Genomic DNA, 55,787 nt, shown 5'->3' with positions numbered 1-55,787 from the left:
GTTGGGGAGATAGGAGGTATAGAGAATCTGCTCATCCTCCCGCATGAGCACGGCCTTGACGGTGGTGGAACCGGCGTCCACGCCCAGATAGGTTTTTCCGCTGTAGCCGGGGTCCTCGACGGTTTCCACCCGGTCGGCGTCGTGGCGGGTTTTGAACTCCTGATACTCCTCCTCGTTGGCAAAGAGGGGCTTGCAGGACTTGTAATCGTTGCCGGCCACTGCCGCGTCCAGCGTGGCGGCCAGCTCCTCCAGGTTCACCCGGGAGTCGGCCAGCTCCGCCGCGCCCCGGGCCACGAAGTACAGGGAGTGATCGGGGCAGATGCCCTTCAGGCCCAGAATCCGGTCGAAGCTGTTGCGCAGTTCCGGCAGGAACGTCAGGGGGCCGCCCAGGTAGACCACCCGCCCGGCGATCTGACGGCCCTGGGCCAGACCGGCAATGGTCTGGTTGACCACGGCGGCCAGGATACTGGCGGCCACGTCCTCCTTCTTTGCGCCCTGGTTCAGCAGAGGCTGAATGTCGGACTTGGCGAAGACGCCGCAGCGGGACGCCACGGAATAGAGCTTTTCATAGTGGGCGGCCAGATCGTTGAGTTGGTCCGGCGTCACGTTCAGCAGCGTGGCCATCTGGTCGATGAATGCGCCGGTGCCGCCGGCGCAGCTGCCGTTCATGCGCACTTCCAAATCCTTGCGGCCGTTGTTGGTCAGGAACAGGATTTTGGCGTCCTCGCCGCCCAGCTCAATGACCGTGTCCACGTCGCCCAAGACGCTTTCCACCGCCTGGCGGGTGGCGTAGACCTCCTGCTGGAAGGCCAGTCCCAGCCGTTCGGCCAGCCCCATACCGGCGGAGCCGGAAATGGCAAAGCGCACGTCACCGGTACCGATGGTGTTTGCGATGTCCCGGAGCATGGCGGCGGCCTTCTCCGTAATCATGGAATAGTGTCGTTCGTACTTTTCATACAGGAGCGCGCCGGTGTCGTCCAGGGCCACTGCCTTGAGGGTGGTGGAGCCGATATCCAGACCGACGCGAATTTCTTTATTCAATCTAAATCACCTCATAAAACTGCAAAAAGGCAGTACAAACTAAGAATAACCCCCTATTTTTGCAATGTCAAGGAATTTTCTTTCCGCCATTGAGAATTGCACAAAAACCCCTGTTTCCAGCCCGGTCTTTTTGGCGTTAATGTCTTTACACCGTCGCCCGCATTATTTTCCTACTGCTTTTCTAGGTCATACCCCTTGACAACCGGCCGGTGCCGTTGTATAATGCGGCCATAAACACTACACCCCAGAGGGGTGTTACTCCAGGAGGTAGTTCCCATGATGGCAGACCCCAAGCAGGTCCTGCGGCTGTTGAAGACGGCCCGGGGCCAGATTGACGGCATCATCAGAATGGTGGAAGAGGACCGGTACTGTATGGATATTTCCCAGCAGTTGATGGCCACCACGGCCCTTTTGACCACCGTCAACCGGCAGGTGCTGACGGCCCATTTAAAGCACTGTGTCAGCGCCGCCGAAACCCAGGAGCAGCGAGACGAGAAAATCGACGAGCTGGTGGCCATGCTCCAGAAAATCCTCAAGTGAGGTGAGACCATGCAGAAAGAAAAATTTACCGTCACCGGCATGACCTGCGCCGCCTGTTCGGCCCACGTGGAAAAGGCCGTCAAACAGGTGCCCGGCGTCTGCTCGGTCAACGTCAATCTCCTGGGCGGGTCCATGGTGGTGGAACACGACGGCGACAGCCAACCCATCATTGATGCCGTGGTCAAAGCCGGATACGGCGCTTCCCTGCCCCAGACCAACGCCGCCGCCCCCATGGCCCCCGCCCAGCCCAACAACGAAGCGGAATTAAAGTCCATGAAACAACGCCTGATCTGGTCGGTTGTCTTTATGGTACCGCTGTTCTATCTGTCCATGGGTCACATGATGGGCTGGCCCCTGCCCCATATCTTCCACGGGACAGAAAACGCGTTGATCTTCGCCCTGACAGCCTTTTTGCTGACGCTGCCGCCGCTGATTATCAATCAAAAATACTTCCGGGTGGGCTTCAAGGCCCTGTGGAACCGTTCGCCCAACATGGATTCTCTGATTGCCGTGGGCGCGTCGGCGGCGGTGGTTTACGGTATCGCCGCCCTGTACGCCATCGGCTACGGACTGGGCCACGACCGTATGGACCTGGTGGAAAAGTACACCATGGAGCTGTACTTTGAATCGGCGGCCATGATCGTCACCCTCATCACCGTGGGCAAATTCCTGGAGACCCGCTCCAAGGGCCGCACGGGCCAGGCCATTGCCCGACTGCTGGATTTGTCCCCCAAGACGGCCACGGTCCTGCGGGACGGCGGCGAGGTGGAGATTCCCGTGGAGCAGGTGCAGCTGGGCGATTTGCTGCTGGTGCGGCCAGGCAAGGCCATGCCCGTGGACGGCGTGGTGGTGGAGGGCCAGTCGGCGGTCGATCAGTCGGCCCTCACCGGCGAATCCATCCCGGTTGACAAAGGCCCCGGCGACACGGTGATCTCCGCGTCGGTCAACGGCTCCGGCGTTCTGACGGTCCGGGCCACCCGGGTGGGCCAGGACACCACCCTTTCCCAGATGGTCCGGCTGGTGGAGGACGCCGCCGGGTCCAAGGCCCCCATTGCCCGGCTGGCCGACAAGGTTTCCGGTATCTTTGTACCGGTGGTCATGTCCATTTCCCTTTTGACGGCCATTGTCTGGCTGGTCACCGGCCACAGCATCGGGCAGGCCCTGACCTCCGCCGTGGCGGTACTGGTCATCTCCTGCCCCTGCGCCCTGGGTCTTGCCACCCCCGTCGCCATTATGGTCGGCACCGGCAAGGGCGCGGAGCACGGCATCCTCATCAAATCCGCCGAAGCGCTGGAAACGCTGCGGGACGTGGATACCATCGTCCTCGACAAGACCGGCACCGTCACCGAGGGCAAACCCAAGGTCACCGATGTGCTTCCCCTGTCTGATCTCAGCGAGACGGCTCTGTTACAGGCTGCCGCCAGCGTGGAATATCCGTCGGAGCACCCCTTGGGCGCGGCCATTGTGGCCGAAGCGGAACGCCGGGGCCTGTCCCGCTCCCCTGTGGCGGACTTTGCCGCCGTCCATGGCAAGGGCGTCCGGGCCACCCTGGACGGAACCCCCTGGGCCGCCGGCAACCGGGCCTTTCTCAAAGAGCTGTCCCTGGATGATTCCGCCGTGGCCGCCCAATCCGACGCCCTGGCCGAAGCGGGCAAAACGCCCCTGTACTTCGTCCGGAATGGGGAATTGGTGGGCATGATCGCCGTGGCCGACACGGTGAAGGACACCAGCGCCGCCGCCATCGAGGGATTCTCCAAGCTGGGCCTTTCGGTGGTGCTGCTGACCGGCGACAACGAGCGGACCGCCAAGGCCATCGGCCGCCAGCTGGGTCTCGACAATGTCATTGCCGAGGTCCTGCCCACGGACAAGGAGCGCCATGTGGCCCGGCTCCAGCAGGAGGGCCATAAGGTAGCCATGGTGGGCGACGGCATCAATGACGCCCCGGCCCTGGCTCGTGCCGACGTGGGTTTAGCCATCGGCGCGGGTGCGGACATCGCCATGGAGTCCGCCGACATCGTCTTGATGAAGAGCAGTCTCACCGACGCGGTGACGGCCGTGGAATTGTCCCGTGCCACCATCCGCAACATCAAGGAAAATCTGTTCTGGGCGTTCTTTTATAATGTCATCTGCATTCCGGTGGCGGCGGGCGCGCTGTATCCGCTGTTCCATTTGCAGCTGTCCCCCATGTTTGCCGCCGCGGCCATGAGCCTCAGCTCGGTCTGCGTCGTCACCAATGCCCTGCGGCTGCGGTCCTTCCGGCCCAGCCTGCGGACTATTCCACAACCCATCCCACAAGAATCTGTCAGGAGGAACGAAACCATGCAAGAACTGACCATCACTGTCAACGGTATGATGTGCGGACACTGTGCCGCCCGGGTGGAAAAGGCCGCCACCGATGCCGGCGCTTCCGCCGCCAAGGTGGACCTGGAGGCCAAAACCGTCACCTGCACCGTCTCCGATGCCGCCCTGGAGGGCGCCATCCGGGCCGCCATCACCGAGGCCGGTTACGAAGTGGCGTGACCGCCCCGCCAAACACGCCGAAGGGACACCGTATGGCACGGTGTCCCTTTTTTTGTAATGCCCCTTGACTGTACAGTTACTGTATGGTTTATACTGTAGCTGTCGGATAGAAGGAGGTTTTATCATGACGACGAACGCACGCCGCAACGCATTGCGCCACTACGGGACGCTGCTGCTGGGCGTAGCCATTCTGGCCTTTGGCCTGTACAACGTCCACAGCCGGACCGCCATCACCGAGGGCGGCGTCCTGGGTATGACGCTGCTGATTCAGCACTGGTTCCACATCACACCGGGTATTTCCGGCCTGATTCTGGATATCACCTGCTACATTTTCGGCTTCCGGCTCCTGGGCAAAGCCTTTCTGAAAAACGCCCTGGTAGCCAGTGTGGGATTTTCGGCCTGTTACAACATCTATGAATGGTTTGGCTATGTGCTGCCGGACCTGTCCCCCTATCCCCTGGCGGCCTGTCTGCTGGGCGGGCTCTTCGTGGGCGTGGGCGTGGGGCTGGTGGTCCGGGAGGGCGGCGCTTCCGGCGGCGATGACGCCCTGGCCCTGATCATTGCCAAGGTCAGCGGCTGCCGCATTGCCATTGCCTATCTGGCTACGGACCTGACGGTGCTGCTGCTGTCCCTCAGCTATATCCCCTGGCAGCGCATCGCCTATTCTCTCATCACCGTGACCCTGTCCTCGTTTTTAATCGACAAAATCCAGACGTTCCGCGTCTCCCGCCGGGAAACCGCATAAACCGTTATGCGCTTTCCGCACACCTCGAAACTGGGCAAACTGGAAGGCGCATTCCTGATTTTTTGCACAACAAAAAACAGGCCCCGGAGGGCCTGTTCAGGAATACGCTGAATGGATTGTTGCGAGCCGGTACCGCATATTGTTTTTTGTCAGTTTCTCTGGAACTTTGCAGCCCAGTTTTTCTCAACGCCGATGTAGCAAAGTCCCTGCAGTGCGGGGAGCGCCGCCAGATAGGCAATGCCTCTGCGGCTGGTGTAATTACTATACTCTCCGCTGCTGTTAGCGATCAACAGCATTGCATTGGCAAAGAATGCGATGCACACCAAAAAGGCCAGGATGCTCCAAGGAATGAGTCCCTTATCCTTTTTTCTCAGGCAGATTCCCACAATACCGGAAACGACTGCACCCACACTGGTCAGCGCGTCGCACAGCAGCAGCAGGACCAGCGTCCCTGTAGGAAGCACGCCGCTTTGGAACATCTGCGGCCATGTGCTGAGCCCCTGGAAAAAGAAAACCGAGCGGCCCAGTCCCAGCAGCAAAACAACACTAAAAATCACTAAATTCCGGCGGTAATTATACATGGATTACACTCCCTTTTCCTGTATGCGGCAATACGGAACTCTGTATATCGACCGATTGAACGTAGTATTTAAGGGTTCTCTCGAAAAAAGCAGTCACTTCTTTGGGCGCTGCCTGAATCGGTATCCCAAAATCGTATATCGAAGCGATTGGGAACGTTTTCAGTACCCGGTATCACTATACCGCACAACGGGTGCAACGTTTGATGGCCTTCATTCCCTCTCTCCGTTACGCTCTGCCCTGCTGCCGGAGGAAGTGCTCCGTCTGGGCCAGCTGCTCCGGAGTGTTGACACCGATGATCTGCTCATTGAGCACGGCCTTGCAGACCTTGACCTTGCCGCCGGCGGCCTGAATCAGCGCCGGAGCGTCGGTGAGATAATATTCCTTCTGGGCGTTGTTGTTCTGGAGCTTGTCCAGCGCTTCCAGCAGCGCCTTGCAGTCAAACGCGTAGATGCCCACGTTCAGATCGCGGATTTTCTTCTGCTCCTCAGTGCAGTCCCGGTCCTCTACCACGCCGATGAAATTGTTGTCCCCATCCATGAGCACGCGGCCATAGGGCAGATAGTCCTCACAGGTGCCCGACAGCAGGGTACACTGTGCGCCGGAGGCGGCGTGCTCCCGCAGCAGGGATTCATAGACCTCCTTGCGCACCAGGGGCATGTCGCCATAGCACACCAGCACCGTGCCGTCAAAGTCTTTCAGGTGCTCTTTGGCGCACTGGACGGCGTGGCCGGTGCCCATCTGCGGCTCCTGCAGCGCCGTGGGATAGCCGGGGAACGCCTGCTCCACCAGCTCATGGAGATATCCCACCACCAGCACCGTGTTCTCCGGGGCGATAAAGTCCAGCTGGGTCAGGACATGGTACAGCAGCGGCTTGCCGCAGGCCTCCCGCAGCACCTTGGGCATATGGCAGGATTCGGACTGCATCCGGGTACCCTTGCCGGCGGCCAGAACCACCGCTTTGATTTCAGACATGGTTGATCCTTCCTTTCTCATACTATGGTACCGCTTCCCAGTACCAGCTCTCCATCATAAAACACCGCCGCCTGACCCGGCGTCACGGCCCGCTGGGGCTCGTCGAACACCAGCTGCGCGCCGCTGTCCGTCACCGTGACGGTGCAGGCTGCCGGTTTGGCCGTATAGCGCAGCTTGACCGACGCACGGAACTGCTCCGGCGGCTGCTCCCAGGGAATCCAGTTGGTCCCCGTCACCGTCACATCGGTGGTGAACAGGGCGTCGCTGTCTCCCACCACCACATCGGGCCGCGGCTTGGACAGGACATACACACGCCGCCCGGCGGCAATCTCCAATCCCCGCCGCTGGCCGATGGTATAGCCCTCATAGCCCCGGTGGGGTCCCAGCACCGTGCCGTCGGGGTCGATAAAATTGCCCGGCTGGGGCTCCAGGCCCCACCGGCACAGAAAGCCCATATAGTCCCCGTCGGGGACAAAACAGATGTCCTGGGAGTCCTTTTTCACCTGCTGCTCCAGCAGGCCCATGGCTTCGGCCTGCTGCCGGACTTCCGCCTTGGTATAGCTGCCCAGAGGCAGGACCGTATGGCCCAACTGGTACTGGCTCAAACCCGCCAGCATATACGTCTGGTCCTTGGCATTGTCCCTGGCCGTTTTCAGCAGATAGCGGCCCGTCTCCGGGTCCTGCTCGATGCGGGCATAGTGGCCCGTTGCCATGCCGTCATAGCCCAGTTCCAGCGCCGCATCGAGAAATTTTCCGAATTTCAGCGCCTTGTTGCAGAAAATGCAGGGGTTGGGCGTGCCGCCCTGCTGATAGACCTGCGCAAAGGGCGCAATGACCATCCGTTCAAACTCCGGCTGCCACTGAAAACAGTGAAATTCCAGGTTCAGCCGCCGGGCGGCGGCTGCGGCGTCGGCGGCCTCGCTCTCTCCGCCGGGGCGCAGGAGCATGGTGGCCCCGCCGGGCTCGTATCCCATCTGCCGGAGCAGGCCCGCCGTCACGGCGCTGTCCACGCCGCCGGACATGGCTGTTAAAATCTTTCGCATTGGTTGTTCCTTTCCCTTGGGTTTCTCCCAACAGCATATCCAATTATACAATAAAATGCAACCCCCTTGACTTTTTTTGTTCCATCTATATAATCTAATTGACATATCAATTATTGACGTATCAAAGAAGGAGGAACCCATGGAACGGTCCTTTCACATGCTGTTATACCGGGCCTTTCACGCCCAGCGCAGCTATCTGGGGCGGCACCTGGCCGAAATCGGCCTGGGAGCCGGACAGCCCAAACTGCTGACGTATCTGGTCCGCAACGGCCCCTGTACCCAGAAAACCCTGGCAGAGTATTTTGAAATCGACCCCTCGGCCGTGTGCCGGATGCTGGACGCTTTGGAGCGCAACGGGCTGATCGTCCGCAGCGCCGCCAAGCACGACCGCCGCTCAGGGCTGATCGAGCTGACCGACGCCGGACGGGCGGCCCAGAGCGCCTGGGAGGTCCGCTGCCAGGAGCTGGAAGCCCAGATGCTCCGGGGCTTCACCGAAGCGGAACAGGAGCAGTTCAGCCGGTTTCTGAACCGCGCCTACCGGAATCTCCGGGGCGCTGAGGGAGAGGAGGAGACGCCTTGAAGGACCTGCGCCGCCTAGCCCACTATTTCCGTCCCCAGAGACGGTATCTGATTCTGGCCGCTCTGCTGGTGCTGGTGGAGACAGCCTTTGAACTGTTTATCCCCGTGCTGATGGCCACGCTCATCGACGAGGGCGTAGCCAATGAGGACATTCCCCTGATGCTTCACCAGGGCGTGCTCATGGGTCTTTTCGCCCTGATCTCCCTGGTCACCGGCTTTTTGCAGGCCCGGTACGCGGCCCGGGCCTCCTACGGCTTCGGCGCCGACCTGCGCCGGGCCCAGTATGAGGCGGTCCAGAAGCTGGCCTTTTCCAATCTGGACCACTTTGAGACATCGTCTCTCGTCACCCGCATGACCACCGACGTGACGGTGCTGCAAAACGCCTTTAATACGGGCTTTCGCGCCGTGTTCCGCAGCCCCGTCATGCTGCTGATGGGCCTGGCCCTGTCCTTTTACATGAGCCCGCCCCTGGCGGTGATCTTCTTCCTGTGCGTGCCGGTGCTGGCCGTCATCCTCTGGGCCATCGTCCGGAAGGTGGCCCCCTCCTACCGGGTGCTGCAAAAGGCCGTGGACCGGATGAACAACGTGGTCCAGGAGCATTTGACGGCCATGCGGGCCATCAAGGCCTTTGTCCGGGAGGACTACGCCAAGGACCGCTTTGAGACGGTCAACAGCGGGCTGATGGAAGCCAGCCGCTACACCTTCAAAACCGCTGTCCTCAACACACCGGCCTTTCAGCTGACCATGTACGGGGCCACGGTGCTGCTGCTGTGGTTCGGCGGCCGAATGATTCTTGCCGGTACCCTGGAAGTGGGCCAGCTGACGGGCTTTCTCAGCTACGTCATGCAGGTGATGAACTCCCTGATGCTGGTGTCCAACGTCTTTTTGCTGCTGACCCGGTCCCTGGCCAGCTGCCACCGGATTCTGGAGGTTTTGGACGAGGTCCCGGCCATCGACAATCCCGCCAACGCCGTCACCGAGGTGGCCGACGGCTCCATCGACTTTGACGACGTCTCCTTCCGCTACTCTGCCGACGCCAAGACCGACGCCCTGAGCCATGTGGACCTCCACATCCGTTCAGGCCAGACCGTGGGCATTCTGGGCGGCACCGGCTCGGCCAAGACGACGCTGGTGCAGCTGATTCCCCGGCTCTACGACGTCACCGGCGGCACGCTGCGGGTAGGCGGCCGGGACGTGCGGGACTACGATCTCCACGCCCTGCGGGAGGCCGTGGGTATCGTATTGCAGAAAAACGTTCTGTTTTCCGGCACCGTCCGGGAAAATCTCCAGTGGGGCAATGCCGATGCCACCGACGAGGAATTGTGGGACGCCTGTCGCACGGCCTGTGCCGATGAATTTCTAAAGCGGATGCCCAAGGGGCTGGACAGCGATTTGGGCCAGGGCGGTGTCAACGTGTCCGGCGGCCAGAAACAGCGGCTGTGCATCGCCCGCGCCTTGCTGAAATCGCCGAAAATCCTGATTTTTGACGATTCCACCTCCGCCGTGGACATGGCTACCGAGGCCAAAATCCGCACGGCCCTGGCCCAGCGCCGGGATGTGACGAAGCTCATCATTGCCCAGCGCATCACGTCGGTGCAGAACGCCGACGTCATTGTGATTCTGGACGACGGCAAGGTTCACGCCGTCGGCAACCACGACACCCTCCTGGCCACGGACCCCATCTACCAGGAGATCTACCATTCCCAGGTGAAAGGAGGCGACGGCCATGGCCAGACCCACCAATAAGCGGCCGGAAAACCTGGGCCGTACCGTCCGTTCCCTGGCCCGCTACATGGGCCGCCATACGGTCCTCATGGTCATTGTGGGCGTCCTGGCCGCCGTCAGCGCCCTGGCCAATCTGCTGGGTACCTATATGATCCGGCCCATCGTCAACAGTCTGGCCGGCGGCGACGGCGGGGCGCTGGTCCGGGGCGTCCTTATCGCCGCCGCCATCTACGGCGCCGGTGTTCTGGCGGCATTGGGCTACACCCAGACCATGGTTCGGGCCGCCCAGAAAATCCTCTATGACATCCGCCGGGACCTGTTTTCCCATTTGCAGACGCTGCCCCTGTCCTTCTTCGACAGCCGCCGCCACGGCGACACCATGAGCTATTTCACCAACGATGTGGACACGGTTTCCGACGCGCTGAACAACAGCTTCGCCATGGTCATCCAGACCTTTATCCAGGTGGTGGGCCTGCTGGTGCTGCTGTATATTCTCAACTGGCGTCTTTCCCTGATCGTCACCGTCAGCTACGGCGCCATGTTCGCCTATATCCAGTATTCCAGCCGTCGCAGCCGCCGGTACTTTGCCCGGCAGCAGGAACACCTGGGCCGTCTGGACGGATACATTGAGGAGATGGTCAGCGGCCAGAAGGTGGTCAAGGTCTTTAACCACGAAGCCGCAAACCTGCGGGACTTCAGCGAATACAACGAAGCCCTTCGCCAGGCCGGTACCGGCGCCCAGAGTTACGCAGGCACGCAGGTTCCGGCGGTGGTCAGCATCTCCTATATCAACTACGCCATTGTGGCGGTGCTGGGCGGACTGATGGCCCTGTGGGGCATGACCGACGTGGGCAGTCTGGCCACCTATCTGGTCTTCGTCCGACAGGCGGCGCTGCCCATCAACCAGCTGACCCAGCAGAGCGGCATGGTGCTGTCGGCCCTGGCTGGCGCGGAGCGGATTTTCACCGTCTTGCAGGAACAGCCGGAGGTGGACGAGGGCAACATTCACCTGACCTGTGTCCGGGAGACGCCGGAGGGCCTGACGGCCTGCACGGAAAAGACGGGCCGATGGGCCTGGCAGAAGCCCGACGGCTCTCTGGTACCCCTGCGGGGCGACGTGCGTTTTGACCATGTGGACTTCGGGTATACGCCGGACCGGCTGATTCTCCAGGGCGTCAGTCTCTACGCCAAGCCGGGCCAGAAAATCGCCTTTGTCGGCTCCACCGGCGCGGGCAAGACCACCATCACCAACCTCATCAACCGATTCTACGACGTCAACGGCGGCGTCATCACCTATGACGGTCTGGACGTGCGGGACATTGCCAAAGCGGACCTGCGCCGCAGTCTCGGCATCGTCCTCCAGGACACCCACCTGTTTTCCGGCACCATTGCCGACAACATCCGGTTCGGCAAGCTGGACGCCACCGAGGAAGAGGTCATCGAAGCCGCCAAAATCGCCAACGCCCACTCCTTTATCACCCGTCTGCCCCAGGGCTATGATACGGTCATCACCGGCGATGGAGCCAATCTGAGCCAGGGCCAGCGGCAGCTTCTGGCCATTGCCCGGGCGGCGGTGGCGGACCCGCCGGTGCTGATTCTCGACGAAGCCACGTCCAACATCGATACCCGAACGGAGCGGCTCATTGAAAAGGGCATGGACCGGCTGATGGAGGGCCGGACGGTGTTTGTCATCGCCCACCGGCTCAGTACGGTCCGCAACGCCAACGCCATTATGGTGCTGGACCATGGCCGGATTATCGAGCGGGGCGACCATGATGAGCTGTTGGAACAGGGCGGCGCATATTACCATCTGTATAACGGTATGACCGAACTGAGTTGATGTACGGCTCCAAAATAACAGTTTTACATGATTTTTTTATAGGGCAACTTACCGCCGGTTGGAACACCGGCGGTAAGCTGCCCTGATCGCAGGGTCCAGGGGCCAGCGTCCCCGGTAGCCGGCCACAGTGGGCGAAACACCCGCCCGCCGTAAGGCCGCTGTCCCATAGTCCTGCAAAAACGGTGTGCGCCGCAAACTCGCTTGCGGCGCACACCGTTTGTTTTTTATTGCGTTATTCTCCGTAGGGCAGCGTAAAGACGCCGTCGAGACAGGGATTCAAATTGGTGACCCGGCCACGGCCGGAATAGATGGCATACGTCTTGCAGAGGATGGGACAGAGCATTCCCCGCGACATGATCTCGGAGTGGAGCTCATAGACGTTGCCGATGTTCTCCACCGCCCGGTCACAGAGGGTCGCCAGCGTTCCGTCGGCCATACCGCCATAGCTGAGACTGCCGGACGCGTTGAAAAAGCCGCTGAGATCAAAATCCGGCCGCAGCCGCACCTCGCCGTAGTAGAGGTCGTAGCTGCCGGTCCGCAGGGCGTAAACATACTCGTCATAGTCCAGAGATTTGACGGTCAGATCAAAGCCCCGGCTGTTGAGGGCATCCACCACCATCTGGGCCGCCGCCGTCCGCTGCTCCGACGTATTGCATACCAGCAGCGTTCCTTTCAGAGACTGGGTGCCGCTGCCGGTATAGATCTCCAGGATGCCGTCCTCGTCATAGTCGCGGATCTCCGACGACTCGAGAATTTTCTCGAACGCCTCCTCGTCATAGCCATACTTTGCCGCCAGCTTCTGATCGTACCCATCCCATCGGGACGAGGCCGGAAGCGTCGCCGTCGTGGCAAAACCCAGGGCCGTATTGGAGATGATGGTATCCCGGTCCAGGGCATGGGTCACCGCCGTGCGCACCGGCGTATAGGCAAAAACGGGACTGCTGAGGTTAAATCCCACATACTGCAGCACGGTGGTGTTGTTGTTCCACAGCTCATAGTCCGTGTGATACGTCAGCTGGGCGCCGGCGTTGGGATCGGCGCAGACCAGGGTGACATCGCCCCGTTCAAAGGAGTCCCGAATGTCGGCGGCGGAGCTTACAGACACCAGGCCGATGGTCTCCTCGGAGACCGGCGGTTTCGTCTCCCGCCACCAGTCGGTTTGCAGCAGCTGGGTCCCGTCGCAGCGGTAGGGGCCGGTCCCCACGGGAATGGTATCCCCTGTGGTGGCCGCCTGGACCACATACACATTGAGCAGCGACGGCAGCGAACCGCAGGCCGAGCCGGTGGTGATGGTCAGCTGCAAATCGCCGGTGGCCTGCACCGACAGAATATCCTGGAGGCGGCTGCCATAGTACTCGCTGTTCTGGGCCGCCCGGATGGACGCCGCCGCGTCGGCCGCCGTCAGGGCCGTACCGTTGGAAAAGGTCACGCCCTGGCGCAGCGTCAACGTATGGGTCCGGCCGTCGCCGGAGCTGGTCAGACTTTCACAGAGGTACGGCGTGGCCGTAAAGTCGGCGTTGACGGTAAATAGCGGCTCATAGAGCAGGGACAACACCGTGCGGTTGCTCAGCACCATGCAGCTGTAGGGGTTCAGCGTTTCGTCCGGCTCCCAGGCCAGACCGAAGGGTTTTTCCTCCTTGGTCTCCGGCTCTTCTGCCACGGTCTCCTGCAGCGGTTCCTCCGCTTCCTCCGCCACCGGAAGGGCACAGCCCATCAGCAGACAGAAGCTCAGCAGCAGCGCCCCCAGTCGCAGCTTGCGGCTCATGGCATCTTCCTCCCGGCACACACAATCACGCCCGCCTGGACGCCCCGGCGGTCGCCCACTTTCCGATGGGACCAGAACCGCTCCGTGTCGCAGGCCGTGCAGTAGGGCAGCGCCCAGGGCTCCACAATACCGGCCCGTTTCAGCCAAATGGTATTCAGGTCCACCAAATCCACATGGTAGGTGCCGTCGCCGTGGTCGTCAATGGCCGGCTGGGCCTCGTCGCCCAGTGATTTGACCATGGCTTCCGGCACGTCGGCCCGGGTCTCAAAGCAGCAGCGCTGGATACAGGGGCCGATGCAGGCCCGAATGTCCTCCCGGCGGCTGCCGAACGCGGCCACCATGGTGTCCACGGCCTTGGCCACAATGCCCAGGGCCGTGCCGCGCCATCCGGCGTGGACGGCGCCCACGGCGCCGGTGACCGGGTCCTCCAGCAGGGTCACAGTGCAGTCGGCGCCGAAAGCCATGACCGCCGTGCCGGGGACGTTGGTCACCAGACCGTCGCACTCCGGCGCGGGGCTGTGAAAGACGCCCTGTCCCCAGTCGGCCTCCGTCACCACCCGGACCGTGTCCGTATGGATTTGGTGGGTGCAGACCAGTTTTTCTACGTCATAGCCCACAGCCTTCGCCAGGCGGCGGTGGTTTTCCAGGACATTCTCCCGGTCGTCGCCCCGGCTGAAGCCCAGATTGAGACTGGAAAGATAGCCGGTGCTGACGCCGCCGGACCGGTCGGTAAAACGATGGGGGGACACGAAGCCCCCCACCGTAATCGGTTCATAGATCATCCGTCCAGGTCCTTGTCCAGGCAGCAGTTCTTGTACTTCTTGCCGCTGCCGCAGGGGCAGGGATCATTCCGGCCCACCCTGGCCTTTTTGGACATGGGCTGCTGCTTGACCACATTTTCGTCGGCGCCGCCCTCGTAGGTGACCGTGGCCACCTTTTCGCGGCGGATCTCCTGCTGGGGCTGGATGCGCACCAGGAACAGACGGCGGATGGTCTCCTCCTTGATGGCGTTGATCATGCCCTCGAACATCTCGTAGCCCTCGCGCTTGTACTCCACCACGGGGTCCTGCTGGCCGTAGGCCCGCAGGGTGATGCCCTGGCGCAAATCGGTCATGGCGTCGATGTGATCCATCCAGTATTCGTCCACCACGCGGAGCATGATGACCCGCTCCAGCTCGCGCATGACCTTGGAGGTATACGCGGCTTCCTTTTCCTCATAGGTCTTGGTACACAGGGCCAGAATTTCAGCCGCCATGGTGTCGGCGTCGAGGGCCGTGGGATTCTCCGGGGCATAGGCGCCCTTGGGGAAGTAGATGTTGTCAAAGTGGTGCATCAGGGACTCGAACTGCTCGGCGCTCTCCAGATGGGCGCTGCCGCCGAAGGCGTCGTTGACCTGGGTGTTGACCACATACTCCAGCATACCCTGGATGGTCTTCTGCAAATCGGTACCGGCCAGCACCTGCTCGCGCTGCTCGTAGATGACCTTTCTCTGAGTGTTCATGACGTCGTCGTATTGCAGCACGTTCTTACGGACCTGGAAGTTGCGGCTTTCCACGGTCTTCTGGGCGTTCTCAATGGCGCCGGAGAGAATCTTGGCATCGATGGGCATATCGTCCTCAATGCCCAGCTTGTCCATCATGCCCTTGAGACGGTCCATCCGGTCGCCGCCGAAGAGACGCATGATATCGTCCTCCAGGGACAGGTAGAACCGGGTTTCGCCGGGGTCGCCCTGACGGCCGGCACGGCCGCGCAGCTGGTTATCGATACGGCGGGATTCGTGGCGCTCGGTGCCGATGATGAACAGGCCACCGGCGGCACGGACCTTTTCGGATTCGGCGGCAATCTGCTCCTTGTGGCGGGCCACGGCCTCGTTATAGGCGGCGCGGGCGGCCAGGATTTCGGGGTCTTCGGTCTCGGAGAACGCGTTGGCCTCGGCCAGCAGCTCCTCGCTCATGCCGCCCTTGCGCAGTTCGCTCTTGGCGAGATACTCGGCGTTGCCGCCCAGCATGATATCGGTACCACGGCCGGCCATGTTGGTGGCGATGGTGACGGCCCCCAGCTTACCGGCCTGGGCCACGATTTCAGCTTCCTTCTCGTGGTGCTTGGCGTTCAGCACCGTATGGGGGATGCCCTCCCGCTTGAGCAGATGGGACAGCAGCTCGGACTTCTCGATGGACACGGTGCCCACCAAGACCGGCTGGCCCTTCTCGTGGCAGGTCTTGACCTGATTGATGACGGCCCGGAACTTGGCGGCCTCGGTCTTGTAGACGGCGTCGGGGTTGTCGATACGGGCCACCGGCAGGTTGGTGGGAATCTCCACAATATCCAGGTTGTAGATGGTGCCGAACTCCTCGGCCTCGGTGGTGGCCGTACCGGTCATGCCGGACAGCTTGGCGTAGAGACGGAAGAAGTTCTGGAACGTGATGGTGGCCAACGTCTTGCTTTCGCCGGCGACCTTGACGCCCTCCTTGGCCTCGATGGCCTGATGGAGGCCCTCATTATAGCGGCGGCCATACATCAGACGGCCCGTGAACTCGTCCACAATGATAACTTCGTTGTCCTTGACCACATAGTCAATGTCCCGCTTCATCAGACCACGGGCTTTCATGGCCTGGTTGACGTGGTGGGAGATGGTGGTGTTCTCGATGTCGGACAGGTTCTCAATCTGGAAGAATTCCTCGACCTTCTTGATGCCCTTGGCCGTCAGGGACACGGTGCGCTCCTTCTCGTCCACGATGTAGTCGCAGTCCAGATCGTCCATGGCTTCCTTGCTGTCGGTCTTGGCAAAGACCTGCTTCTTCATGCGGCTGACCAGGAAGTCGGTCATCTCGTAGAGCTTGGAGGAGTCGTCGCCCTTGCCGGAAATGATCAGGGGGGTACGAGCTTCATCGATGAGGATGGAGTCCACCTCGTCGACGATGACGAAATTGTGCTCCCGCTGGACCTGCTCCTGCTTGTAGATGGCCATGTTGTCGCGGAGGTAGTCAAAGCCCAGCTCGTTGTTGGTGCAGTAGGTGATGTCGGCGTTGTAGGCCTCGCGGCGCTGGTCGCTGTTGAGACCGTGGACGATGAGGCCCACCTTCAGGCCCAGGAACCGGTGGACCTTGCCCATCCATTCGGAGTCACGGCGGGCCAGATAGTCGTTGACGGTGACCACATGGACGCCCTTGCCCGTCAGGGCGTTGAGGTAGGAGGGCAGAATGGCCACCAGGGTTTTACCTTCACCGGTGCGCATCTCGGCGATACGGCCCTGATGCAGGACGATGCCGCCGATGACCTGGACCCGGTAGGGACGCATACCCAAAACGCGGTCGGCTGCCTCCCGGACCGTGGCGAAGGCCTCGGGCAGCAGGTCGTCCAGGGTCTCCCCCTGGTCCAGCCGCTCCCGGAACTCCACGGTCTTGTGCTTCAGCTGTTCATCGGTCAGCTGCCGGTATTCCGCCTCCAGGTCCATGACCGCCTTGACGGTCTTCTCGAGCCGCTTGAGCTCCCGCTCGGAGTGGGAACCGAAAATCTTGTCCAAAAAACCCATTGCTGTTTCACCTTTCGTTATCAGATGCCGAAACGGCATGAAATCGCATTATAAATAGGATAAATAAATTTTCATCAAAGCATTATAACACAATGATAGCTATAATAAAAGAATAAATTGTAAATACTCTGTACTTCTTTCTTGTCTTTTGACACAGTGAATGGTAAAATAGCTCCGATTGCGGCAGTAGAATTGCCGCCATTTCCCATTGAAGCATTGAAGAAGGAGCACGCCATGGAAACTCGATTGATTGCCGTCGATCTGGACGGCACGCTGCTGCGCAGCGATCGTACCCTGTCTCCGGCCACCATTGACGCCGTGGCCGCCGCTGCCGCGCGGGGTCTGGAGGTGGTTTTTGCCTCGGGCCGCGCCCTGTGTGAGTTTACCCGGATGTTGGAGCAGCTGCCGCAAATCCGGTATGCGGTCGCCTCCACCGGCACCCAGGTCATCCGCTGTCCCTCCGGCGAGGAGCTGTACAGCGAGTGTCTGCCCCTGGAGCTGGTCCGGGAGGGCTGGCGTCGGCTGCGCCATCTGGAGGTGATGTACGAGGTTTACTGGCAGGGCAAGATCTGGGCTCCGGCGGAACGGGTGGCCGAGATCGAGCGCTATGAAGCTGCCAGCGGCAACTGCACCATCCACGAGTCCCGCACGCCGGTGGAGGGCTATGACCGCTGGATTGACGAATTGACCGGCACCGTGCCGAAAGTCCATATGTACTTCCCCTCTCCAGCGGTCCGGGACGAAGCCTGGAAGCTGCTGGCCGGCATAAACGCCTACTTCTGCACCTCCGATCCTGTGGACCTGGAAATGATGCCCGCCAACGTGGACAAGGGCACGGGTCTGGCCTGGCTGGCAAAGCACCTGGGCCTGCAGCGGGAGCAGGTTCTGGCCATCGGCGACAGCGGCAACGATCTGGGTATGCTGCGCTATGCCGGTACGGCGGTGGTCATGGCCAACGGCAGCGACGAGGCCAAGGCGCTGGCCGACCGTCTGACGGACACCAACGACAACGACGGAGTTGCCAAGGTCCTCAACAGCCTGCCCGGCGTGGAGGGTCAGTGAGATGGAACTGACGCTCTCCATGGTGCTCATTGCCTGCGGCGGCGTCTTTCTGGCCTCATTTTTGGACGCCATTGCCGGTGGCGGCGGCATTATCTCTGTGCCCACCTATCTACTGGCGGGACTGCCCATGCACGCGGCCTTGGGCACCAACAAGATTTCGGCTTCCATCGGTTCCCTGGCCTCGGTGGGGCGGTATATCCGCAGCGGCTACATCGATTGGAAGCTGGCCATTCCCTCCATTGCCATGGCGCTGCTGGGCAGCGTGGGCGGTACCCGCTTGCAGCTGCTGATGCCGGAAACGTATCTTCAGTATCTGCTGCTGGTGGTGCTGCCCATTGTCGCCATTGTGGTTCTGCGGCAGCGGAGTTTCCGGGAGGTCCCCGGCGATATCAGCCGTCGGCGGCAGCTGGGGATTGTGCTGGGCGCGTCCCTGGTCATCGGCGCATATGACGGTTTTTACGGCCCCGGTACCGGCACGTTCCTGCTGCTGATCTTCACGGGCCTGGGTCAGATGGACGTGCGGACGGCGTCGGGCAATGTAAAGGTGGTCAACCTGTCCTCGGGCATCGGTTCCCTGATCACCGCCGTGTTGTACGGCGAGGTTTATTGGGCTGTTGGTCTGATTGCTTCGGTGGCCTCCTTTGCCGGGCACTATGTGGGCGCGGGATTGACCATCCGCAACGGCGCGAAAATCGTGCGGCCCGTGGTCATCGTAGCCCTGGTGCTGCTGGCCGTCAAGGTTTTGACCGATATGCTCTGAGCACTACCCACAACCAGCGTACCCAAAGATAAAAGTTTTACTCGATTTTTTTCAAAAAATCGCAGGGGTCCAGGGGGCAGCGCCCCCAGTCGCCCGCCGCAGCGGGCGAAATCCCCTATCGTCCCAAAGCGCCATCCGCAGATGGCGCAGCCCCCACGGCGTCAGCCGTAAGGCCGCCGTCCCCACCCCAACGCGGGTGGCGGACGGCGGCCTTCTTGCGTACCCCCTGCCAATCAAAAACGGACACGCTGCCCAATCCCGGCAGCGTGTCCGCTTGTTTTTCTATGAAATGCGGTTTACTCGATGGTGATACCGGCCTTTTCCAGGATAGTCGGTACGTTCTTTTCCGCGCCGATGGCCATGATATGGACACCGTCGCAAATCTTCTCATCGTGAATCTTGGCGATAAACTCGGCGGCCATTTCGATGCCCAGCTGCATGGGCAGGCCCTTGACGCCCTTTTCCTTGCCCTCGGCGGCGGCGGCTTCCAGACGGTCGATCATATCCTGGGGTACGGCGATGCCGGGGACGTTGGCATTCATATACTTTGCCATACCGGCGGCCTTCAGGGGGATGATACCGGCCATGATGTGGCACTTGATGTTGGCCTTGTCCACCAGGTCCAGGAAGCGCTTGAGGCTTTCCATATCAAAAATGCCCTGGGTCTGGATGTACTTGGCACCGGCGTCCACCTTCTGGCGCAGCTTGTTGATTTGCAGCTGAATGGGCTCATAGACGGGGGTCACGGCAGCGCCCTTGTAGAACCGGGGCGCGCCGCCGTCCAGCTCGTTGCCGCCGCAGTCCCGGTCGGTGACTTCCATGGTGGACAGCATATTGAGGATGCCCACGGAGTCCAGATCGTAGACAGGCTTGGACTGCTTGCAGTCGCCTACCACCGGATGGTCGCCGGTGAGGGCCAGCATGGTATCGATGCCGAAGGCGGCGGCGGACAGTATATCGGCCATAATGGCCATCCGGCTGCGGTCGCGGCCGGTGACCTGCAAAATCGGCTCCACACCGGCCTGCTTCAGCTTGATGCACAGGCCCAGAGAGGACGCCTTGAGGCTGGCGGACTGCATATCGGTGACATTGACGCCGTGGACCTTGCCGTTCAAAAGCTGGGCGTCCTCCAGCTGCTTTGTGAAATCATATCCCTTGGGCGGCGCCATTTCGGCGGTGACGCCGAACTTGCCGCTCTCCAGTGCTTTTTCCAGAAGACTCATGTTCCCTTACCCCCTGATGTTGATGGTTCTCGGATAGGCCACATCCTCGTAGCCCTTGTCGGCGCGGGTCTTGGACAGGTTGTCCAGACGGCCCTGCTGCTCCAGACGCTTATAGATGGCGATCCAGGCGCAGTCGTTCTCGGGATTGACCTCGCACTTGCCGTTCTTGGAACCGCCGCAGGGGCCGTTGACCAGGGATTTGGCACAGCGGGTGATGGGGCAGATGCCGCCGGTCTGGCCCAGGACGCAGTTGCCGCACAGATGACATGCCTCCTCGAACAGGCCGAACTTGACGGCCTCGCCCAGGAACATGGTGTTGTTGGCCGGATAGGTGGGGGCCTTGACGTTGTTGGCGACAACCTGAGTGCCGTCGCCGCAGGCCATACAGACCACCGCCTCGGCGCCGGCGGCGTCAAAGCCCTTGACCTTGCCCTTGGTGGTCAGGTTCATGCAGCAGTAGTCGGACATGGCTGTGGCCACCACCGTGCGTCCCTGGCTCTCCAGGTACTTCTTCAGCTCGGCCACTTCCTTTTCGCCGCCGGTGGCGCAGGCCGTGGCGCAGCTGCCGCAGCCGATGATGGCGATCTTTTTGGCATCACCGAGCATGGCCATCAATTCTTCGATGGGCTTTTTTTTCGTGACGATCATGTTGTTCTTCTCCTTTACTGTTCCGTACTGTACAGACTGAACAGGTTATGTCTTACAGAATTATAGCATAACCCCACAAAAATTCAAGCAAAACCGCGAAAAGTTTTCCCGTTTTTTGGTGTGGTTTTGTGTGGTTTTTGAAAATCACACCCAATAGCAAGGTTTTTGACGATGGCCCATTGATGGCCGCCGCTGCCTGTGGTACACTGGTGGTGCCACATATCGAGCAAAGGAGAATTGTATTATGGCCATGCGCTTTGATCACTTTAACTTCAACGTTCTGGACCTGGAGCGGAGTCTCCGGTTCTACGCCGACGCCTTTGACTTTCATCCCGTCCGGGAAAAGAACGCCGACGATGGTTCCTTCAAGCTGGTGTACCTGGGCGACGGGGAAACGGGCTTTCAGCTGGAACTGACCTGGCTGCGGGACCGGACGGAGCCCTACAACCTGGGTGAGATGGAGTACCATCTGGCCCTGCGGGTGGACGATTACGACGCCGTCCACGCCCGCCACGAGAAACTGGGCATCATCTGCTATGAGAACCCCGCCATGGGCATCTATTTCGTCCAGGACCCCGACGGCTACTGGATTGAGATCGTCCCGGCCAAGTGATGCCCATGAAGCTGTACTATCTCTATCACAGCGGCGTGGCCGTGGAAACGGAACGCCATCTGTTGATCTTCGACTACTACCAGGACACGCTGCCCGGCGGCGTCCCGGCCCTGCTAAAGCAGGTGGGCAAGCCCGTGACGGTCTTCGCCTCCCACAGCCACTATGACCACTTCAACCGGGCCATTCTCACCTGGAAAGACGCGTACCCGGACATCACCTATGTCCTGTCCGACGACATTCCGCCGGTAGACGGCTGCCATCGGATTGGTCCCCGGGCCACGCTGGAGCTGCCGGGCCTCACCGTCTCCACCCTCTGCTCCACAGATCAGGGGGTGGCCTTTGTGGTGACCTGCGACGGCCACACCATCTACCACAGCGGCGATCTCCACTGGTGGCACTGGTCCGGGGAACCGGAAATGAATAACCGTGCCATGGAAACGGCGTACAAGCTGGAACTGGAACATCTGGCGGGCGTCCATCTGGATGTGGCCTTTTTGCCCGTGGACCCGCGGCAGGAGGCCGACGGTCTCCGGGGCATCGCGTATTTCGCCGCCCACAATGACTGTCCCTGTCTGGTGCCCATCCACTACAGCTGGGACCCGTCCATTCTGGAGACGCTGCGGCAGACCCCCGGCCCCTGGCAGGGACGGCTGTGCATTCTGGACGACAGCCCCCGGGAGGTATGAGCGTGGAGTTTCTGTACGTGGACAACCATCTGTGCGTGGCCGTCAAGCCCGCCGGGGTCCTGTCCACCGACGAGCCCGGCGGCATGCCGGAGCTGGTCCGGACGGCCCTGCACACCGATTGCATCCGCACGGTCCACCGGCTGGACCGGGTGGTCAGCGGCGTCATGGTCCTGGCCCGGTCGGCGGACGCGGCTTCGGCCCTGTCGGCTCAGATTTGGGACCGGCGGTTTGATAAAACGTATCTGGCCGTGATTCACGGCGTGCCGCCGGAGCCTGCTGGGACCTTGACGGACCTGCTGCTGCGGGACAAGCGGGAGCGGAAAACGTATCTCGTCCACCATCTGGAAAAGGGCGTGCAGGAAGCCATTCTGGACTATGAAACCAAAGGGACCGCCGACGGTCTCAGTCTGGTGGAAATCCGCCTGCGGACCGGCCGGACCCATCAGATTCGGGCCCAGTTCTCCGGCCGTGGAATGCCCCTGGCCGGGGACCGGAAATACTGGTCGGAACCGGACGAATTTCCCATGTGTCTCTGGTCCCACAGCGTGTCCTTTTTCCACCCGGTCACCGGCGCGCCCATGACCGTGTCGGCGCCGCCGCCGTCCATGGACCCCTGGACCCGATTCTTGTAAATTTTTACCGCCCGGCGGCGGGCCGGGCGGTAGCGCGGAAACGGTCATTTTTTGGGTCAATATTTACTACGAAAAACGGTTTGCGCTCCATTTGCTTTTGTGCAGTTCGTGAAGATTTTGTTAGTTTTTTGGGTACCCATTGACCGCTTCCAGAGAACGTGGTATAACTAGTAACTGTAGTAAAGACGTGAACGACACGACAGGCACACCGAAAGTTCAGGCGCCGTAGAGGAAAGGAGTATGAGGCCCGTGATTGGTGTTATATTAGGTATGGCCTTTGGCTTGGCACAGCTGGTTCTGCTGATCTATGCCGTAAGGTCCCTGAGCACCCAACGGCTGAAGATCTGGCCCTTTGCGGTGCAATTTTTTTGTCCATTTTTTGGTTTGGGTCTGTGCGCCTTACTGCAATCCTCCCAGCTGCTGCCCTGCGCAGTAACCATCTCCACCGTTCTGATTATCGGCGCCGTGGTCTACTTCGTACGGTATCGGTTGAGAGAGACCAATCGAAAGAAGGATTGAGAACGTTGCAGGAAACCATTGTAACCTACGGCTTTCTGGCCCTGGGTATCGTGCTGGCCCTGGTCGGATGGTTCTGGCGCCGCGCCGTGCTGGCTGACTGGTTCCGAAGGAAAACGCAGCTGGAACAAGACGCTGTCGCCCTGGGCCGCGTCAAGCGGAAAAAGCTGTGGGCCACGGTAATGACCATCGTCGGCGGATGGCTGCTGGTAGAGCGGATTCTACAGCTGGTCTTCGGTTCTGTACCGTCGGAGGAATTTGAGGTCAGTATCTGGGCCACCCGGTACGATGTGGGCGGCTACTCCCTCAGTGAGACCGTCATCACCACCTGGGTCATTATGGCCGTGGTGCTGGTGCTGGCGCTGCTGGTGCGGATTCTCGTCATCCCCCGTATGACCGACCAGCCCAAGGGCATCCAGAATGTCCTGGAGATCTGTGTGGAGGCCGTCTGCAAATTCACCAAAACCAGTGTGGGAGATCTGGGCGACCATCTGCCCTCCTACCTCTTCGCCCTGGCCATTTATATGGTGTGCTCCGCCATGGTGGAGCTGCTGGGCGTCCGCGCCCCCACCGCCGATATCACGCTGACCTTTGCCATGGCCATCATCACCTTTGTGATGATCAACTACTTCGGTCTGAAGAAGAAGGGCCTGGTGGGCCGCATCAAGTCCATGGCCAAGCCCACGCCGGTGGTGTTCCCCATCAAGATCGTCTCCGATCTGGCGGTGCCTGTGTCTCTGGCCTGCCGTCTGTTCGGCAACATGCTGGGCGGCATGATCGTCATGGAACTGCTGTATATGGCCCTGGGCAACGCCGCCATCGGCTTCCCCAGCGTACTGGGCCTCTACTTCAACGTGTTCCACCCCCTGATTCAGACGTACATCTTCCTGACGCTGACGCTGACCTTCATCGGCGAAGCCGTCGAATGACCCCTATCCATCATACCTATTAAAAAATATATCTTTTGGAGGAATTTTATCATGGAAACCGGATTGATTGCTATCGCTGTTGCACTGGCTCTGCTGCCCTGCGCCCTGGCAGGCCTCGGCATGGGCATCGCCACCGGCAAGGCCGCAGACGCCACTGCCCGTCAGCCCGAGGCCTCCGGCAAGATCAGCTCCACGCTGCTGCTGGGCCTGGCCCTGACCGAGTCCTGCGCCATCTACGGCTTCGTCACCGCCCTGATCATCAAGTTCACCATGTGATCCAGCGGCATTGTCCGTCATTCTACAGCAAAGGAGAGGTAACATTGGACATTCATCCCATTGATATTGCCATCCATCTGGTCAATATTCTGATTATCTACGGCCTGCTCCGCGTTTTGATCTGGAAGCCGGTAACGGCTTTTATGGCCGCCCGTACCGAGCGGGTCCAGAAGGAAATGGCCGAGGCCCAGCGGCTGCAAGCTGAGGCCGAGAAGGTCAAAGCCGATTACGATGCCCGTCTGGTGGACGTTCAGGCCACCTGTGAGCAGATGATTGCCGACGGCCGCAAGAAGGCCCAGGCCGTTGGCCAGCAGGCCATCGACGAGGCCAAAACCGAGGCCGACCACATTCTGTCCAAGGCCCGCAGCGAGGCCGCTCTGGAGAAGCAGCGCGCCATGGACGAGGTCAAGGGCGAACTGGCCGATCTGGCCGTGGATATGGCCGGCCGTGTCCTGCGCTTTGACGAGCAGGCCCGCCGCAACATCCTGGTTTCCGCCCCCAAGGAAGGCTCCCGCAAGGGCGTCCTCAAGCTGGCCGCTCCCTGCGACGCCGAGCAGCTGTCCGCCATCATCGACCGGCTGGAGCGTCTGCTGGGCTGCCATCTGGAGCTGACCACCGAGATCGACTCTTCCCTCATCGGCGGCTTTGCGGCCCTGGTGGACGGCAAAGTATACGACTTCAGCTATGTGACCCAGCTTTCGGCCATGCAGCAGAAGCTGGCGTAACGGGAGGGAACCATGCTCAATTTCGATACCAGCACGTTAGGAACCTTCCTCAAGGAAAAGCTCCGGGACTATCAGCCGGAGATGATCAGCTACGACTACGGCACCGTGGAGTCCTGCGCCGACGGCATTGTTCGCGTGGCAGGTCTTGGCCGGGCCGAGTACGGCGAGCTGCTGCAATTTGAAAACGACGTCTATGGCATTGCCTTGGACCTGGGGCTCAACAGCGTGGGCGCCGCCCTGCTGACCCGCAACGAATCCGTCCGCCCCGGCTCCCCTGTGCAGGGCACCGGCCGCGTGGCCGATATCGGCGTGGGCAAGGAGCTGCTGGGCCGCATTGTGGACCCCATCGGCCGTCCTCTGGACGGCCAGCCCCTCCACACCCGGGAGTCCCGGGCCGTGGAATCTCCGGCCCCGGCCATCATGGACCGCGCCCCCGTGGACACCCCCATGGAGACCGGCATTCTGGCCGTGGACAGCATGATCCCCATCGGCCGCGGCCAGCGTGAGCTGATCATTGGCGACCGCCAGACCGGTAAGACCTCCATCGCCCTGTCGGCCATGGTCAACCAGAAGGATACCGGCGTCATCTGCGTCTACTGCGCCATCGGCCAGAAGGCCGCCAGCGTGGCCAATCTGGTGACCACCCTGGCCGAGAGCGGCACGTTGGAGCACTGTGTCGTCGTGGCGTCCACCGCCGCCGACAGTGCCGCCATGCAGTATCTGGCCCCCTACGCCGCCTGCGCCGTGGCGGAGCACTTCATGCACCAGGGCAAGGACGTTCTGGTGGTCTACGACGATCTCTCCAAACACGCCGTGGCCTACCGTACCATGTCCCTGCTGCTGCGCCGCCCCTCCGGCCGTGAAGCCTACCCCGGCGACGTGTTCTACCTGCACTCCCGTCTGTTGGAGCGGGCGGCCCATCTGTGTCCGGAACTGGGCGGCGGCTCCATGACGGCCCTGCCCATCATCGAGACCATGGCCGGCGATATCTCCGCCTACATCCCCACCAACGTCATCTCCATTACCGACGGACAGATCTTCCTGGAGAGCGAACTGTTCCACTCCGGCGTCCGGCCCGCCGTCAACGTGGGCCTCAGCGTGTCCCGTGTGGGCCGCGCCGCCCAGCATCCGGCCATGAAAGCCGTGTCCGGCAGCCTCCGTCTGGAGGTGGCCCAGTACCGGGATATGGCCGTGTTTGCCCAGTTCGGCGCCGACGTGGACGCCGCCACCAAAAAGCTGCTGGACCGGGGTGTCCGCATGACGGAGCTGCTGAAGCAGCCCAAGGAGCGCATCCTCAAGCTGTCGGATCAGACGGCGCTGCTGCTGTGCCTCCGCTGCGACGGGCTGGAAAAGGTCCCCGTGGCTCAGATGCAGTCCTTTGTCACCAAGCTGCTGCCCTGGCTCCATGAGCGCCACGGCGATACCATGGAATCCATCGACCGCAGCAAGAAGCTGCCCGACGACGTCTCCCAGACCCTGCGGCACGCCATTGAGGACTTCGCCGCCCGTTGGGAGGCGTGATCCATGGCCAGTGTCAGTGAGATCCGGCACCATATCGGCGCCGTCGATCAGACGCGGAAGATCACCAGCGCCATGCAGATGGTCTCCTCGGCCAGAATGCAGAAGTTCGCGGTACATATTCCGTACAACACCATGTATTTCCGCCGGCTGCGTTCCACCATGAAGGATATTCTGGAGTCGTCCCAGTCCATCGAGCACCCCTATCTCCAGCACCACCGTGGCCACCGCCACACCTATATCGTCATCGCGGGCGATAAGGAAATGGCCGGCAGCTACAACCACAATATCCTCAATATGGCCTATGCGGAAATCAAAAACGATCCCCAGGCGCTGGTGGTCACCGTCGGTATGATTGCCACCCAGTTTTTCCGCAAGCGGGGCATTGAACCGGAATACGAGGTACCCGGCGCGGCCCAGGACCCGTCCCTGTACAACGCCACACAGCTGGCCCTGCCGGTCATGGAGTTTTTCGATCTGAACCAGACCGACGAGATCTATATTTTCTACACCATCTATTCCCGAGGCGGTAACCCGGTCATTCAGCCGAAGAAAGCCCGTCTGCTGCCCATTCGTCTGACAGATTTCCAGCATGTTGAAGCGCTGGATCATCTGGACGACGTCATCTACAATCCTTCGCCCCAGGAGGTCTTTGACCAGCTGGTTCCGCAGTTCGTTATTTCCCGCATTTTCGACACCCTGGTGCAGTCCTACGCCTCGGAGCACTACTCCCGTATGAACGCCATGCAGAGCGCCACCCGCAACGCCGACGAGCTGCTGAAAAAGCTCCACCTGGAGCTGAATATGGCCCGCCAGACCCAAATCACCCAGGAGATCACCGAAATCAGCGGCGCGTCCCTGGCGCTGGAGGGGGCCGACCAAACGAACAAGAAGGAGGCGAACCCCATGGAGCAGGAACTCCAGGAGGCAATCATTTCTCAAATTTCCGGTCCTGTTTTGACCGTGCTCTATCCCCTGGCCGACCAGTGGGAGCTCCACGACCTGCTGACCACCGAAAGCGGCGTCCATCTGGAGGTGGCCTCGCACACAGGCCCCGGCGAGTGCCGCTGCGTGGCGCTGGAATCCACCTACGGCCTCCACTGCGGCATGAAGGTCACCAACACCCACAAGTGCATTCAGGTACCGGTGGGTGAGCAGACCCTGGGCCGCGTGGTGGACGTGCTGGGCAATCCCATCGACAACGGCCCCGCCCTGGAGGGCGAGCGCTGGGGCATCTACCGCCCCTCGCCCACCTTTGAGGAGCAGAGCAGCAAGATTGAGTTCTTTGAAACCGGCATCAAGGTCATCGACCTGCTGACCCCCTACGCCAAGGGCGGTAAAATCGGCCTGTTCGGCGGCGCCGGCGTCGGCAAGACCGTCCTTATCATGGAGCTGATCTACAACATCGCCAAGCAGCACGGCGGCTATTCCGTCTTCACCGGCGTCGGTGAGAGAAGCCGTGAGGGCAACGACCTGATTCACGATATGCGTGATTCCGGCGCCATCTCCAAGACGGCCCTGGCCTTCGGCCAGATGAACGAGCCGCCTGGATCCCGTATGCGCGTGGCCATGACCGGTCTGACCATGGCCGAGTATTTCCGCGATCAGATGAACCAGGATGTGCTGCTGTTCATCGACAACATCTTCCGTTACGTCCAGGCCGGCAACGAGGTTTCGGCCATGCTGGGCCGTATGCCCTCCGCCGTGGGCTACCAGCCCACCCTGGCCGAGGAGCTGGGCCAGCTGGAGGAGCGCATTACCTCCACCAAGAACGGTTCCATCACGTCGGTGCAGGCCATCTACGTCCCCGCCGACGACCTGACGGACCCGGCCCCCGCCACGATTTTCTCCCACCTGGACGCCACCACCGTTCTGTCCCGTCACATCGCGGAAATGGGCATCTACCCCGCCGTCAGCCCCCTGGAGTCCAACTCCCGCATCCTGGACCCGGCCATCGTGGGTCAGGAGCATTACGAGGTGGCCCGCCGCGTGCAGGAGTGCTTGCAGCGGTATAACGAGCTGAAGGATATCATCGCCATTCTGGGCATGGATGAGCTGAGCGAGGAGGACCGGCGCATTGTCTACCGGGCCAGAAAGATCCAGCAGTTCCTGTCCCAGCCCATGAACGTGGCCGAGCAGTTCACCGGCAAGCCGGGCCGCTTTGTGCCGCTGAAGGACACCATCCGCAGCTTCAAGATGATCGTGGACGGCGAAGTGGACCATCTGCCCGAGTCGGCCTTCTCCATGGTGGGCGACATCGACGAGGCCATAGAAAAGGCGAAGGAGATGGAGCGCAATGGCGGATAACACCTTCTCTCTGGACATTCTTACACCGGAGCGCCAGTTCTACTCCGGCCCCGTGGAGGCGTTGACCTTCACCGCCGACGACGGCGAGTGGACCGTCCTCAAGGGCCACGCGCCCATGATTGTGGTCCTGCGTCCCGGCACCGTGCAGATCAAGGCCGACGGCCAGTGGAAAAAGGCCATCAACTCCGAGGGTTATATGGAAGTCAGCCACAAGGGTGTGGTGCTGTTCGCCCAGACCTGCGACTGGCCCGAGGAGATCGACCGCATGGAAGAGGAGCGCGCCAAGAAGCGCGCCCAGGAGGCGCTGCGTCAGAGCCACAGCCAAGCGGAATTCCGGGCCAATCAGATCATGCTGGCCCGTGCCATGGCCCGTCTGCGCAACAGCCGCAATCCGGTCAATCTGGACTGAGGCTTCATACCCACGGGAGTGCCGCGTTATGGCACTCCCTTTTACTCTTGTACCGGGCGGCCCCGCGCCGTATACTATCCCGGGAGGTATCGCAAACTATGACTTACATGTTTCAATTTCTAATTATTGCCGCCGTGTCCTTTGTGGGCGAGCTGCTGAGCCTGATCGTCCCCCTGCCCATTCCCGGCAGCGTCTACGGTCTGCTGCTGCTGCTGGTGCTGCTGATCACCGGTGTGGTCAAGCTCCATCACATCGAAAAGGCGGCGGACTTTCTCATCCAGATCATGCCTATGCTGTTCATCGCCCCCGCCGTCAGCGTACTGCCCATCTTCGGCAGCGTGGCCGACAGTCTGTGGGCCGTGGCCCTGGTCTGCGTCGTCAGCACCCTGGTGGTTATGATTATCACCGGTGTGGTGGCTCAGGCGCTGGTGACCCGAAAGGAGGGCCGGAAGCATGAATGAGATTCTCCGGGAATCGGCCTACTTCGGCATGGTGCTCAGCGTCATCTATTTCTGGTTCGGCACCTGGCTGCGCCGCCGGTTTCCCTCTCCCCTGGTCAATCCCCTGCTGATTGCCTCCATTCTGACCATCGCCACCATCGTTCTTTTGGACATCGACTACGACGCCTACACCAAGGGCGCGTCCCATCTGACGTGGCTGCTGACGCCGTCCACGGTCTGCCTGGCCGTGCCCCTGTACCGGCAGCTGAAGCTCCTGCGCCGTCACTGGCAGGCCATTGTCATCAGCGTGGGCGCCGGATGCGTGGCCTGTGCCGTCACCGTCGCTGTCCTGTCCCGGCTGCTGCATCTGACACCGGAGATCTACCACTCCCTGCAACCCAAATCCGTCACCACGGCCATTGCCCTGGGCGTGGGTACCCAGCTGGGCGGCCTGGAGGGCATCATCTCCCTGGGCGTCATGATCACAGGCCTGTTCGGCGTGGTCATTGTGGATGTGGTGCTGAAGCTGTTAAAAGTCACCCATCCCGTAGCCAAGGGCCTGGCCATCGGCAACAGCATCCACGCCATCGGCACGGCCCACGCCCTGGAGCTGGGCGAGATCGAAGGCGCCATGAGCGGCCTGACCATTGTGGTGGCCGGCATCATGACGGTCATTCTGGCCCCCCTGTTCGCCGGACTGGGTTAATGGAAACTTAATCCGCCAGGTACTTTTCTTTTAAGGACGGGACGGGTACAATAGAGGAAACCCATCCCACCGGAAAGGAGCCCGTACCCATGGACCATAACCGATTGAAGAAACTGATGAACGCAGCGTCCATGGCGCTGTTTGTCCTCTGTGTGGCCCTGGGGCTCTGGCTGTGGCGTCAGGGGGTATTCCAGTCCCAGGAGGCGTTGCAGGCATTTCTCAACCACTACGCCGGCAGCGCTGCCGCCATCTTTCTGGCCCTCCAGGCCGTCCAGGTGGTCATCCCCATTCTGCCCGGCGGCGTCAGCTGTCTGGCCGGTGTGCTGATCTTCGGTCCCTGGCTGGGCTTTGTCCTCAATTATGTGGGCATCGCCCTGGGCTCGTTCGTGGCCTTCGCCATGGCCCGCAACTGGGGCAAGCCCCTGCTCAACAAACTCTTTTCCAAAAAGCTCCACGAAAAATACGAGCGCTGGACCCATGAGAGCCGCCGGTTCGACCGGCTCTTTGCCCTGGCCATTTTCCTGCCGGGCCTGCCCGACGACTTCCTCTGTTTCCTGGCCGGTACCACCGGCATGAGCTGGAAAAAATTCGCCCTGATCACCGTCACCTGCCGCCCCCTGATGATCTTCGCCTATTCCCTGGGCGCGCTGGGATTCCGGGCCGTATTCCCTCTGTGAAACCAGGGCCGCTCCAGATAATTTCCCGCCGCAATCTTGACTTGCGGCCCGTGTGGTTGTATACTTTACCGTGACAATTTCATGAGACGGCGCGTCCGCGTTTCCGCACCGTTCTCACCAGATTGTGTGCGGAAATTCGGGGAAGTAGGGTGAAAATCCCTCGCGGTCCCGCCACTGTGACAAAGGTCGCTCCTTTGCAGCCAGAACACCGACTCCGCGCCGGTTCGATCGATCCACGAGGTATGGATTGGCGCCCACATCGGTCCTGCGCGTAAACGGACGATTGCAAGCCCATTTCCTTCCTGGAAATGGGCTTTTTTTCCGTTTTGTTGCGCAAAGAGAAAAGGAGTATCATCCCTATGAAACCCATGGAACGCCGTTTGTTCGGCCTGACCCTGGTTCTGGCCGCAGCCTTCTGTCTGGCCGTCCCCGCCGGAGCCATGCACATCATGGAGGGCTATCTGCCCCTGGGCCACAGCGTGGTCTGGGGCGTGGTTTGCCTGCCCTTCGTCGTTCTGGGCATCGCCCGCATCCGCAAAATCGTGGAGACCCACCGCAAAACCCTGCTGCTGCTGGCCATGGCCGGCGCATACTGCTTCCTGCTGTCGGCCCTGAAAATCCCCAGTGTCACCGGCTCTTCCAGCCACCCCACCGGCACCGGCCTGGGCGCCATCCTCTTCGGGCCTGCCCCCATGGCGGTGCTGGGCCTCATCGTTCTGCTGTTCCAGGCGGTGCTGCTGGCCCACGGCGGCCTCACCACCCTGGGCGCCAACACCTTCTCCATGGCCATCGTCGGTCCCTTCGTCAGCTTTGGCGTCTACGCCCTGTGCCGCAAGACAGGCGTCAACCGTAAGGTCGGCGTGTTCCTGGCCGCCGCGTTGGGCGATCTTGTGACCTATGTGGTCACCAGTGTGCAGCTGGCTCTGGCCCATCCGTCGGCCACCGGCGGCTTTGCCGCGTCGCTGACGGAGTTCCTGGGCATTTTCGCCGTGACCCAGGTGCCTCTGGCCATCGTGGAGGGCCTGCTGACTGTGGTTGTGGTCCTGGCGCTGGAAACTCTCGCCCGTCCCGAATTGAAGGAGCTGGGCTATCTGGGAGGTGCCGCCGCATGAAAAAGAAAGGTCTCACCATCGTCATTTTGCTGCTGCTGTGCGTCGCCATCGCCTGCATTCCCCTGCTGACCATCAAGGATTCCGAGTTCGGCGGCGCCGACGGCCAGGCGGAGGAAGCCATCACCGCCATCGACCCCGATTACAAGCCCTGGGCCTCCAGCATTCTGGAGCCCCCCGGCGGCGAGACCGAGAGTTTGCTCTTCGCCCTCCAGGCCGCCATTGGCTCCGGCGTCATCTGCTTCGGTCTGGGCTATCTGACGGCCCGGCACAAGTACCGCAGCGCCGGGCAGACCGAGTAAGCCATGCTGCGGGCCCTCCTGGGCGCGGTCATCGTCTGGGGCCTGGCTGTGGGACATCTGTCCCCGGCCCTGGCCCTGACCGCCGCCGCAGCTGCCGCCGGTTTGCTCTGGCTGCCTCTGCGGCACGGTCACAGCCATGACGACTGGACCGCCATCGACTACTATGCCCTTCAATCCCGGCTCCACAGCGTACCGGCCGGGCTGAAGGCCCTGACCGCCCTCGCCCTCATCGTTCTGACCCTGGCCGCCCGCTCCCCTCTGGTGAGCCTGCTGGTGTGGGTCCTGACGGCGGCGGTGACGGTGCTGGCAGGCAGAACGCCGGCCCGGACCTGGGCCCGCCTGTTTCTGACGCCGCTGACCTTTGTACTGCTCAGCGGTCTGGCCCTGCTCTTCGACTTTGCCACTGTCCCCGGCGGCGTGGTCAGTCTCCCCTGCTTCGGGGTCTATCTCACCATTCCGGCCCAGGCCCAGGTGTCCACTCTGGTGATTCTCACCGGCGCTACGGCCTCTGTGTCCTGCCTGTACGCCCTGTGCCTGTCCACCCCCATGCCCCAGCTCATTGCCGCCCTGGGGCGGGTCCATGTGCCGGAGCTGCTCATTGAGCTGATGTACCTCATTTACCGCTATATCTTCGTGTTGTCCGGGACCTTGTCCCAGATGAAAATTGCCGCCGCAGCCCGGCTGGGCTACGGCACCTTCCGCCGCAGCTTCACCACCACGGCCTCCATTATGACGAGTCTGCTGGTGTCGTCCTTTCAGCGGGCGTCGGCATCCTTTGACGCCATGCAGTCCCGCTGCTATGAGGGAACGCTGCGGTTCCTGGAACAAAAATCACCGCTGCGGGCCGGTCACCTGTGCAGCGCCGCCGTGCTGGTGGCCCTGCCCCTGGCGGCCGCCCTGCTGGAAAGGATGGGGCGCGGATGAATCCTCCGATCCTGCAACTGCAAAACGTGTCCTACACCTATCGAGGCGACACACCTGCGCTGTACCAGGCCGATTTCTCCGTGGACAGCGGCGAACGGGTGGCCCTGCTGGGAGCCAACGGCGCGGGCAAATCCACGCTGCTGCTGCTGTGCAACGGGGTCCTGACGCCGGAATCGGGCCAGGTGCTTTTAAACGGCCAACCCGTGGTCCACAAGGGCCAATCCCTGCGGCAGCTGCGGCAAACCGTGGGTCTGGTGTTCCAGAACCCGGAGGAGCAGCTGCTGGGGGCTTCGGTCCGCAGTGAGATCTCCTTCGGCCCCATGAACCTGGGTCTGCCCCAGGACCGGGTGGCCCGGGCCGTGGAGGATGCCGCCGCCGCCATGAACGTCACCCGCTATCTGGACCAGCCGCCCCAATACCTGTCCGGCGGCGAGAAGAAGCGGGTCACCATTGCCGACATTCTGGCCATGGAATCCCAGGTCGTTCTCTTTGATGAGCCAACGGCCTCCCTGGACCCCGGCCATACGGATTTGCTGGAAGTCACCCTGGCCCAACTCCATGCACAGGGGCTGGCCCTGGTGGTGTCCACCCACGATGTATCCTTTGCCTGGCGCTGGGCCGACCGGGCCGTGGTGGTCACCGGCGGACGGATTCTCCGGGACGGCCCCATCGAGGAGATTTTCTCCGATGATGCACTGCTTTCTCAGGCGGGGCTCCACAAGCCGGAGCTGTTTGCCGTGTCGCAGCTGCTGTTCCCCCAGCTGTCCCCCGCCCAGTACCCCCGCACCCTAGACGACTTTACGAGGAGACTGCAACCATGAAAGAAGCCATTCTGGTGGTCAGCTTCGGCACCACCTTTGAAGATACCCGCGAGAAGAACATTACCGCCGTTTTGAACCGGGTGGCCGCCGCCCATCCGGGCTGTCCCGTCTATGAGGCCTGGACCAGCTCCATGATTCTGAGAGCTTTGGAAAAGCGGGGCCAGCACGTGGACAATGTGCCGGAAGCGCTGGAGAAGATGCGGGCCGACGGCGTCACCGATATCAAGGTGCTGCCCACCCACCTGCTCTACGGCGACGAGTACGACAAGATGCGGGCGTTTCTGGATGCCGACGCCGACAACTTCTTCTCCATTACCGTGGCCGCGCCCCTGCTGGCCTGCGATGACGATCTGCGGACCGTCCTCAGTGCCGTGGCCGAGGGCGTGGAGACGGCAGAGGACGAGGCGTTGGTCCTCATGGGCCACGGCACGCCCCATTTCTGCAACACCGTCTATGCCGCCATGGACTACCATGCCAAGGCCACGGGGTTGAAGCATGTGTTTGTGGGCACCGTGGAGGCCTTCCCCGACCTGGAAGCCCTGATGGATGCCGTCCGTGACAGCGGCTACCGCCGGGTGGTGCTGACACCCTTAATGCTGGTGGCCGGCGACCACGCCAACAACGATATGGCCTCCGACGAGCCCGACAGCTGGAAAACCCAGTTCACGGAAGCAGGTCTGCCTGCCCGCGCCGTCATTCGCGGTTTGGGCGAATATGAGAAGATTCTCGATTTGTACCTGGCCCATTTGGACGCCATTTTGTGATCGAAAGGAGCGCGGCCCATGGCCTTTGAACTGTATCGCATCCAGGACGGCAAACGGCTGCGCTGCGGCTACACCACCGGCACCTGCGCCGCCCTGGCGGCCAAGGCGGCGGCCCGGGCGCTGCTGACGGGCGTTGTCCCCGCCGAGGAAACGGTGGTCACGCCCAAAGGCCCCGCCGTCACCGTGCCCATCCGGGCATTGCCGCCGGAAAACGGCCAGCTCGCCTGCGCCGTCCAGAAGGACGGCGGCGACGATGTGGACGCCACCAGCGGGGCGTGGATTGCCGCCGCCGTGGAAAAGGCTGACAGCGGCATTGCCATCGACGGCGGCCGGGGCGTGGGCCGCGTCACAAAACCGGGTCTGGATCAGCCCGTGGGCAATGCCGCCATCAACTCCACGCCCCGGCGGATGATCGCTGAGGCCGTTTCGGAAGTGGCCGCCGCCTGCGGCTACACCGGCGGTTTTGCCGTCACCATCTTCGTCCCCGACGGGGAGGAGCTGGCAAAGAAAACCTTCAATCCCATGCTGGGCATCACCGGCGGCATCTCCATTCTGGGGACCGGCGGCATCGTAGAGCCCAGAAGTCTCAAAGCCCTGTTGGATTCCCTGGCTGTGGAAGTCCGGGTCCACGGGGCCGAAGGGGTCAAAAATCTCATTATGACCCCCGGTAACTACGGCGAACACTTCCTACAGAAATTCCCCGGCCTTGCGTCCATGCCCCAGGTCAAATGCGCCAACTTCATCGGCGACACGTTGGACCTGTGCGGCGACAACGGCATTGAGACGGTGCTGCTGGTGGGCCATCTGGGCAAGATGGTCAAGGTCTCCGGCGGCATCATGGACACCCATTCCCGGGTGGCCGACTGCCGGACGGAATTGTTTGCCGCCCACGCCGCCCTCCACGGGGCGACCCAGGACCAGGTACGGCGCATTCTGGACGCCGCCACCTCCGACGCCTGTATTGCAATTCTCGACGAAGCGGGACTGCGAACGCCGGTGCTGGACTCCATCACCGACGCGGCCCAGTCCCATCTGACCCGCCGGGCCGCCGGACGGCTCCGGGTGGGTCTTGTAACGTACAGCAATGTCTACGGTCTTCTGACCGTTTCCCATACCGCCAAAGAAATTCTAACCGATTGGGGGCAATCACTATGAGCACCACCTATGGAACCTTATACGGCGTCAGCGTCGGCCCCGGCGATCCGGAGCTGCTGACCTTGAAAGCCGTTCGCATCATCAAATCCTGTCCCGTCATCGCCACGCCCAAGACTGCCGGTGAAAAAACCCTGGCCCTGGATATCGCTTCCGGCGCCGTGGACCTGAGCGGTAAAGAGATCGTGTCCCTGGACTTCCCCATGACTCGGGACCATGAGAAACTCCGCGCCGGTCACCGGGCCGCCGCCGATGCCGTGGCCGCTCACCTGAAAGCGGGCCGGGACGTGGCCCTTTTGAACCTGGGCGACGTGTCGGTGTACTCCACCTTCGCCTATGTGAAGAACCTGCTGGAAGCCGACGGATTCCCCGTGGTGATGATTCCCGGTGTCACCAGCTTCTGCGCCGTGGCCGCCACGCTGGGCCAGAGCCTGACCACCATGCACCAGCCGGTCCACATCTTCCCCGCGTCCAGCGGTCCCACCGATGAAGCATTGAAGCTCAATGGCACCAAGGTCCTCATGAAGACGGGCCGTTCCATGCCGGAGGTCCGGGCCGCCATCGAAGCGGCCGGTCTGAAAGAAAAAACCGGTCTCGTTCAGAACTGCGGCCTGCCCAATCAGCAGGTGTGCCACAATCTGGACGACGCCAGCGACGATATCAGCTATTTCACCACCATCATTGTGAAGGAGTAACGGAACATGATCCACTTTGTAGGAGCCGGCAGCGGCGCTGCCGATCTCATCACGGTCCGGGGCGCCAAGCTCCTGGAGCAGGCCGACGTCATTGTGTACGCCGGTTCCCTCGTCAATCCCCAGCTGCTGGACTACGCCAAGGCGGGCTGTGCCATCTACGACAGCGCCAAAATGACGCTGGAAGAGGTGCTGGAGGTCATGATTCCCGCCCATCAGGCCGGTAAGGCCGTGGTGCGGCTTCACACCGGCGACCCCTGCCTCTACGGCGCCATCCGGGAGCAGATGGACGCTTTGGACGAGGCTGGTATCGACTATGCCGTAACCCCCGGCGTGTCCAGCTTCTGCGGTGCGGCCGCGGCGTTGAAGGCCGAGTATACCCTGCCCGACGTGAGCCAGACTGTCATCATCACCCGCATGGCGGGCCGGACGCCGGTGCCGGAGCGGGAAGCGCTGCGGAAGCTGGCCAGCCATGGCAGCACCATGGTACTGTTTCTGTCCACCGGATTGATTCCCAAGCTGGTGGAGGAGCTGCTGGCCGGTGGTGCCTACACCGCCGACACCCCCGCCGCCATTGTCTACAAGGCCACCTGGCCCGATGAGAAGGTATTCCGCTGCACCATCGGCACATTGGAGCAGACGGCCAAAGAAAACAACATCACCAAGACGGCCCTCATCACCGTGGGCGGCTTCCTGGGCAGCGAATACGAGCGCTCCAAGCTGTACGACCCCACCTTCACCACCGAATTCCGGGAGGCCAGCAAGTAATGGACATTGCGGCCATCGCCTTTACCCAGGCGGGTCTGGCGTTGGGACGGCGATTGCAGCGGCTGCTGGAGGGCGACACCGTTTCTCTTGCCGCCGCCACCGGCGAGCAGAAGGTCAGCTTCCGCCACTGGACCGAAGAACACTTTCCCGTCCGGGACGCCCTCATTTACATCGGCGCCACCGGCATCGCCGTCCGGGCCGTGGCCCCCTTTTTAAAAAGCAAGACGTGCGACCCGGCGGTGCTGGTATTGGACGACCGGGGCCGGTTCTGCATCCCCCTGGTGTCCGGCCATCTGGGCGGGGCCAACGCATTGGCCCGGCGGGTGGCAGAGCTCATTGACGCCATTCCCGTCATCACCACGGCCACCGATAACCACGGCGTCTTTGCCATTGACACCTGGGCCAAATCCCAGGGCTTTGCCCTGGAAAATCCCCAGGGCATCAAAACTGTGTCCTCTCAGCTGTTGGAGGGCAAGACGGTCCGCATCCGCTGCGATTTTCCCACGGCGGGCCGCATTCCCGAAGGGCTGGTGCTGGTCCATGAAAAGCCCTACGACGCCGCCATCACCATCAAGCCCAAAACCAACCAGAGCACCCTGTTTCTCATTCCCCCGGTGGCCTGCGTCGGCGTAGGCTGCCGGAAAAACATCGCCCTGGACGCCCTGGAGGAAGCGTACGATATGCTGCTGCGCAAAGGCGGCATCGATCCTGCCGCCGTCTGCGGTCTCTACTCCATCGACCTCAAGGCCCGGGAGCCGGCCCTGCTGGCCCTGGCTGAAAAACTGGGTCTGCCGTTTGTCACCTATTCCGCCGCCCAGCTCAACACCGTAAAAGGGAATTTTTCCGCCTCGGCCTTTGTCCAGAAGACCACCGGCACCGACAATGTCTGTGAGCGCAGCGCCGTTTTGGGCAGCGGCGGCGGCCGATTGATTTTGAAGAAAAACGCCGGCAACGGCGTCACCATGGCCATGGCCCTCCGGGACCTGACCGTACAATGGGAGGAAAATCCATGAAAAAACTGTTTGTAGTGGGCCTTGGTCCCGGCAGCGCCGATCAGATGACGGCCCAGGCCCGGGCGGCCCTCGAGGAGTCCGACGTTCTCTGCGGCTACACCGTCTATACGGATTTGGTGGTCCCCCTGTATCCCGACAAGCCCGTGCTGACCACCCCCATGCGCAAGGAGATCGACCGCTGCCGCATGGCGTTGGAGCGGGCCGCAGGCGGCGAGACCGTGGCCATGGTCTGTTCCGGCGATGCCGGCGTGTACGGCATGGCCTGCCTGATCTATCAGCTGGCCCAGGACTATCCCCCCGTGGATATCGTCGTTGTCCCCGGCGTCACCGCCGCATTGTCCGGCGCTGCCGTTTTGGGCGCGCCCCTTTCCCATGATTTCTGCGTCATCTCCCTCAGCGACCTGCTGACCCCCTGGGAGCTGATCGAAAAGCGTTTGAAAGCCGCCGCCGAAGCCGATTTCTGCGTGGCGCTCTACAACCCCGCCAGCCACAAGCGGGCCGACTATCTCCAGAAGGCCTGTGATATCCTGCTGACGGCCAAGAAGCCGGAGACCGTCTGCGGCTGGGTCCGCAACATCGGCCGGGAGGGCCAGGAGTCCAAGCTCATGGCGCTCTCCGAACTGCGGAACGAACAGCTGGATATGTTCTGCACCGTCTTCATCGGCAACGAGAAGACTCAGACCCTGAACGGCAAGATGGTGACGCCTCGCGGCTACGAGGCCAAGCTGTGAGACGGCTGCTGCTCTTCGGCGGCACCACGGAGGGCCGGGAGCTGGCCCTGGCCGCCGCCAATCTTGGCTGGCAGGTGACGCTCTGCGTGGCCACGGACTACGGCGCGGAATGCGTGCCGGAAGCCGACGGCGTGACCATCCATGCCGGACGGCTGGACGAAACCGCCATGGAGTCTCTGATGGGCGACGGCTTCACCGTGGCCGTAGACGCCACCCACCCCTACGCCGTGGCCGTCAGCGCCAACATCCGGGCAGCGGCGGGAAAAACCGGTCTGACCCTTTGGCGGCTCCTGCGGGCCGAGAGCGAGCATCCGGACTGCCGGTATGCCGATTCCGTGGCCGAAGCCTGCACGCTGGTCCCCGAGGGCAACGTTCTGGCCGCCACCGGCAGCAAGGAGATCGCCGCCTATACGGTAATTCCCGACTATCAGAACCGGGTCTATGCCCGGGTGCTGCCCCTGGAATCGTCCCTCCGCGACTGCCATAAAGCCGGTCTCGACGACGATCACATTTTGGCGGCCAAGGGGCCGTTTTCTCTGGAAACCAACATGGAGACCATGGAACGGTACCACATTCGTTCCATGATTACAAAGGACGGCGGCGCGGCAGGGGGCTTCCCGGAAAAGCTGGAAGCCGCCCGACGCTGCGGCGTCGCCGTCCTTCTGGTGCGCCGTCCCCGGGAGGACGGCTCCACCATGGAGGAAATTCTCACGCGATTGGAGGCGTTTTCATGAACACCGTTACCATCGTGGGCATGGGCATGGGCAACGTGGACACGTTGACCGTGGGAGCCCTCCACGCCCTGCAAAGCGCCAAGCGCATCATCGGCGCCAAACGGCTGCTGGACTCCCTGCCCGACGGCTGCGGCGGTGAAAAGGTCGCCGCCATCTACCCCAAGGACATCGCCGCCGCCCTGACGGAGTTTCCCGCCTGCGTCATCATGAGCGGCGACACAGGGTTCTATAGCGGCACCAAAAAGCTGCTGCCCCTGCTGGACGATTGCGACGTGACGGTGCTGCCCGGCATCACTACGGTACAGTATCTGGCCGCTAAACTGGGCCGCCCCTGGCAGGACGTGAAGCTGGTCAGCGCCCACGGTCTCGACTGCGACGCCGTGGCCCATGTGCTGGAGGGCAGAGAGACCTTTTTCCTCACCGGCGGCGTAGTCACGGCCCGGGATATTGCCTTGCAGCTGACGGTGGCCGGACTGGGAAACACGGTCCTCCATGTGGGCCAGCGGCTTTCCTATCCCGATGAAGCCATCGTCACCGGCACGGCGGAGGAGCTGTCCCAGCAGGACTTCCACACCCTCAGCGCCGTATGGGTGGAGGCGGTACCAAAGGCGTATCCGATTTTGGGCGGCGGCATTCCCGACGACCGCTTTTTGCGGGGCGACGTACCCATGACCAAGCGGGAGGTCCGCGCCGCCGTTGCCGGTCTTCTCGATGTGCAGCCCGGCGAGGTGGTGTGGGACGTGGGCGCCGGTACCGGTTCCGTCAGCATGGAACTGGCATTGCTCCATCCGTCAGTCCAGGTCTACGCCATCGAGCGCAACGACGAAGCCTGTAAGCTGATTGCACAGAACCGGGAAAAATTCGGTGTCTACAACCTGCGGCTGATTCCCGGCACGGCCCCCGAGGCCCTCCTCGATCTGCCCACCGCCGACGCGGCCTTTCTCGGCGGATCCGGCGGCTCCCTGGCGGCCACGCTGCAACTGCTGCTGGACAAGAACCCCAAGGTCCGGGTCTGCGTCAGCGCCATTGCCGCCGAAACCCTTGCCAAGGCCGTATCCCTTTTGGGCGATAACCGGTGGGAGCACTTTGAGATTTCCCAAATCTCCGTGGCCCGGAGCCGCAAGGCCGGACCGTACCATCTGATGACGGGCCAGAATCCCATCTGGCTGATTTCGGCAAGGGGGCGGGGCTGATGGAACGCCGGTTGCCCCGCGTTCTGCTGGCGGCTCCCAGAAGCGGCGCGGGCAAAACCACGGTGGTCTGCGGACTGCTGCAAGCCCTGGTCAACCGCGGCATGCACCCCGCCGCCTGTAAATGCGGACCCGACTACATCGACCCCCTGTTCCACAGCGAGGTCATTGGGGCCAAAGGCTGCAATCTGGATCTGTTCTTTACGGCGGAAGACACGGCCCGCCATCTGCTGGCCCAGTCCGCCGACGGCTGCGAGATCGCTGTTTTGGAGGGCGTCATGGGCTATTACGACGGCCTCGGCGGCGTCACCGACCGGGCCTCGGCCTACCATGTGGCCGCGGCCACGGAAACGCCGGTCGTTCTGGTGCTGGACGCCCGGGGCACGTCCCTTTCTCTCTGCGCCCAATTGAAGGGCTTTCTGGAGTTCCGCAAGCCCAGCAACATCCAGGCGGTACTGCTGAACCGCTGCTCGGCCATGCAATTTCCCATGCTGCAAAAGGCCATCGGAGAGGAATGTGGCATTCCCGTTTTGGGCTATCTGCCCGCCCTGCCCCAGTGCGCCTTGGAAAGCCGCCATTTGGGACTGGTAACGGCCCAGGAGGTGGCGGATTTACAGGAAAAGCTTCGGACTCTGGCGGAAACCCTGACGGAAACCGTGGATTTGGAAGCCCTGTTGCATTTGGCCCGCTCCGCCCCGCCCCTCCATTGGGAGGAAGCGGAAACGGTACCGGAACGGACTGACGGCCCGGTGCTGGCCGTGGCCAAGGACAAGGCGTTTTGTTTCTACTATCGGGAAAATCTCCGGCTTTTGCAGGCCCTTGGCGCGAAGATCGTGGAGTTTTCTCCCCTGACCGATCAGGAACTGCCCCCCTGTGACGGCCTGTACCTGGGCGGCGGATATCCGGAGCTGTACACGAAACAGCTTTCAGAGAATGTCGCCATGCGGGAGCACATTGCCGAAGCCATCCGGGCGGGATTGCCCACCTTTGCCGAATGCGGCGGCTTCCTCTACCTTCACCAGGAGATGACCGGCGAGGACGGCACGTTCCCCATGGTGGGCGTGATTCCCGGCGGGTGCCGCAACACCGGAAAATTGCGTCGGTTCGGCTATATAACGCTGACGGCGAACCAGGACAATCTGCTCTGCGGTGCGGGAGAAACCATCCGCGCCCATGAGTTCCACTACTTCGATTCCGACAGCAACGGTACGGATTTCCACGCTGAAAAGCCCGTCACGGGCCGGGGCTGGGAGTGCATCCACGCCACAGACACCCTGTTTGCCGGATTTCCCCATCTTTACTTTCCGGCCAATCCGGACTTTGCGCGGCGATTTGTGCGCCGCATGAGAGGAGTGCAGTAACATGACTTTGAACGAAGCCCTTGCAGCCATCCAGCCCATTGACGCCGCCATGCGGCAGAAGGCCCAGGAAAAATGGAACGCCGTGGCGAAGCCCCTGGGGAGTTTGGGCCTCCTGGAGGATGCCGTCATGGACCTGTGTGCCATCCAAGGCACCCTGACGCCGGACATTGCCAAACGGGCTGTGGTCATGTTCTGCGCCGACAACGGCGTGGTGGCTCAGGGCGTCACCCAGACCGGCAGCGAGGTCACGGCCATTGTGGCGGGCAACGTCTGCAAAGGCGACACCAGCGTCTGCAACATGTCCAAAATTGCCCACGCCGACGTGTTCCCCGTGGACATGGGCATGATGACCACCGTGGACCATCCCCGGATGCGCAATTGCCGCATTGCCGCCGGTACGAACGATTTCTCGAAAGAATGGGCCATGACGCGGGAGCAAGCTGTTCAGGGCCTGGAAACGGGCATTGCCTTGGCTGGGGAACTGAAAGCCCAGGGCTACGGCCTATTGGCTACGGGCGAAATGGGCATCGGCAACACCACCACGTCCAGCGCCGTAGCCAGCGTCCTGTTGGAGCGGCCGCCCGTGGAGATGACCGGTCCCGGCGCAGGATTGTCGAGAGCCGGTGTGCTCCACAAGATCGAGATCATCCAAAACGCCATTGCCCTCCATCAGCCCGACAAGAACGACCCCATCGACGTACTTGCCAAGGTGGGCGGCTTCGATATCGCCGGTATGGCGGGTCTGTGCATCGGCGCGGCGGTCCACCATATCCCCTGTGTTCTGGACGGCTTTATTTCCGCTGTGTCGGCCCTGATTGCCGTCACACTCTGCCCCGCCGTCAGCGGCTATCTCATTGCCAGCCATGTCAGCGCCGAACCGGCGGGCCATCTGATGCTGGAAGCGCTGGGCAAGCAGCCCATGATCACCGCCGGTATGCGGTTGGGCGAAGGCACCGGCGCCGTGGCCGCCATGCCCCTGCTGGACATGGGTCTGGCTGTGTTCAACGAAATGACCACCTTCGAGGCCACCAACATCGAAGCGTATCAGCCCCTGTCGTAACGCCATGACGTATCTTGTCATCGGCGGCAGCGCCAGCGGGAAAAGCACCTTTGCCGAATCCATCGTCTCCCGGCTGCCGGGGCCGCGCTATTACATCGCGACCATGGAACCCTGGGACGATGAATGCCGCGCCCGCATTGAAAAACACCGCCGCCAGCGGGCGCACCTGGGCTTTACAACGGTGGAACACTACGGCGATCTCCAATCCCTCACCCTGCCCGGGCGTGGCACGGTGCTGTTGGAGTGCATGGGCAATCTGACGGCCAATGTGCTGTTCGGTTCTCAGAAAGTGGACGACCCCCTGCCCGCCGTGGAGCGGGGGTTGGAATCCCTCATCGGTCAGTGTGACCATCTGGTGGTGGTCACCAACGACGTTTTTTCCGATGGCCGCACCTACGACGCGTCCACCACGGCCTATCTTGATCTGCTGGCCGCCCTGAACCGCCATATGGCGGCCCGGTTTGACCACGTCTTTGAGGTGGTCTGCGGTATTCCCCTCTGCCGGAAAGGAGTACTCCCGTGATTGTCTTACAAACCATCGCCGTGGCCTTGTCCATGTATTCCGCCCTGCCCATGCCCCAGTTTGCCTGGGACCAGCGCAATATGCGCTGCGCCATGGCGGCGTTTCCCCTGGTGGGTATCTTTTGCGGCATTGCCGTCTGGATTTGGGCGTGGCTCTGCGGCGTTTTGGACTTTGGCCCGGTGCTCACCGGCGCAGGCATTGCCCTGGCTCCCGTGGTGGTCACCGGCGGCATCCATCTGGACGGCTTCTGTGACACCGTGGACGCCCTGGCCAGCCACGCCGACCGGGAGCGGAAGCTGGAGATTTTGAAGGATTCCCACTGCGGCGCTTTCGCGGTCATCGCCACAGCCTCCTATCTGGTGTTTTTCGCGGCCCTCTGCTCGGAGCTGCCCACGGACAACCGTATTTTGCTGTCCCTGGGCTTGTGCTTCGTCCTCAGCCGCGCCCTCAGCGGTACGGCGGTAACCACGTTCCCCTGTGCCAAAAACTCCGGTCTGGTCCACACCTTTTCTGACATGGCGGCCAAAAAACTCAGCCGTACCATCCTGATTCTGATTGCCGCAGCCGCTTCGGCGGGACTGGTGATACTGGGCAGCTTTGGGGCCGTCGTGGCCGCCCTGGTCATGTTCGGCATTTACTATGCCCTGTCCATGAAGATTTTCGGCGGCATCACCGGCGATCTGGCCGGTTGGTTCCTCCAGTGGGCGGAGCTGCTGATGGTGTTCGCCCTGGTGGTCACGCGGGGAAGTGAGGTCATCCTATGATTCTGGTCATTGGCGGCTACGCCGCCGGAAAACGGCAGTACGTCCGGGACAGCCTGGGCTATTCCGACGCGCAGATGAGCGATCAAATTGCCGACGCTGTGCCGGTGTTCTTCGGGTTGGAATCCCAGCCGGACACGCCCCTGGAATCGCTTCTGCAAAAAGAAGTGGTCCTCTGTGATGAGATTGGCTGCGGCCTGGTGCCCATGGAGAAAGAGGAGCGGCAGCGCCGGGAACGGGTGGGACGCCTCTGCGTGGCATTGGCCAAAGAGGCCACGCAGGTCATTCGGGTGGTCTGCGGCATGGGCCAAGTCATCAAGGGGTGAGGAAATGGAAATTCTTCTGGTACGCCACGGAGCCACCGCCGGGAACCGGCTCCACCGCCACATCGGCGTCACCGACGAGCCGTTATGTCCCGAGGGCCGGGCGGCCCTGTCGGTACTGGACGACACCGTGGACGCGGTGTATGTGACGCCCCTCCGGCGGACCCAAGAGACGGCGGCCATTCTTTTTCCACAGGCTGTGCAGGAAGTTGTGGAAGGACTGCGGGAACTGGACTTCGGCGCCTTTGAAAACAAGAACTATCAGGAGCTTGCCCACGATCCGTCCTATCAGGAATGGGTGGACGGCTGGTGTGAAGGCCCCTGTCCCGGCGGCGAGAGCCGGAAACAGTTCTGTGCGCGGGTCTGCCATGCCTTTGCGGCGCTGGTGGACAACGCCCTGGCCGAGCAGCGGCCCCGTCTGGTCATCGTGGCCCACGGCGGCACCATCATGGCTGTGGGCGAAGCCTTCGCCGTACCGAAAAAGGGCTACTTTGACTGGAAGGTGCCCAACGGCGGCGTGTGCCGCTTCACCACCGACGAAGCCCACTGGGCCCGCCGGGAAATTCTCACCACCACGGAGGCGTCATCGTGACACTGTTGTATGTGATTCTCGGCGGTCTCGTTTTGGACCTGCTGCTGGGAGACCCCCATTGGATGCCCCATCCGGTGGTCTATATCGGTAAACTCATTGCCGCCCTGGAGAAGGGACTGCGCAAACGGTTCCCCGCCACGCCTAAAGGGGAACGGGCGGCCGGTATCGTCCTGGCCGTTCTGGTGTTGGCGGTTACCGGCGGCGTGTCCTGGGGATTGCTCTATCTGCTGTACCGCATCCATCCCCTGCTGTCTCTGGCGCTGAGCCTGTTCTGGTGCTATCAGATTCCCGCCGCCCGGTGTCTGTGGACCGAGGCCGTCAAGGTCCGCAAGGCATTGGAAACCGGCTCCATCGAGGAAGCCCGGACAGCGGTGGGCTGGCTGGTGGGCCGGGACACGGAGAATCTGAGCGCCGAAGGCGTGACCAAGGCCGCCGTGGAGACCGTGGCCGAGAACACCACCGATGGTCTGGTGGCTCCCCTGTTCTATCTGATGATCGGCGGACCGGTGCTGGGCCTGCTCTATAAGGCCACCAACACCATGGACTCCATGATCGGCTACCGCAACGACCGGTACCGGTACTTCGGCACCGCCGGCGCCCGGCTGGACGACGTATTGAACTACATTCCCGCCCGGCTGACGGCTCTGCTGATGGTCCCCGCCGCCGCCCTCTGCGGTCTTGACGGCAAAAACGCGTTCCGCATCTGGAAGCGGGACCGGCGCAAGCACAAAAGTCCCAACTCGGCCCAGACGGAATCGGCCTGTGCCGGTGCGTTGGGGGTGGAACTGGCCGGAGACGCCGTCTACTTTGGTGAAGTCCACCACAAGCCCACCATTGGCGATAAAATCCGGCCCATTGCACCGAAGGATATTGACCGGACCTGCCGCCTGATGGTGGTGACCTATCTGTTGGCAGCGGTTTTATTTGCCGTTGTCCGCGCGGCAATTTTTACCTTGTTTTGAAAGCGGGTGTTCCCTTTGCTGACCCACGGCGGCGACATCGCCGGATATTTCGACCAATACGGCTGCGAGCCTCTGGACTTCTCGGCCAACGTCAGTCCCCTGGGGCTGCCGGAGGGAGTGCGGCAGGCGGTCATCGACAGCCTTTCCACGGCGGACCAGTACCCGGACCCCCTGTGCCGCCGGTTACGGGCGGCCATCGGGGCCTTTGAGGGCGTGGACCCGTCCCACATCCTCTGCGGCAACGGCGCGGCGGATTTGATTTTCCGGCTGGTGCTGGCGGTGAAGCCCAAACGTGCCCTGGTCCCGGCGCCCACCTTTGCCGAGTATGAAACGGCCCTGGAAAGCTGCGGCTGCGCCGTCACCCACGCGGTTTTGCAGCGGGCGGACGATTTTCGGGTAACGGAGGCGTTTCTCTCGTACCTGGACCCGGCCCCGGAGCTGGTGTTTCTCTGTCAGCCCAACAATCCCACGGGCCAGCCCGTGGACCGGGCTTTGCTGGAAACGGTATTGCAGCGTTGTGAAGCCGCCGGCAGTATTTTGGTGCTGGACGAGTGCTTTGTGCCGCTGCTGGACGACGGCCCCGCCTACACCATGAAAGACCGCCTGGACAGTCCCAACCTGTTTCTGCTGAAAGCCTTTACCAAGACCTATGCCATGGCGGGGCTGCGGCTGGGCTACGCTCTCTGTTCCAATGAACCTCTGCTGCAAGATATGGCCCGGTGCGGCCAGCCCTGGAGCGTTTCCACCGTGGCCCAGGCGGCGGGTATTGCCGCGTTACAGGAAACGGCCTATGTGGAGCGGCTCCACCGGCTCATTGCCGCCGAACGGCCCCGGCTGGCGGCGGGCTTGTGTGATTGCGGCTGTACCGTCCTGGGCAGCCGGGCCAACTTTGTGTTCTTTTCCGCCAAGCCCGGCCTGGACGCGGCCCTGCGGAAACAAGGCATTTTAATTCGTTCCTGCGCCAATTATCACGGACTGGACGAGACCTATTATCGCGTCGCCATCCGGACAGCGCCGGACAATGAAAAACTGCTGGCCGCCGTCAGCCAGTGTATGGAGGAATGACCATGGCAAAGTCCATTATGATTCAGGGCACCATGTCCAACGCCGGAAAAAGCCTGCTGGCCGGCGGCCTGTGCCGCGTGTTCCACCAGGACGGCCACAAGGTGGCCCCGTTCAAAAGCCAGAACATGGCCCTCAACAGCTTTATCACCGACGCGGGCTTTGAAATGGGCCGGGCTCAGGTCATGCAGGCCGAGGCCGCCGGGATTGCCCCCGACGTGCGGATGAATCCCATTCTGCTGAAGCCCACCGGCGACATGGGCAGTCAGGTCATCGTCAACGGCGAAGTCCTGGGCAATATGAAAGCCGCCGAATATTACGCCTACAAGCACAACCTCCGTCCCGCCGTCCAGCAGGCATACGATTCCCTGGCTGCGGAATACGATATCCTCGTGATCGAGGGCGCGGGCAGTCCCGCCGAAATCAACCTCAGGGAGGATGATTTTGTCAACATGGGTATGGCCCGCATGGTGGGCGCGCCGGTGCTTCTGGCCGGCGATATCGACCGGGGCGGCGTCTTTGCCAGTCTCTACGGCACGGTGGCCCTGCTGGAGCCGGAGGAACAGGCCCACATCAAGGGATTGATTATCAACAAATTCCGGGGCGATGTGGAGATTCTGCGGCCCGGTCTCAAGATGCTGGAGGATTTGGTCCACAAGCCGGTGTTGGGCGTGGTGCCCATGCTGCAAGTGGACATCGATGAGGAGGATTCCCTTGCCTCCAAGCTGGACCGCACCGCCGCCGTCAAGGCCCTGGATCTGGCGGTCATCCGGCTGCCCCGCCTGTCCAACTTCACGGACTTTGACGCCTTGGAGCGGTTCGACTGCGCCGGTGTCCGCTACGTCCACAACGCCGCCGAGCTGGGCAATCCGGACCTGATTCTTCTGCCCGGTACGAAAAACACCATGGACGACCTGCTTTGGATGCGCCAAAACGGCCTGGAAGCCGCCATCTGCAAGCTGCACCGGTCCGGGACCCCCATCTTTGCCATCTGCGGCGGCTATCAGATGCTGGGCCGCGAGCTGCGGGACCCCCTGGGCGTGGAGCATGGCGGCACCCTGCGGGGCATGGGGCTGCTGGACAGCGTGACGGAGTTCCGGCCCGAGAAGACCCGGACCCGGGTCAGCGGCCAGGTCCATGGAATCACCGGCTTCTGGTCGGCCCTCAGCGGCAGCGACTTCACCGGCTACGAGATTCACATGGGCGCCACGGACCACGACAACGAGGGATTTTCTCTGCTCAGCAACGGCCGCGACGACGGCGCGGTGAAGGGTACGGTCCTGGGCAGCTATGTCCACGGCATTTTTGACGAGGGAGACCTGGCCCAGCGGGTCATCTCCATTCTGCTGGAGCGCAGGGGCCTCAATCTGGATTCGGCCCGGACCGTCACCTTCCAGCAGTACAAGGAACAGCAATATGACATTCTGGCCGACGGCATCCGCCGCAGCCTGGATATGGACGCCGTCTACAACATTTTGGAACAAGGCATGGAGGGTTAAGCATGCACATGGAACTGGAACGGGTACTGCCCAACGAAATTGAAAAGCGCAGCATGGAGATCATCACCTCCGAGCTGCCCCACCCCATCGACGAGAAGGTGGCCGACGTGGTCCGCCGCGTCATCCACACCACCGCCGACTTCGACTACGCCGACAGCCTGTATTTCTCCACAGACGTCTGTGAAAAGACCGTGGAACTGCTGAAACAGGGCGGCGTGACCATTGTCACCGACACCAACATGGCCTTCTCCGGCATCAACAAGGCCGCCTGCAAGAAGCTGGGCGTGGAGGTCCGCTGCTTCATGGCCGACGAGGATGTGGCCGCCGCCGCCAAAGCCAACGGCACCACCCGCGCCACGGCCTCCATGGACAAGGCCGCTGCCATCGGCGGCCCCGTGATCTTTGCCATCGGCAACGCCCCCACGGCCCTGGTCCGCATCTGTGAGCTGATGGACGAGGGCAAGCTGGACCCGGCTTTGATTATCGGCGTCCCCGTTGGTTTCGTCAATGTGGTCCAGAGCAAGGAGTGGGTCATTGAACGCCATGCCCCCTGCATTGTAGCCCGTGGCCGCAAGGGCGGCAGCAATGTGGCCGCCGCCATCTGCAACGCCCTGTTGTACCGGGCCACAGAGCGCACCCTGTAAAGGAGGAGTTTTCATGGAATACCGTCGTTTCGGAGACACTCTGGTTATCCGCATGGACAAGGGCGAAGAGATCGTGGAGCAGCTGACGGCTGTAGCCGCCCGGGAGCACATTGCCCTGGCCGAAGTCAGCGCCCTGGGGGCCGTGGGCAGCTTCACCGCCGGTGTCTTTTATCCCGGTGAAAAGGAGTATCACGCCAACGACTTTACCGGCGACTTTGAAATCGTCTCCCTGACGGGCACCGTCACGGAGATGGACGGCAAGCCCTACCTCCATCTGCACATGAGTGCCGGGGACCGGGAGGGCCGGGTCTGTGGCGGCCATCTGAACCGGGCCGTGGTCAGCGCCACCTGCGAAATGGTGGTGCGGATTCTGGACGGCCATGTGGGCCGGGCCTTTTCGCCGGAGATCGGGCTGAATCTGCTGGCCTTCTGATGCCGCAGGTCTACTGTCTCCCGCCGTCTTGCTTTTTCAGATAAAGTACTATATACTAAGAGCAGCAATTTTTAGAACCAATCGGTAAGCATTGGAAAGGAGCCGAGAATATGAATCGATTTCTCAAACATCTTGCCCTGGGTACGGCAGCCGTGTGCGCCCTGGCCGTACCGACCCTGGCCGCGGACTTCACCCACTGTGCCGACGCGCTGAACACCATGGGCCTGTTCCAGGGCGGTACCAACGGCTATGATCTGGACCGCGCCCCGACCCGTCTGGAGGCCGGCGTCATGCTGGTGCGCCTGCTGGGCGCCGAAGAGACGGCCAAAGCCAACCAGACCTACACCGCCCCCTTCACCGACGTGGCCGACTGGGCCAAGCCCTATGTCCAGTACCTCTATGACAACGGTCTGGGCAACGGCGTCGGCAACGGCAAGTTCGGCAGCGACAGCCTCTGCACCGCCCAGCAGTACACCACCTTCCTGCTGCGGGCTCTGGGCTACTCCGACGCCGAAGGCGGCGACTTCACCTACGCCACCGCCATGGACTACGCCCGGCAGCTGGGTTTGGTGGATATTCTTAACTGCGACGAAAGCAACTTCCTCCGGGATGATCTGGCTGCCATGAGCTATACCGCCCTTGCCACCAAGCCCAAGACCGGCGAGGAAGACCTCCTGACCAAGCTGATTGCCGAGGGCGCCATTGACAAGGACTCCGCCCAATACTGCCTGTCCATGTTCTCCACCTACCGCAGCTATATTGCCGACATGGCCAAGGCCAACGCCAACACGCAAACCATGTCTGCCGACGCCACGGTTGATCTGGAGATGCAGCTCAACGACGTAAACTTTATGACTTCCAAGATCGACATGACCATGGCCGTGGAAGCAAATCAGGCGCAGCTGGATCAGACGAAGCTGGCCTATGACATGACCATCAACATGCAGATCGATCCTGCCATGGCCGCCGCCATGGGTCTGCCCGAGGATCAGGCTTCCATGACCCAGGATATGGAGGCCTGGTATACCGGCGGATATTATTACGTCAAAACCGGTACGGACAAAATGAAGATGGCCCTGTCCCTGGAGGACGCTCTGGCTCAGATGCCCACCACCGACCTGACGGCCACCACGACCCAGGTGGAGCCGCTGTGCGCCTTCACCTCCATCACCAAGGCCCAGGAAGCCGATGGAACCACCGTGGGCTATAACATTCGCTATGCGCCCGCCGCCCTGACCGGTATGATGGACAACATTCTCAACTCCATGACCGGCTCTATCACCGATGTGCCGGATATGGCCTTTGATGCCGTCGGCGCATACATCACCTTTAAAAACGGCCAGCTGGACAACATGGCGATGTCCATGGGGATGACTGCCAATGTGGAGGGTCAGTCCATGAAGTTCATGATCGATCTGTCTTTGAAGAACATCCAGACCGGCGACGCCGTCCAGGTGACCCTGCCCTCCGATCTGAACACCTACCCGGAGATCACCGCAGAAGATATGGGTATGGTTACCCAATAATATTTTTTCTGTCATAGACCGTATATCCGTCGCATATATATTGGGCGTGGGGAGTTCCCCACGCCCGTTTTTACTTTGGAAGGAGTACGAGCCTATGGCAACCAATCCGCAGCAACCGAACGCCCTGGAATTGCCCCACCGGCTGGTGGTGGAAAACCGCAGCCGTCTGTCTCTCACCGGTGTGACGGAGGTGGAGAGCTTTGATGAAAACACCGCCGTCCTCTGTACCAACCGGGGTACGCTGGTCATCCACGGCAAACAGCTCCACCTGGGGATGCTGTCCCTGGACGGCGGCCAGATCACCGTGGACGGCACCGTGGATTCCCTGGTCTATGAGGACGAGGTCCGTGGCGGCGGCAGCTTCCTCAGCCGCCTGTTCGGCTGATGGAGCAGCCCGTTGTTTTCCAGCTGTGGCAGATGGGGGCCGCCACCGTAGTGGGCGCGGCCATGGCCCTGTTTTACGATGTGCTGCGGCTGCTGCGCCGGTCCTGGCCCCGGCTGACGCTGCCTCTGGATGTGGTTTTTGTGGCGGTTCTGACGCCGTCGCTGCTGCTGCTGGCCCTCTACGGCGGCCGGGGCCAGTTCCCCCTGTTTTTTTACCCCCTGCTGATCCTGGGCGCCTGGGTCTATTTTCACACGGTAGGGCCGCCGCTGCGGCGGATTCTGACGGCTTTGGGCCGTCTTTTGCGGCGGTTTTTCCGCCTGGTATTTCTTCCCTTTGGCCTGCTGTCGAAAAAAAGTAAAAAACTTAAAAAATATCTCTTTTCATCCGGGCGAAAATGGGTTAAAATAGGAAGTAAGCGAAAACACTCGGCTCCTATGGGCTGCACCACCGACGGAGGAACACAGGATGAAACTTAAAAAGACACCACTGATGGCCAAACTGCTGATTGTGGTGATCTTGGCGGCTCTGACCTGGAAGTATGCCGATCTCCGCACCGATGTAGCAGCCAAGACGAGCGAGGTGGCTGCCCTCAACCAGGAACTCTCCACGGCCCGGCAGGAGAATCAACGGTTGCAGGACAACATTGCCAACATGGGCACCGACGAAGGTGTGGAGGAAATCGCCCGGACCAAACTGGGCCTGGCCTTCCCCGGAGAGATCACCTATCGGGATTCCGGCAAATAATCCGTCACGGCTTTCGCGGGCCACGGGCCATATCAACAAGGGGGACAATACATAGAATATGGATTTCACAGTAGGAACGATCGTGGAAGGCAAAGTCAAAAGCATCACCAAATTCGGCGCATTCATTTCGCTTCCCGGCAACCAGACCGGCATGGTGCACATCTCTGAGATTGCCCACGCCTATGTCAGCGACATTCACGAGCACCTGACCGAGGGCCAGGACGTGAAGGTCATGGTCATCTCCATGGAGAACGGCAAGATCAATCTCTCCATCAAGCGTACCCAGGAGCCGCCCCGTCAACAGAACGAGCGCGGTCCCCGTCCGGCTCAGGCCAACCGCGGCCGCCCGCCCTTCGATCGCTCCAAAGGGCCGCAGTCCGACCGTCCCCGTGATGGATTCCGCTCCTCTTCGCCCAAGGAGCCCCAGTCCTTCGATGACATGCTCAAGCAGTTCATGCAGGACTCCGACAGCAAAATCTCCTCTCTGCGGCAGTATTCCGACCACCGCAGCAGAAGCAGACGCCGCTAAAAGATCAATCAGCGCCCTTTTCCAGTGGAAAAGGGCGCTTTCCGCTTGTTAAAACGATGCAAACAGGCATAAAATGGACCAATCGCCGGTTGATGTCGCTCAGGCTGCAATTGCCGTCAGGCCAACCGGTCCATGGTCCTGTTGTCAGTCTATCCGATATGGGGGCCTCTGTCAAGAAGAACCGCTAAGCCATCCCTTCATCGAATGGATCTGCAAATTTTTTGACAGTCTTACTTGCTCAGGAGGAATGTTTATGCACATTGTCGTCACCGGCGGCAGCCGCGGCATCGGCGCGGCCACGGTCCGCCATCTGTCCGCCCTGGGGCACCGGGTGACCTTCTTGTACAGAAGCAGTCACGACGATGCCCAAGCCCTGGCCCGGGAGACCGGAGCCGTGGCCGTCTGCGCCGACGTGGCCGACGGCGATGCTGTGGCCCGGGCATTCTCTCAAATGGGGGCGGTCCAGGGGTTGGTTTGCTGCGCCGGTATTGCCCACCAGGGGCTGATCTCCCAGATCACGCCGGAGGAATGGGACCGGCTCTTTGCCGTCAACGTCAAGGGCATCTATCACTGTGTCAACGGCGTTCTCCCGTCCATGCTGGCGGTCCAGGCCGGTTCCATTGTCACCGTGTCCTCCATGTGGGGCCAGGTGGGAGCCTCCTGTGAGGTCTGCTATTCGGCCACCAAGGGGGCCGTCATCGCCATGACGAAAGCGCTGGCCCAGGAGCTGGGGCCGTCGGGCATCCGGGTCAACTGCGTGGCCCCCGGCGTGGTGGAAACCGATATGGTCATGGGCTACGGTCCGGAGGTGCTGGCCGATCTGGCCCAGCAGACGCCCCTGGGCCGTAACGGTACCCCCGAGGATGTGGCCAAGGCCATCGCCTATCTGTTGGAGGCCCCCTTTGTCACCGGGCAGGTGTTGGGCGTCAACGGCGGTTTCGTACTCTAAAGAAACACATGGTCGCCCGCCGCAGCGGGCGAAATGCCCCCAGCGTACCAAAGCGCCATCGGCAGATGGCGCAATCCCCGGCGAAGCCGAAGGCCGCCGTCCCCACCCCAATCGGGTGGCGGACGGCGGCCTTTTCTCCGTTCAGTTTTTTATGCGTTCGGCAGGACGCATCCCCATTCAGCAGAATTGCCGGAAATGGTTGGCCATACGGTAGAGATACACCAGTTTCAGCACTTGCAGCACCAACACGGCAATGGCCACCGCCAGAACCAGCAGCAGCGCCAGTACCGGCGCCAGAAGGAGCAGCACAAACGCCAGTACCAGGCCACCGATGCACCAGAGATTCCATTTCCACAGCTTCCGCCACTGTTGGGCCAGGGGCATGTTGGTGGGGACCAGCACCTCGGCATGGGTGTTGTATTCCACATAGCAGGACGCCAGACCCAAAGCAACCAGTCCCAGGCCAATAAAAATCTGTAGGGCTGCCGACGGTATAAAGTTCATGAGGTTTCCCAGGCCCACCACAAAATTACAGATGGCCGCCGTCCGGTATCCCCGGTCGATGGACTGCATATTCCACAGGGCGACGCCATAGACCAGGGTACATACCATGGTCAGCAGGACACCCGGCGTCCACAGGCCGGGCAGCACCTTGATTACGTTGTCGTCGGTCATCAGCCCCGCAATGATCTGCGGGATGAACAGCCAGAACAGAACACTGATCCACCGCACCAGCAACGGCGCCTTGGCTTGCAGCTCTTGTTTCTGCTGTGCTTCCCGTTCGCTGCGCTTTTGGCGGATAACCGGTTCCTGTTCCCGGCCAGCCCGCAGGCCGCAGCCGACCCAGCTGGTACACGTCTGACAGTCGGCGTGGTTCTTTTCCCGGCAGCAGCGGGCAATGGCACAGCTGCCAAAGGCCGCGCCTGGCCCGCTTTTACAGCCGGGACAGTCCAGCGCCTCCCGATGGGGACACGAAGTACAGGATTTGCCGCAATAGGTCTCTTGTTCCATGGTCTCAGCCTCCTTCTCCTCTTTTGCCCATCATACCATGACCGCCCGGATTTGAATAGCCCTATCCGTCAAAAAAACGGGATGCCGCAGCATCCCGTTTTTCAGTCTGTCGAGAAACCCGGCATATGCGTCAAGCATAAGCCGGGTCTCTGGCGTATAGAGGCCAAAGAAGGATAAGGGTAAATGGAGCAAGCTTCTCCTTCCACAACCAA

The 55,787-nt window shown here is 61.7% G+C and carries 61 protein-coding genes, 1 pseudogene and 1 riboswitch (1 of these 63 running past the window's edge); of the genes and pseudogenes, 51 read left to right on the top strand and 11 right to left on the bottom strand.

Going from position 1 to position 55,787, the window contains the following annotated elements; genetic code table 11:
- Positions 1–1,029 carry the start of an acyl-CoA dehydratase activase-related protein gene (locus tag ACTQ33_RS11810; protein ID WP_441464858.1) on the bottom strand. It extends 1,899 nt beyond the left edge of the window, so the window shows 1,029 of its 2,928 coding nt (coding positions 1–1,029); the start codon lies at positions 1,027–1,029; its stop codon lies off the left edge, out of view.
- Between the two features lie 288 nt (positions 1,030–1,317).
- Between ACTQ33_RS11810 and ACTQ33_RS11805 the strand changes: the two genes are divergently transcribed.
- From ACTQ33_RS11805 to ACTQ33_RS11795, 3 genes are all read left to right on the top strand, one after another.
- Complete coding sequence (locus ACTQ33_RS11805) at positions 1,318–1,581, top strand: metal-sensing transcriptional repressor (protein WP_441464796.1); 264 nt, start codon at positions 1,318–1,320, stop codon at positions 1,579–1,581.
- Between the two features lie 9 nt (positions 1,582–1,590).
- On the top strand, positions 1,591–4,101 hold the full coding sequence (locus ACTQ33_RS11800; protein WP_441464795.1) for a heavy metal translocating P-type ATPase: 2,511 nt from the start codon (positions 1,591–1,593) through the stop codon (positions 4,099–4,101).
- 124 nt (positions 4,102–4,225) lie between these two features.
- On the top strand, positions 4,226–4,846 hold the full coding sequence (locus tag ACTQ33_RS11795) for a YitT family protein (RefSeq protein ID WP_441464794.1): 621 nt from the start codon (positions 4,226–4,228) through the stop codon (positions 4,844–4,846).
- Between the two features lie 149 nt (positions 4,847–4,995).
- On the opposite strand, the gene ACTQ33_RS11790 is transcribed toward ACTQ33_RS11795, so the two are convergent.
- The 3 genes from ACTQ33_RS11790 to mnmA form a co-directional block, all read right to left on the bottom strand.
- Positions 4,996–5,427 (bottom strand): hypothetical protein, encoded by a 432-nt coding sequence (locus tag ACTQ33_RS11790; RefSeq protein WP_441464793.1) that lies wholly within the window; start codon positions 5,425–5,427, stop codon positions 4,996–4,998.
- A 226-nt stretch (positions 5,428–5,653) separates the two neighbouring features.
- Positions 5,654–6,400 (bottom strand): NTP transferase domain-containing protein, encoded by a 747-nt coding sequence (locus ACTQ33_RS11785; RefSeq protein WP_441464792.1) that lies wholly within the window; start codon positions 6,398–6,400, stop codon positions 5,654–5,656.
- 17 nt (positions 6,401–6,417) lie between these two features.
- Positions 6,418–7,443 (bottom strand): tRNA 2-thiouridine(34) synthase MnmA, encoded by a 1,026-nt coding sequence (gene mnmA, locus ACTQ33_RS11780; RefSeq protein WP_441464791.1) that lies wholly within the window; start codon positions 7,441–7,443, stop codon positions 6,418–6,420.
- A gap of 139 nt (positions 7,444–7,582) precedes the next feature.
- On the opposite strand from mnmA, the gene ACTQ33_RS11775 reads away from it, so the two are divergent.
- From ACTQ33_RS11775 to ACTQ33_RS11765, 3 genes are read left to right on the top strand one after another with little or no spacing between them, the layout of a single operon-like run.
- A complete protein-coding gene (locus ACTQ33_RS11775) occupies positions 7,583–8,023 on the top strand; it encodes a MarR family winged helix-turn-helix transcriptional regulator (protein WP_441464790.1) in 441 nt (146 codons plus the stop codon).
- On the top strand, positions 8,020–9,768 hold the full coding sequence (locus ACTQ33_RS11770; RefSeq protein ID WP_441464789.1) for an ABC transporter ATP-binding protein: 1,749 nt from the start codon (positions 8,020–8,022) through the stop codon (positions 9,766–9,768). The genes ACTQ33_RS11775 and ACTQ33_RS11770 overlap by 4 nt, the downstream gene beginning before the upstream one ends.
- The gene (locus ACTQ33_RS11765) at positions 9,749–11,587 is read left to right on the top strand and encodes an ABC transporter ATP-binding protein (protein WP_441464788.1); all 1,839 of its coding nucleotides are present in this window, start codon (positions 9,749–9,751) and stop codon (positions 11,585–11,587) included. Before ACTQ33_RS11770 ends, ACTQ33_RS11765 begins: the two co-directional genes overlap by 20 nt.
- 232 nt (positions 11,588–11,819) lie before the next feature.
- Here ACTQ33_RS11765 and ACTQ33_RS11760 read toward each other — a convergent pair whose 3' ends face one another.
- Genes ACTQ33_RS11760 through secA form a run of 3 tightly spaced genes read right to left on the bottom strand, consistent with a single transcriptional unit; the run spans position 11,820 to position 16,884 of the window.
- The gene (locus tag ACTQ33_RS11760) at positions 11,820–13,352 is read right to left on the bottom strand and encodes an ABC transporter substrate-binding protein (RefSeq protein ID WP_441464787.1); all 1,533 of its coding nucleotides are present in this window, start codon (positions 13,350–13,352) and stop codon (positions 11,820–11,822) included.
- The gene (gene pgeF, locus ACTQ33_RS11755) at positions 13,349–14,134 is read right to left on the bottom strand and encodes a peptidoglycan editing factor PgeF (RefSeq protein ID WP_441464786.1); all 786 of its coding nucleotides are present in this window, start codon (positions 14,132–14,134) and stop codon (positions 13,349–13,351) included. The genes ACTQ33_RS11760 and pgeF overlap by 4 nt, the downstream gene beginning before the upstream one ends.
- Entirely contained in the window at positions 14,131–16,884 is a 2,754-nt protein-coding gene (secA, locus tag ACTQ33_RS11750) for a preprotein translocase subunit SecA (RefSeq protein WP_441464785.1), read from the bottom strand. Before secA ends, pgeF begins: the two co-directional genes overlap by 4 nt.
- A gap of 234 nt (positions 16,885–17,118) precedes the next feature.
- On the opposite strand from secA, the gene ACTQ33_RS11745 reads away from it, so the two are divergent.
- Positions 17,119–17,946 carry a Cof-type HAD-IIB family hydrolase gene (locus ACTQ33_RS11745; protein WP_441464784.1) on the top strand — a complete coding sequence of 276 codons (828 nt, stop codon included), beginning with the start codon at positions 17,119–17,121 and terminating at the stop codon, positions 17,944–17,946.
- Between the two features lies 1 nt (position 17,947).
- Entirely contained in the window at positions 17,948–18,706 is a 759-nt protein-coding gene (locus ACTQ33_RS11740) for a sulfite exporter TauE/SafE family protein (protein ID WP_441464783.1), read from the top strand.
- A gap of 296 nt (positions 18,707–19,002) precedes the next feature.
- Here ACTQ33_RS11740 and ACTQ33_RS11735 read toward each other — a convergent pair whose 3' ends face one another.
- Positions 19,003–19,929, bottom strand: a complete 927-nt coding sequence (locus tag ACTQ33_RS11735; RefSeq protein ID WP_441464782.1) for a methylenetetrahydrofolate reductase — start codon at positions 19,927–19,929, stop codon at positions 19,003–19,005.
- 6 nt (positions 19,930–19,935) lie between these two features.
- Positions 19,936–20,577, bottom strand: a complete 642-nt coding sequence (locus tag ACTQ33_RS11730) for a methylenetetrahydrofolate reductase C-terminal domain-containing protein (RefSeq protein WP_441464781.1) — start codon at positions 20,575–20,577, stop codon at positions 19,936–19,938.
- Positions 20,578–20,821: 244 nt separating this feature from the next.
- Between ACTQ33_RS11730 and ACTQ33_RS11725 the strand changes: the two genes are divergently transcribed.
- The 43 genes and pseudogenes from ACTQ33_RS11725 to ACTQ33_RS11515 all read left to right on the top strand — a co-directional run bounded on the left by ACTQ33_RS11725 (position 20,822) and on the right by ACTQ33_RS11515 (position 54,564).
- A complete protein-coding gene (locus ACTQ33_RS11725; RefSeq protein WP_441464780.1) occupies positions 20,822–21,190 on the top strand; it encodes a VOC family protein in 369 nt (122 codons plus the stop codon).
- 5 nt (positions 21,191–21,195) lie between these two features.
- Positions 21,196–21,876, top strand: a complete 681-nt coding sequence (locus ACTQ33_RS11720; protein ID WP_441464779.1) for an MBL fold metallo-hydrolase — start codon at positions 21,196–21,198, stop codon at positions 21,874–21,876.
- A gap of 2 nt (positions 21,877–21,878) precedes the next feature.
- Positions 21,879–22,508, top strand: a complete 630-nt coding sequence (locus tag ACTQ33_RS11715; protein WP_441464778.1) for an RluA family pseudouridine synthase — start codon at positions 21,879–21,881, stop codon at positions 22,506–22,508.
- 249 nt (positions 22,509–22,757) lie between these two features.
- A complete protein-coding gene (locus ACTQ33_RS11710; protein WP_441464777.1) occupies positions 22,758–23,027 on the top strand; it encodes a hypothetical protein in 270 nt (89 codons plus the stop codon).
- 5 nt (positions 23,028–23,032) lie between these two features.
- Positions 23,033–23,953 carry a F0F1 ATP synthase subunit A gene (locus tag ACTQ33_RS11705; RefSeq protein WP_441464776.1) on the top strand — a complete coding sequence of 307 codons (921 nt, stop codon included), beginning with the start codon at positions 23,033–23,035 and terminating at the stop codon, positions 23,951–23,953.
- 51 nt (positions 23,954–24,004) lie between these two features.
- The gene (gene atpE, locus ACTQ33_RS11700; protein WP_441464775.1) at positions 24,005–24,229 is read left to right on the top strand and encodes an ATP synthase F0 subunit C; all 225 of its coding nucleotides are present in this window, start codon (positions 24,005–24,007) and stop codon (positions 24,227–24,229) included.
- A 44-nt stretch (positions 24,230–24,273) separates the two neighbouring features.
- Complete coding sequence (atpF, locus tag ACTQ33_RS11695) at positions 24,274–24,954, top strand: F0F1 ATP synthase subunit B (protein ID WP_441464774.1); 681 nt, start codon at positions 24,274–24,276, stop codon at positions 24,952–24,954.
- 12 nt (positions 24,955–24,966) lie between these two features.
- Positions 24,967–26,475 (top strand): F0F1 ATP synthase subunit alpha, encoded by a 1,509-nt coding sequence (gene atpA / locus ACTQ33_RS11690; protein WP_441464773.1) that lies wholly within the window; start codon positions 24,967–24,969, stop codon positions 26,473–26,475.
- A gap of 3 nt (positions 26,476–26,478) precedes the next feature.
- Positions 26,479–27,327: pseudogene (gene atpG / locus ACTQ33_RS11685) on the top strand (ATP synthase F1 subunit gamma); the annotation flags it as partial.
- Between the two features lie 51 nt (positions 27,328–27,378).
- Positions 27,379–28,779 (top strand): F0F1 ATP synthase subunit beta, encoded by a 1,401-nt coding sequence (gene atpD / locus ACTQ33_RS11680; protein ID WP_441464857.1) that lies wholly within the window; start codon positions 27,379–27,381, stop codon positions 28,777–28,779.
- Positions 28,769–29,188, top strand: coding sequence for an ATP synthase F1 subunit epsilon (atpC, locus tag ACTQ33_RS11675; protein ID WP_441464772.1), 420 nt, complete (start codon positions 28,769–28,771; stop codon positions 29,186–29,188). Before atpD ends, atpC begins: the two co-directional genes overlap by 11 nt.
- 98 nt (positions 29,189–29,286) lie before the next feature.
- Positions 29,287–29,649, top strand: a complete 363-nt coding sequence (locus ACTQ33_RS11670; RefSeq protein ID WP_441464771.1) for a CidA/LrgA family protein — start codon at positions 29,287–29,289, stop codon at positions 29,647–29,649.
- Complete coding sequence (locus tag ACTQ33_RS11665) at positions 29,642–30,334, top strand: LrgB family protein (RefSeq protein WP_441464770.1); 693 nt, start codon at positions 29,642–29,644, stop codon at positions 30,332–30,334. Before ACTQ33_RS11670 ends, ACTQ33_RS11665 begins: the two co-directional genes overlap by 8 nt.
- Before the next feature lie 89 nt (positions 30,335–30,423).
- On the top strand, positions 30,424–31,011 hold the full coding sequence (locus tag ACTQ33_RS11660; protein ID WP_441464769.1) for a TVP38/TMEM64 family protein: 588 nt from the start codon (positions 30,424–30,426) through the stop codon (positions 31,009–31,011).
- Positions 31,012–31,124: 113 nt separating this feature from the next.
- Positions 31,125–31,270: riboswitch (adenosylcobalamin (AdoCbl) riboswitch) on the top strand.
- Between the two features lie 100 nt (positions 31,271–31,370).
- Positions 31,371–32,123, top strand: a complete 753-nt coding sequence (locus ACTQ33_RS11655) for an energy-coupling factor ABC transporter permease (protein ID WP_441464768.1) — start codon at positions 31,371–31,373, stop codon at positions 32,121–32,123.
- Positions 32,120–32,422, top strand: a complete 303-nt coding sequence (locus ACTQ33_RS11650; RefSeq protein WP_441464767.1) for an energy-coupling factor ABC transporter substrate-binding protein — start codon at positions 32,120–32,122, stop codon at positions 32,420–32,422. The genes ACTQ33_RS11655 and ACTQ33_RS11650 overlap by 4 nt, the downstream gene beginning before the upstream one ends.
- A 3-nt stretch (positions 32,423–32,425) precedes the next feature.
- The gene (gene cbiQ / locus ACTQ33_RS11645; protein ID WP_441464766.1) at positions 32,426–33,346 is read left to right on the top strand and encodes a cobalt ECF transporter T component CbiQ; all 921 of its coding nucleotides are present in this window, start codon (positions 32,426–32,428) and stop codon (positions 33,344–33,346) included.
- Entirely contained in the window at positions 33,343–34,167 is an 825-nt protein-coding gene (locus tag ACTQ33_RS11640; protein ID WP_441464765.1) for an energy-coupling factor ABC transporter ATP-binding protein, read from the top strand. Before cbiQ ends, ACTQ33_RS11640 begins: the two co-directional genes overlap by 4 nt.
- Entirely contained in the window at positions 34,164–34,931 is a 768-nt protein-coding gene (locus ACTQ33_RS11635) for a sirohydrochlorin cobaltochelatase (RefSeq protein WP_441464764.1), read from the top strand. The genes ACTQ33_RS11640 and ACTQ33_RS11635 overlap by 4 nt, the downstream gene beginning before the upstream one ends.
- 18 nt (positions 34,932–34,949) lie before the next feature.
- Positions 34,950–36,086 carry a cobalt-precorrin-5B (C(1))-methyltransferase CbiD gene (cbiD, locus tag ACTQ33_RS11630; RefSeq protein WP_441464763.1) on the top strand — a complete coding sequence of 379 codons (1,137 nt, stop codon included), beginning with the start codon at positions 34,950–34,952 and terminating at the stop codon, positions 36,084–36,086.
- Positions 36,083–36,778, top strand: a complete 696-nt coding sequence (cobI, locus tag ACTQ33_RS11625; protein ID WP_441464762.1) for a precorrin-2 C(20)-methyltransferase — start codon at positions 36,083–36,085, stop codon at positions 36,776–36,778. The genes cbiD and cobI overlap by 4 nt, the downstream gene beginning before the upstream one ends.
- A gap of 6 nt (positions 36,779–36,784) precedes the next feature.
- Positions 36,785–37,543, top strand: coding sequence for a precorrin-4 C(11)-methyltransferase (gene cobM / locus ACTQ33_RS11620; RefSeq protein ID WP_441464761.1), 759 nt, complete (start codon positions 36,785–36,787; stop codon positions 37,541–37,543).
- Positions 37,543–38,556 carry a cobalt-precorrin 5A hydrolase gene (locus tag ACTQ33_RS11615; protein ID WP_441464760.1) on the top strand — a complete coding sequence of 338 codons (1,014 nt, stop codon included), beginning with the start codon at positions 37,543–37,545 and terminating at the stop codon, positions 38,554–38,556. The genes cobM and ACTQ33_RS11615 overlap by 1 nt, the downstream gene beginning before the upstream one ends.
- Positions 38,553–39,287 carry a precorrin-3B C(17)-methyltransferase gene (cobJ, locus tag ACTQ33_RS11610; RefSeq protein ID WP_441464759.1) on the top strand — a complete coding sequence of 245 codons (735 nt, stop codon included), beginning with the start codon at positions 38,553–38,555 and terminating at the stop codon, positions 39,285–39,287. Before ACTQ33_RS11615 ends, cobJ begins: the two co-directional genes overlap by 4 nt.
- The gene (cobK, locus tag ACTQ33_RS11605) at positions 39,284–40,021 is read left to right on the top strand and encodes a precorrin-6A reductase (RefSeq protein ID WP_441464758.1); all 738 of its coding nucleotides are present in this window, start codon (positions 39,284–39,286) and stop codon (positions 40,019–40,021) included. Before cobJ ends, cobK begins: the two co-directional genes overlap by 4 nt.
- Positions 40,018–41,214, top strand: coding sequence for a precorrin-6y C5,15-methyltransferase (decarboxylating) subunit CbiE (gene cbiE / locus ACTQ33_RS11600; protein WP_441464757.1), 1,197 nt, complete (start codon positions 40,018–40,020; stop codon positions 41,212–41,214). Before cobK ends, cbiE begins: the two co-directional genes overlap by 4 nt.
- Positions 41,214–42,572, top strand: coding sequence for a cobyrinate a,c-diamide synthase (locus ACTQ33_RS11595; RefSeq protein WP_441464756.1), 1,359 nt, complete (start codon positions 41,214–41,216; stop codon positions 42,570–42,572). Before cbiE ends, ACTQ33_RS11595 begins: the two co-directional genes overlap by 1 nt.
- Before the next feature lies 1 nt (position 42,573).
- On the top strand, positions 42,574–43,632 hold the full coding sequence (cobT, locus tag ACTQ33_RS11590) for a nicotinate-nucleotide--dimethylbenzimidazole phosphoribosyltransferase (RefSeq protein ID WP_441464755.1): 1,059 nt from the start codon (positions 42,574–42,576) through the stop codon (positions 43,630–43,632).
- A gap of 4 nt (positions 43,633–43,636) precedes the next feature.
- On the top strand, positions 43,637–44,155 hold the full coding sequence (locus ACTQ33_RS11585) for a bifunctional adenosylcobinamide kinase/adenosylcobinamide-phosphate guanylyltransferase (protein WP_441464754.1): 519 nt from the start codon (positions 43,637–43,639) through the stop codon (positions 44,153–44,155).
- A complete protein-coding gene (locus tag ACTQ33_RS11580; RefSeq protein ID WP_441464753.1) occupies positions 44,152–44,919 on the top strand; it encodes an adenosylcobinamide-GDP ribazoletransferase in 768 nt (255 codons plus the stop codon). Before ACTQ33_RS11585 ends, ACTQ33_RS11580 begins: the two co-directional genes overlap by 4 nt.
- The gene (locus tag ACTQ33_RS11575; protein ID WP_441464752.1) at positions 44,916–45,242 is read left to right on the top strand and encodes a bifunctional adenosylcobinamide kinase/adenosylcobinamide-phosphate guanylyltransferase; all 327 of its coding nucleotides are present in this window, start codon (positions 44,916–44,918) and stop codon (positions 45,240–45,242) included. The genes ACTQ33_RS11580 and ACTQ33_RS11575 overlap by 4 nt, the downstream gene beginning before the upstream one ends.
- A gap of 4 nt (positions 45,243–45,246) precedes the next feature.
- Positions 45,247–45,831: a histidine phosphatase family protein gene (locus ACTQ33_RS11570; protein ID WP_441464751.1), complete on the top strand. Its 585-nt coding sequence runs from the start codon at positions 45,247–45,249 to the stop codon at positions 45,829–45,831.
- Complete coding sequence (cbiB, locus tag ACTQ33_RS11565) at positions 45,828–46,793, top strand: adenosylcobinamide-phosphate synthase CbiB (RefSeq protein ID WP_441464750.1); 966 nt, start codon at positions 45,828–45,830, stop codon at positions 46,791–46,793. Before ACTQ33_RS11570 ends, cbiB begins: the two co-directional genes overlap by 4 nt.
- Positions 46,794–46,808: 15 nt before the next feature.
- Complete coding sequence (locus ACTQ33_RS11560) at positions 46,809–47,858, top strand: pyridoxal phosphate-dependent aminotransferase (RefSeq protein WP_441464749.1); 1,050 nt, start codon at positions 46,809–46,811, stop codon at positions 47,856–47,858.
- A gap of 2 nt (positions 47,859–47,860) precedes the next feature.
- Positions 47,861–49,354, top strand: a complete 1,494-nt coding sequence (locus ACTQ33_RS11555; RefSeq protein WP_441464748.1) for a cobyric acid synthase — start codon at positions 47,861–47,863, stop codon at positions 49,352–49,354.
- 8 nt (positions 49,355–49,362) lie between these two features.
- Positions 49,363–49,998 (top strand): precorrin-8X methylmutase, encoded by a 636-nt coding sequence (locus ACTQ33_RS11550; RefSeq protein ID WP_441464856.1) that lies wholly within the window; start codon positions 49,363–49,365, stop codon positions 49,996–49,998.
- Positions 49,999–50,011: 13 nt separating this feature from the next.
- Positions 50,012–50,431: a PPC domain-containing DNA-binding protein gene (locus ACTQ33_RS11545; protein ID WP_441464747.1), complete on the top strand. Its 420-nt coding sequence runs from the start codon at positions 50,012–50,014 to the stop codon at positions 50,429–50,431.
- Between the two features lie 110 nt (positions 50,432–50,541).
- A complete protein-coding gene (locus tag ACTQ33_RS11540; protein WP_441464746.1) occupies positions 50,542–51,957 on the top strand; it encodes a hypothetical protein in 1,416 nt (471 codons plus the stop codon).
- Between the two features lie 94 nt (positions 51,958–52,051).
- The gene (locus ACTQ33_RS11535) at positions 52,052–52,342 is read left to right on the top strand and encodes a YabP/YqfC family sporulation protein (RefSeq protein ID WP_441464745.1); all 291 of its coding nucleotides are present in this window, start codon (positions 52,052–52,054) and stop codon (positions 52,340–52,342) included.
- Complete coding sequence (gene yabQ / locus ACTQ33_RS11530) at positions 52,342–52,818, top strand: spore cortex biosynthesis protein YabQ (RefSeq protein WP_441464744.1); 477 nt, start codon at positions 52,342–52,344, stop codon at positions 52,816–52,818. The genes ACTQ33_RS11535 and yabQ overlap by 1 nt, the downstream gene beginning before the upstream one ends.
- Entirely contained in the window at positions 52,808–53,086 is a 279-nt protein-coding gene (locus ACTQ33_RS11525; protein ID WP_441464743.1) for an FtsB family cell division protein, read from the top strand. The genes yabQ and ACTQ33_RS11525 overlap by 11 nt, the downstream gene beginning before the upstream one ends.
- Positions 53,087–53,144: 58 nt before the next feature.
- On the top strand, positions 53,145–53,615 hold the full coding sequence (locus ACTQ33_RS11520; RefSeq protein WP_441464742.1) for a S1 RNA-binding domain-containing protein: 471 nt from the start codon (positions 53,145–53,147) through the stop codon (positions 53,613–53,615).
- Between the two features lie 253 nt (positions 53,616–53,868).
- Positions 53,869–54,564: an SDR family NAD(P)-dependent oxidoreductase gene (locus ACTQ33_RS11515; protein ID WP_441464741.1), complete on the top strand. Its 696-nt coding sequence runs from the start codon at positions 53,869–53,871 to the stop codon at positions 54,562–54,564.
- A 177-nt stretch (positions 54,565–54,741) separates the two neighbouring features.
- Here the strand turns inward: ACTQ33_RS11515 and ACTQ33_RS11510 are convergent, their stop codons facing one another.
- Both ACTQ33_RS11510 and ACTQ33_RS11505 read right to left on the bottom strand, forming a co-directional pair.
- A complete protein-coding gene (locus ACTQ33_RS11510; protein ID WP_441464740.1) occupies positions 54,742–55,575 on the bottom strand; it encodes a DUF3795 domain-containing protein in 834 nt (277 codons plus the stop codon).
- Positions 55,576–55,605: 30 nt separating this feature from the next.
- Positions 55,606–55,787 (bottom strand): hypothetical protein (locus ACTQ33_RS11505; RefSeq protein ID WP_441464739.1); only part of this gene is annotated, 182 nt, incomplete at its 5' end.

The sequence above is a fragment of the Candidatus Avoscillospira sp. LCP25S3_F1 genome (assembly GCF_052117125.1).
Taxonomy (GTDB): domain Bacteria; phylum Bacillota; class Clostridia; order Oscillospirales; family Oscillospiraceae; genus Avoscillospira_A.
The sequence above is the reverse complement of the archived record's forward strand: the minus strand, read 5'-3'. Positions and strand labels throughout refer to the sequence as shown.

Coding starts and splice junctions, on each gene's coding strand:
- ACTQ33_RS11545 (WP_441464747.1), top strand. CDS start 50,012: ATGGAATACCGTCGTTTCGGAGACACTCTGGTTATCCGCATGGACAAG.
- ACTQ33_RS11785 (WP_441464792.1), bottom strand. CDS start 6,400: ATGTCTGAAATCAAAGCGGTGGTTCTGGCCGCCGGCAAGGGTACCCGG.
- atpE (WP_441464775.1), top strand. CDS start 24,005: ATGGAAACCGGATTGATTGCTATCGCTGTTGCACTGGCTCTGCTGCCC.
- ACTQ33_RS11765 (WP_441464788.1), top strand. CDS start 9,749: ATGGCCAGACCCACCAATAAGCGGCCGGAAAACCTGGGCCGTACCGTC.
- atpC (WP_441464772.1), top strand. CDS start 28,769: ATGGCGGATAACACCTTCTCTCTGGACATTCTTACACCGGAGCGCCAG.
- ACTQ33_RS11665 (WP_441464770.1), top strand. CDS start 29,642: ATGAATGAGATTCTCCGGGAATCGGCCTACTTCGGCATGGTGCTCAGC.
- ACTQ33_RS11725 (WP_441464780.1), top strand. CDS start 20,822: ATGGCCATGCGCTTTGATCACTTTAACTTCAACGTTCTGGACCTGGAG.
- ACTQ33_RS11655 (WP_441464768.1), top strand. CDS start 31,371: ATGAAACCCATGGAACGCCGTTTGTTCGGCCTGACCCTGGTTCTGGCC.
- ACTQ33_RS11740 (WP_441464783.1), top strand. CDS start 17,948: ATGGAACTGACGCTCTCCATGGTGCTCATTGCCTGCGGCGGCGTCTTT.
- cbiQ (WP_441464766.1), top strand. CDS start 32,426: ATGCTGCGGGCCCTCCTGGGCGCGGTCATCGTCTGGGGCCTGGCTGTG.
- cobM (WP_441464761.1), top strand. CDS start 36,785: ATGATCCACTTTGTAGGAGCCGGCAGCGGCGCTGCCGATCTCATCACG.
- secA (WP_441464785.1), bottom strand. CDS start 16,884: ATGGGTTTTTTGGACAAGATTTTCGGTTCCCACTCCGAGCGGGAGCTC.
- ACTQ33_RS11510 (WP_441464740.1), bottom strand. CDS start 55,575: ATGGAACAAGAGACCTATTGCGGCAAATCCTGTACTTCGTGTCCCCAT.
- ACTQ33_RS11640 (WP_441464765.1), top strand. CDS start 33,343: ATGAATCCTCCGATCCTGCAACTGCAAAACGTGTCCTACACCTATCGA.
- ACTQ33_RS11535 (WP_441464745.1), top strand. CDS start 52,052: ATGGCAACCAATCCGCAGCAACCGAACGCCCTGGAATTGCCCCACCGG.
- ACTQ33_RS11730 (WP_441464781.1), bottom strand. CDS start 20,577: ATGATCGTCACGAAAAAAAAGCCCATCGAAGAATTGATGGCCATGCTC.
- ACTQ33_RS11790 (WP_441464793.1), bottom strand. CDS start 5,427: ATGTATAATTACCGCCGGAATTTAGTGATTTTTAGTGTTGTTTTGCTG.
- ACTQ33_RS11525 (WP_441464743.1), top strand. CDS start 52,808: ATGAAACTTAAAAAGACACCACTGATGGCCAAACTGCTGATTGTGGTG.
- ACTQ33_RS11720 (WP_441464779.1), top strand. CDS start 21,196: ATGAAGCTGTACTATCTCTATCACAGCGGCGTGGCCGTGGAAACGGAA.
- mnmA (WP_441464791.1), bottom strand. CDS start 7,443: ATGCGAAAGATTTTAACAGCCATGTCCGGCGGCGTGGACAGCGCCGTG.
- ACTQ33_RS11745 (WP_441464784.1), top strand. CDS start 17,119: ATGGAAACTCGATTGATTGCCGTCGATCTGGACGGCACGCTGCTGCGC.
- cobJ (WP_441464759.1), top strand. CDS start 38,553: ATGAAAAAACTGTTTGTAGTGGGCCTTGGTCCCGGCAGCGCCGATCAG.
- ACTQ33_RS11635 (WP_441464764.1), top strand. CDS start 34,164: ATGAAAGAAGCCATTCTGGTGGTCAGCTTCGGCACCACCTTTGAAGAT.
- ACTQ33_RS11520 (WP_441464742.1), top strand. CDS start 53,145: ATGGATTTCACAGTAGGAACGATCGTGGAAGGCAAAGTCAAAAGCATC.
- ACTQ33_RS11775 (WP_441464790.1), top strand. CDS start 7,583: ATGGAACGGTCCTTTCACATGCTGTTATACCGGGCCTTTCACGCCCAG.
- ACTQ33_RS11795 (WP_441464794.1), top strand. CDS start 4,226: ATGACGACGAACGCACGCCGCAACGCATTGCGCCACTACGGGACGCTG.
- ACTQ33_RS11735 (WP_441464782.1), bottom strand. CDS start 19,929: ATGAGTCTTCTGGAAAAAGCACTGGAGAGCGGCAAGTTCGGCGTCACC.
- atpA (WP_441464773.1), top strand. CDS start 24,967: ATGCTCAATTTCGATACCAGCACGTTAGGAACCTTCCTCAAGGAAAAG.
- ACTQ33_RS11800 (WP_441464795.1), top strand. CDS start 1,591: ATGCAGAAAGAAAAATTTACCGTCACCGGCATGACCTGCGCCGCCTGT.
- yabQ (WP_441464744.1), top strand. CDS start 52,342: ATGGAGCAGCCCGTTGTTTTCCAGCTGTGGCAGATGGGGGCCGCCACC.
- ACTQ33_RS11595 (WP_441464756.1), top strand. CDS start 41,214: ATGGAACGCCGGTTGCCCCGCGTTCTGCTGGCGGCTCCCAGAAGCGGC.
- ACTQ33_RS11540 (WP_441464746.1), top strand. CDS start 50,542: ATGAATCGATTTCTCAAACATCTTGCCCTGGGTACGGCAGCCGTGTGC.
- cobI (WP_441464762.1), top strand. CDS start 36,083: ATGAGCACCACCTATGGAACCTTATACGGCGTCAGCGTCGGCCCCGGC.
- cobT (WP_441464755.1), top strand. CDS start 42,574: ATGACTTTGAACGAAGCCCTTGCAGCCATCCAGCCCATTGACGCCGCC.
- ACTQ33_RS11515 (WP_441464741.1), top strand. CDS start 53,869: ATGCACATTGTCGTCACCGGCGGCAGCCGCGGCATCGGCGCGGCCACG.
- ACTQ33_RS11615 (WP_441464760.1), top strand. CDS start 37,543: ATGGACATTGCGGCCATCGCCTTTACCCAGGCGGGTCTGGCGTTGGGA.
- ACTQ33_RS11555 (WP_441464748.1), top strand. CDS start 47,861: ATGGCAAAGTCCATTATGATTCAGGGCACCATGTCCAACGCCGGAAAA.
- ACTQ33_RS11570 (WP_441464751.1), top strand. CDS start 45,247: ATGGAAATTCTTCTGGTACGCCACGGAGCCACCGCCGGGAACCGGCTC.
- ACTQ33_RS11585 (WP_441464754.1), top strand. CDS start 43,637: ATGACGTATCTTGTCATCGGCGGCAGCGCCAGCGGGAAAAGCACCTTT.
- ACTQ33_RS11575 (WP_441464752.1), top strand. CDS start 44,916: ATGATTCTGGTCATTGGCGGCTACGCCGCCGGAAAACGGCAGTACGTC.
- cbiD (WP_441464763.1), top strand. CDS start 34,950: ATGGCCTTTGAACTGTATCGCATCCAGGACGGCAAACGGCTGCGCTGC.
- ACTQ33_RS11650 (WP_441464767.1), top strand. CDS start 32,120: ATGAAAAAGAAAGGTCTCACCATCGTCATTTTGCTGCTGCTGTGCGTC.
- ACTQ33_RS11660 (WP_441464769.1), top strand. CDS start 30,424: ATGGACCATAACCGATTGAAGAAACTGATGAACGCAGCGTCCATGGCG.
- cbiE (WP_441464757.1), top strand. CDS start 40,018: ATGAACACCGTTACCATCGTGGGCATGGGCATGGGCAACGTGGACACG.
- pgeF (WP_441464786.1), bottom strand. CDS start 14,134: ATGATCTATGAACCGATTACGGTGGGGGGCTTCGTGTCCCCCCATCGT.
- ACTQ33_RS11805 (WP_441464796.1), top strand. CDS start 1,318: ATGATGGCAGACCCCAAGCAGGTCCTGCGGCTGTTGAAGACGGCCCGG.
- atpD (WP_441464857.1), top strand. CDS start 27,379: ATGGAGCAGGAACTCCAGGAGGCAATCATTTCTCAAATTTCCGGTCCT.
- ACTQ33_RS11550 (WP_441464856.1), top strand. CDS start 49,363: ATGGAACTGGAACGGGTACTGCCCAACGAAATTGAAAAGCGCAGCATG.
- ACTQ33_RS11760 (WP_441464787.1), bottom strand. CDS start 13,352: ATGAGCCGCAAGCTGCGACTGGGGGCGCTGCTGCTGAGCTTCTGTCTG.
- ACTQ33_RS11670 (WP_441464771.1), top strand. CDS start 29,287: ATGACTTACATGTTTCAATTTCTAATTATTGCCGCCGTGTCCTTTGTG.